At 69.7% G+C, this 57,671-nt stretch carries 48 protein-coding genes and 1 pseudogene (1 of these 49 only partly in view); 36 read left to right on the top strand and 13 right to left on the bottom strand.

Annotated elements, in window-relative coordinates; genetic code table 11:
* The 4 genes in view from ACIBN2_RS13090 to ACIBN2_RS13105 are tightly spaced (each overlapping or abutting the next) and all read right to left on the bottom strand, a layout consistent with a single transcriptional unit that may run on beyond the window.
* Positions 1-1,575 carry the 5' portion of a TOMM precursor leader peptide-binding protein gene (locus tag ACIBN2_RS13090; protein WP_399134386.1) on the bottom strand. 375 nt of this gene lie to the left of the window's left edge, so the window shows 1,575 of its 1,950 coding nt (coding positions 1-1,575); the start codon lies at positions 1,573-1,575; its stop codon lies off the left edge, out of view.
* Positions 1,565-3,259, bottom strand: coding sequence for a hypothetical protein (locus ACIBN2_RS13095; protein ID WP_399134387.1), 1,695 nt, complete (start codon positions 3,257-3,259; stop codon positions 1,565-1,567). The genes ACIBN2_RS13090 and ACIBN2_RS13095 overlap by 11 nt, the downstream gene beginning before the upstream one ends.
* Complete coding sequence (locus ACIBN2_RS13100; protein ID WP_399134388.1) at positions 3,256-5,859, bottom strand: hypothetical protein; 2,604 nt, start codon at positions 5,857-5,859, stop codon at positions 3,256-3,258. Before ACIBN2_RS13100 ends, ACIBN2_RS13095 begins: the two co-directional genes overlap by 4 nt.
* Complete coding sequence (locus ACIBN2_RS13105) at positions 5,856-7,004, bottom strand: hypothetical protein (RefSeq protein WP_399134389.1); 1,149 nt, start codon at positions 7,002-7,004, stop codon at positions 5,856-5,858. The genes ACIBN2_RS13100 and ACIBN2_RS13105 overlap by 4 nt, the downstream gene beginning before the upstream one ends.
* A gap of 257 nt (positions 7,005-7,261) precedes the next feature.
* Between ACIBN2_RS13105 and ACIBN2_RS13110 the strand changes: the two genes are divergently transcribed.
* Positions 7,262-7,708: a hypothetical protein gene (locus tag ACIBN2_RS13110; RefSeq protein WP_399134390.1), complete on the top strand. Its 447-nt coding sequence runs from the start codon at positions 7,262-7,264 to the stop codon at positions 7,706-7,708.
* 88 nt (positions 7,709-7,796) lie between these two features.
* On the opposite strand, the gene ACIBN2_RS13115 is transcribed toward ACIBN2_RS13110, so the two are convergent.
* Complete coding sequence (locus tag ACIBN2_RS13115) at positions 7,797-7,973, bottom strand: thiazolylpeptide-type bacteriocin (protein ID WP_127355226.1); 177 nt, start codon at positions 7,971-7,973, stop codon at positions 7,797-7,799.
* 255 nt (positions 7,974-8,228) lie between these two features.
* Positions 8,229-9,746 carry a SagB family peptide dehydrogenase gene (locus tag ACIBN2_RS13120; protein WP_399134391.1) on the bottom strand — a complete coding sequence of 506 codons (1,518 nt, stop codon included), beginning with the start codon at positions 9,744-9,746 and terminating at the stop codon, positions 8,229-8,231.
* A gap of 289 nt (positions 9,747-10,035) precedes the next feature.
* Here ACIBN2_RS13120 and ACIBN2_RS13125 point away from each other — a divergent pair, with 289 nt between their 5' ends.
* Genes ACIBN2_RS13125 through ACIBN2_RS13135 form a run of 3 tightly spaced genes read left to right on the top strand, consistent with a single transcriptional unit; the run spans position 10,036 to position 13,527 of the window.
* Positions 10,036-11,595, top strand: coding sequence for a class I adenylate-forming enzyme family protein (locus ACIBN2_RS13125; protein ID WP_399134392.1), 1,560 nt, complete (start codon positions 10,036-10,038; stop codon positions 11,593-11,595).
* The gene (locus ACIBN2_RS13130) at positions 11,592-12,446 is read left to right on the top strand and encodes a 2-amino-3,7-dideoxy-D-threo-hept-6-ulosonate synthase (RefSeq protein WP_399134393.1); all 855 of its coding nucleotides are present in this window, start codon (positions 11,592-11,594) and stop codon (positions 12,444-12,446) included. The genes ACIBN2_RS13125 and ACIBN2_RS13130 overlap by 4 nt, the downstream gene beginning before the upstream one ends.
* Complete coding sequence (locus ACIBN2_RS13135; RefSeq protein WP_399134394.1) at positions 12,418-13,527, top strand: 3-dehydroquinate synthase II family protein; 1,110 nt, start codon at positions 12,418-12,420, stop codon at positions 13,525-13,527. Before ACIBN2_RS13130 ends, ACIBN2_RS13135 begins: the two co-directional genes overlap by 29 nt.
* Positions 13,528-13,595: 68 nt before the next feature.
* Here the strand turns inward: ACIBN2_RS13135 and ACIBN2_RS13140 are convergent, their stop codons facing one another.
* The 3 genes from ACIBN2_RS13140 to ACIBN2_RS13150 form a co-directional block, all read right to left on the bottom strand.
* Positions 13,596-14,204: a LuxR C-terminal-related transcriptional regulator gene (locus ACIBN2_RS13140; RefSeq protein ID WP_399134395.1), complete on the bottom strand. Its 609-nt coding sequence runs from the start codon at positions 14,202-14,204 to the stop codon at positions 13,596-13,598.
* A gap of 624 nt (positions 14,205-14,828) precedes the next feature.
* Positions 14,829-15,296: an Lrp/AsnC family transcriptional regulator gene (locus ACIBN2_RS13145; protein WP_399134396.1), complete on the bottom strand. Its 468-nt coding sequence runs from the start codon at positions 15,294-15,296 to the stop codon at positions 14,829-14,831.
* On the bottom strand, positions 15,293-15,616 hold the full coding sequence (locus tag ACIBN2_RS13150; protein ID WP_399134397.1) for a hypothetical protein: 324 nt from the start codon (positions 15,614-15,616) through the stop codon (positions 15,293-15,295). The genes ACIBN2_RS13145 and ACIBN2_RS13150 overlap by 4 nt, the downstream gene beginning before the upstream one ends.
* Positions 15,617-15,806: 190 nt before the next feature.
* Between ACIBN2_RS13150 and ACIBN2_RS13155 the strand changes: the two are divergent.
* The 31 genes and pseudogenes from ACIBN2_RS13155 to ACIBN2_RS13305 all read left to right on the top strand — a co-directional run.
* Positions 15,807-16,010, top strand: a pseudogene (locus ACIBN2_RS13155) (hypothetical protein); the annotation flags it as partial.
* Between the two features lie 737 nt (positions 16,011-16,747).
* Positions 16,748-17,818, top strand: a complete 1,071-nt coding sequence (locus tag ACIBN2_RS13160) for a ParB N-terminal domain-containing protein (protein WP_399134399.1) — start codon at positions 16,748-16,750, stop codon at positions 17,816-17,818.
* 360 nt (positions 17,819-18,178) lie between these two features.
* Positions 18,179-19,450, top strand: a complete 1,272-nt coding sequence (locus tag ACIBN2_RS13165) for a TrpB-like pyridoxal phosphate-dependent enzyme (RefSeq protein WP_399134400.1) — start codon at positions 18,179-18,181, stop codon at positions 19,448-19,450.
* A gap of 110 nt (positions 19,451-19,560) precedes the next feature.
* Positions 19,561-20,607, top strand: coding sequence for a BtrH N-terminal domain-containing protein (locus tag ACIBN2_RS13170; RefSeq protein WP_399134401.1), 1,047 nt, complete (start codon positions 19,561-19,563; stop codon positions 20,605-20,607).
* A complete protein-coding gene (locus ACIBN2_RS13175; protein WP_399134402.1) occupies positions 20,604-22,700 on the top strand; it encodes a molybdopterin-dependent oxidoreductase in 2,097 nt (698 codons plus the stop codon). The genes ACIBN2_RS13170 and ACIBN2_RS13175 overlap by 4 nt, the downstream gene beginning before the upstream one ends.
* Positions 22,693-23,382, top strand: a complete 690-nt coding sequence (locus ACIBN2_RS13180) for a class I SAM-dependent methyltransferase (protein WP_399134403.1) — start codon at positions 22,693-22,695, stop codon at positions 23,380-23,382. Before ACIBN2_RS13175 ends, ACIBN2_RS13180 begins: the two co-directional genes overlap by 8 nt.
* A complete protein-coding gene (locus ACIBN2_RS13185) occupies positions 23,379-24,056 on the top strand; it encodes a hypothetical protein (RefSeq protein WP_399134404.1) in 678 nt (225 codons plus the stop codon). Before ACIBN2_RS13180 ends, ACIBN2_RS13185 begins: the two co-directional genes overlap by 4 nt.
* Entirely contained in the window at positions 24,043-25,029 is a 987-nt protein-coding gene (locus tag ACIBN2_RS13190) for a BtrH N-terminal domain-containing protein (protein ID WP_399134405.1), read from the top strand. The genes ACIBN2_RS13185 and ACIBN2_RS13190 overlap by 14 nt, the downstream gene beginning before the upstream one ends.
* Positions 25,026-26,396 carry a phenylacetate--CoA ligase family protein gene (locus ACIBN2_RS13195; RefSeq protein WP_399134406.1) on the top strand — a complete coding sequence of 457 codons (1,371 nt, stop codon included), beginning with the start codon at positions 25,026-25,028 and terminating at the stop codon, positions 26,394-26,396. The genes ACIBN2_RS13190 and ACIBN2_RS13195 overlap by 4 nt, the downstream gene beginning before the upstream one ends.
* Positions 26,393-26,641, top strand: coding sequence for a ferredoxin (locus tag ACIBN2_RS13200; RefSeq protein WP_399134407.1), 249 nt, complete (start codon positions 26,393-26,395; stop codon positions 26,639-26,641). The genes ACIBN2_RS13195 and ACIBN2_RS13200 overlap by 4 nt, the downstream gene beginning before the upstream one ends.
* Before the next feature lie 7 nt (positions 26,642-26,648).
* Positions 26,649-28,118 carry a hypothetical protein gene (locus tag ACIBN2_RS13205; protein WP_399134408.1) on the top strand — a complete coding sequence of 490 codons (1,470 nt, stop codon included), beginning with the start codon at positions 26,649-26,651 and terminating at the stop codon, positions 28,116-28,118.
* Between the two features lie 11 nt (positions 28,119-28,129).
* Positions 28,130-29,632, top strand: coding sequence for a 4-hydroxyphenylacetate 3-hydroxylase N-terminal domain-containing protein (locus ACIBN2_RS13210; protein WP_399134409.1), 1,503 nt, complete (start codon positions 28,130-28,132; stop codon positions 29,630-29,632).
* Positions 29,629-32,658, top strand: coding sequence for a flavin reductase (locus ACIBN2_RS13215; protein ID WP_399134410.1), 3,030 nt, complete (start codon positions 29,629-29,631; stop codon positions 32,656-32,658). The genes ACIBN2_RS13210 and ACIBN2_RS13215 overlap by 4 nt, the downstream gene beginning before the upstream one ends.
* Positions 32,655-33,734 (top strand): AMP-binding protein, encoded by a 1,080-nt coding sequence (locus tag ACIBN2_RS13220; protein ID WP_399134411.1) that lies wholly within the window; start codon positions 32,655-32,657, stop codon positions 33,732-33,734. The genes ACIBN2_RS13215 and ACIBN2_RS13220 overlap by 4 nt, the downstream gene beginning before the upstream one ends.
* A gap of 69 nt (positions 33,735-33,803) precedes the next feature.
* Positions 33,804-34,742, top strand: coding sequence for a carbon-nitrogen hydrolase family protein (locus tag ACIBN2_RS13225; RefSeq protein ID WP_399134412.1), 939 nt, complete (start codon positions 33,804-33,806; stop codon positions 34,740-34,742).
* The gene (locus tag ACIBN2_RS13230) at positions 34,739-35,527 is read left to right on the top strand and encodes a carbon-nitrogen hydrolase family protein (protein ID WP_399134413.1); all 789 of its coding nucleotides are present in this window, start codon (positions 34,739-34,741) and stop codon (positions 35,525-35,527) included. Before ACIBN2_RS13225 ends, ACIBN2_RS13230 begins: the two co-directional genes overlap by 4 nt.
* Position 35,528: 1 nt before the next feature.
* The gene (mfnA, locus tag ACIBN2_RS13235; protein ID WP_399134414.1) at positions 35,529-36,710 is read left to right on the top strand and encodes a tyrosine decarboxylase MfnA; all 1,182 of its coding nucleotides are present in this window, start codon (positions 35,529-35,531) and stop codon (positions 36,708-36,710) included.
* A complete protein-coding gene (locus ACIBN2_RS13240; protein WP_399134415.1) occupies positions 36,707-37,561 on the top strand; it encodes a carbon-nitrogen hydrolase family protein in 855 nt (284 codons plus the stop codon). Before mfnA ends, ACIBN2_RS13240 begins: the two co-directional genes overlap by 4 nt.
* On the top strand, positions 37,558-38,337 hold the full coding sequence (locus ACIBN2_RS13245; protein ID WP_399134416.1) for an ABC transporter permease: 780 nt from the start codon (positions 37,558-37,560) through the stop codon (positions 38,335-38,337). Before ACIBN2_RS13240 ends, ACIBN2_RS13245 begins: the two co-directional genes overlap by 4 nt.
* A complete protein-coding gene (locus ACIBN2_RS13250; RefSeq protein ID WP_399134417.1) occupies positions 38,330-39,304 on the top strand; it encodes an ABC transporter ATP-binding protein in 975 nt (324 codons plus the stop codon). The genes ACIBN2_RS13245 and ACIBN2_RS13250 overlap by 8 nt, the downstream gene beginning before the upstream one ends.
* Positions 39,301-40,680, top strand: coding sequence for a coproporphyrinogen-III oxidase family protein (locus ACIBN2_RS13255; RefSeq protein ID WP_399134418.1), 1,380 nt, complete (start codon positions 39,301-39,303; stop codon positions 40,678-40,680). Before ACIBN2_RS13250 ends, ACIBN2_RS13255 begins: the two co-directional genes overlap by 4 nt.
* Complete coding sequence (locus ACIBN2_RS13260) at positions 40,670-41,374, top strand: class I SAM-dependent methyltransferase (protein WP_399134419.1); 705 nt, start codon at positions 40,670-40,672, stop codon at positions 41,372-41,374. The genes ACIBN2_RS13255 and ACIBN2_RS13260 overlap by 11 nt, the downstream gene beginning before the upstream one ends.
* The gene (locus tag ACIBN2_RS13265; RefSeq protein WP_399134420.1) at positions 41,374-42,213 is read left to right on the top strand and encodes a carbon-nitrogen hydrolase family protein; all 840 of its coding nucleotides are present in this window, start codon (positions 41,374-41,376) and stop codon (positions 42,211-42,213) included. The genes ACIBN2_RS13260 and ACIBN2_RS13265 overlap by 1 nt, the downstream gene beginning before the upstream one ends.
* Positions 42,214-42,219: 6 nt before the next feature.
* Positions 42,220-43,716 carry a B12-binding domain-containing radical SAM protein gene (locus ACIBN2_RS13270; protein WP_399134421.1) on the top strand — a complete coding sequence of 499 codons (1,497 nt, stop codon included), beginning with the start codon at positions 42,220-42,222 and terminating at the stop codon, positions 43,714-43,716.
* Complete coding sequence (locus ACIBN2_RS13275; RefSeq protein WP_399134422.1) at positions 43,713-44,465, top strand: DNA alkylation repair protein; 753 nt, start codon at positions 43,713-43,715, stop codon at positions 44,463-44,465. The genes ACIBN2_RS13270 and ACIBN2_RS13275 overlap by 4 nt, the downstream gene beginning before the upstream one ends.
* A gap of 4 nt (positions 44,466-44,469) precedes the next feature.
* Entirely contained in the window at positions 44,470-45,510 is a 1,041-nt protein-coding gene (locus ACIBN2_RS13280; RefSeq protein ID WP_399134423.1) for a DUF4872 domain-containing protein, read from the top strand.
* A 15-nt stretch (positions 45,511-45,525) separates the two neighbouring features.
* Positions 45,526-45,939, top strand: a complete 414-nt coding sequence (locus ACIBN2_RS13285; RefSeq protein WP_399134424.1) for a pentapeptide repeat-containing protein — start codon at positions 45,526-45,528, stop codon at positions 45,937-45,939.
* The gene (locus ACIBN2_RS13290) at positions 45,936-47,723 is read left to right on the top strand and encodes a carbamoyltransferase (RefSeq protein WP_399134425.1); all 1,788 of its coding nucleotides are present in this window, start codon (positions 45,936-45,938) and stop codon (positions 47,721-47,723) included. The genes ACIBN2_RS13285 and ACIBN2_RS13290 overlap by 4 nt, the downstream gene beginning before the upstream one ends.
* A gap of 80 nt (positions 47,724-47,803) precedes the next feature.
* Positions 47,804-48,790: a BtrH N-terminal domain-containing protein gene (locus tag ACIBN2_RS13295; RefSeq protein ID WP_399134426.1), complete on the top strand. Its 987-nt coding sequence runs from the start codon at positions 47,804-47,806 to the stop codon at positions 48,788-48,790.
* Positions 48,791-48,892: 102 nt separating this feature from the next.
* Positions 48,893-50,203, top strand: coding sequence for a hypothetical protein (locus ACIBN2_RS13300; RefSeq protein ID WP_399134427.1), 1,311 nt, complete (start codon positions 48,893-48,895; stop codon positions 50,201-50,203).
* A gap of 50 nt (positions 50,204-50,253) precedes the next feature.
* Entirely contained in the window at positions 50,254-50,421 is a 168-nt protein-coding gene (locus tag ACIBN2_RS13305) for a hypothetical protein (RefSeq protein ID WP_399134428.1), read from the top strand.
* A gap of 15 nt (positions 50,422-50,436) precedes the next feature.
* Here ACIBN2_RS13305 and ACIBN2_RS13310 read toward each other — a convergent pair whose 3' ends face one another.
* From ACIBN2_RS13310 to ACIBN2_RS13325, 4 genes are all read right to left on the bottom strand, one after another.
* Positions 50,437-52,674, bottom strand: a complete 2,238-nt coding sequence (locus ACIBN2_RS13310; RefSeq protein ID WP_399134429.1) for a thiamine pyrophosphate-dependent enzyme — start codon at positions 52,672-52,674, stop codon at positions 50,437-50,439.
* Positions 52,671-54,224, bottom strand: a complete 1,554-nt coding sequence (locus ACIBN2_RS13315; RefSeq protein WP_399134430.1) for an aldehyde dehydrogenase family protein — start codon at positions 54,222-54,224, stop codon at positions 52,671-52,673. The genes ACIBN2_RS13310 and ACIBN2_RS13315 overlap by 4 nt, the downstream gene beginning before the upstream one ends.
* Before the next feature lie 74 nt (positions 54,225-54,298).
* Positions 54,299-55,639 carry an L-lysine 6-transaminase gene (gene lat, locus ACIBN2_RS13320; protein WP_399134431.1) on the bottom strand — a complete coding sequence of 447 codons (1,341 nt, stop codon included), beginning with the start codon at positions 55,637-55,639 and terminating at the stop codon, positions 54,299-54,301.
* Positions 55,640-55,940: 301 nt separating this feature from the next.
* Positions 55,941-56,828, bottom strand: coding sequence for a maleylpyruvate isomerase family mycothiol-dependent enzyme (locus tag ACIBN2_RS13325; RefSeq protein ID WP_399134432.1), 888 nt, complete (start codon positions 56,826-56,828; stop codon positions 55,941-55,943).
* Between the two features lie 140 nt (positions 56,829-56,968).
* Between ACIBN2_RS13325 and ACIBN2_RS13330 the strand changes: the two genes are divergently transcribed.
* A complete protein-coding gene (locus ACIBN2_RS13330; RefSeq protein ID WP_399134433.1) occupies positions 56,969-57,670 on the top strand; it encodes a Clp protease N-terminal domain-containing protein in 702 nt (233 codons plus the stop codon).
* Position 57,671: the final 1 nt, after the last annotated feature.

Raw genomic sequence — 57,671 nt, forward strand, 5'->3', positions numbered from 1 at the left:
CAGCTGGGGGTGCTGTTCCAGCTCCACCAGCTTCCACGGATCGTCCAGCGTCCGCTCCGCCTCTTCGCGGTTCCACTGCACCTTGTTGGTCACCAGCTGGGCGACCTCGCGCAGGGCACCGCGGATGGCGGTGTCGGGGTTCGCTCCCGATCCTCCGGAGGAGTACGTGGCGGGGAACGGGTTTTGACGGTTGACCACCAGCACCCAGACGATGGGCAGATCGATGTCCTGCTTCGCCAGCAGGATGTGCACGTCGAAACCGCGCGTCTGGATCAGGTCGATCAGACTCCGGTTCTCCGGATCCGTGATCGAGGCGTTCGCGATGCGGGGCAGCGGTGCCTGGCGGTGCCAGGAGAGCAGGAAGGCGTCACGCTCGGCCAGTTCGAGCAGGGAGTGCAGCGCGGCCTCGGCAAGGCTTCCGCCGGCCGCGCAGCCGCTGGAGGAGTCGTGGAAGTACTTCCGCAGGGTGCCCGGCTCGGGTGTCCCGCCCTCGGCGCGGATCTGCCGCGCGACGACGCGAGCCGCGCGTGCCGCGTGCCGGGACAGCTTGAAGCGCTGCTCGTACTGGTAGAAACCGGCCTCGGCCGGCACCAGGAGCGGCTCACCGGAGGACAGGTCGTGACCCCACACCCAGTCCATGGGCGTGTCCGCGGTCCAGGGGAGCACCTGACAACTGGGGTGGGCCAGCTGCTGCTCGGTGTGCTCACCGAGCGTGGCCGGATCGAGGGCGTGGTCGGCCACCTCGCGATAGCTGCGCTCCAGCAGCAGCGGAGTGTCGAACGGGAAGCTGCCGAGCCGTTCGTACGTCTCGATGATGCCGACGGGATCGGCCTCGGTGAACGTCGTGGCACGGCCGTGTCCCGGCGCGGCGGCGTCGGGCGCCAGACACATGCTCATGGCGAAGGGGACATTCGACTCGCGCATGATGGCCTGGATCGGCCCGTAGCGTGCGTCGAGCAGCCGCTCGCGCAAGGCGCCGGGTTCGACCAGGTGCGCGCCGCCGCTGCCACGCGTCGGGTTCCCGGGGGAGAGGGGCTCATCGTCGAGCGTCAGCGGCGCCGGCCGCCAGTCGTCGTCGAGTACGGCTCCATGCGTGGCGCAGGCCGGGCAGAAGAAGCTGCGGGGGATGCGGTGGCGTCGCACGTAGTGGCTGCCGACGGCGTACAACTCGCCCGGCTGCAAGGGATGCTCCGCCAGGTTCGCCAGCGCGGCATCCAGGAGTACGGGCAGCAGGGGCCGGGCTGCGCGCGGTACGGCACGCGGTTCGTCCAGCGCGTCGGCCAGCGGGTGCTCCACCGTGTTGCGCTCGCGTATCTCGGCGCAGCACGCGCAGCCCGAGTCCGTGCCGGGGACCCACCGCGGCCCGATGACCACCTCGTCGTCATGGACCCGTACCGAGACCAGTTCCTGCCCGTGCGCGGCCCTCGTCTCCCACTGCCCGCGCTCCCAGGCCAGATCCCAGCCCCGGTTCAGCGCGATCGGCGCGCGCACCGCGTCGCCGATCCGCTGGACGGTCTCGGTCCAGGACGCGTCGAGGGACGCCATGCCGGGGCCGTGGTGCTGTTCATCGCGCATGTCGGGTCTCCTGCGTGTGCTGCTGAGCCCTGACGGGGCCGCACCAGAAGGGAAGGTCGCCGAGCGCGTGGTCCGCGCGGCGGGAGTGGCCCTGGAAGGAGACGTCTCGTGCGGCGGCCAGCCGCGCGAGCTGGGTGCGCAGCGAGTGGATCTCCTGCTGGTCCGCGATGTTGACCGCGTCGGTGCGCAGGAGCGGCAGCCCCGCCTCGCCGCCCCGGGTGGCCTGCACCTGGGCGGCCGCCAGGGCGGTACTCAGTGCCTCGCGCACTGCGGCGTCGCCGTCGGGAGCCCAGGCCGCTCCCAGCAGTTGGCCGCTGTCGGACACCCGAACGCGTGCCAGCCGCCAGTCGAGTCCGGGAACGTGCAGCACGCGCACGGTGAGCGGCTCCGGTCGGCACTCCCGCAGGATCCGGCGGATGCGCGCCGTCTCCTCACTCTCCACCACGTCGGTGCGGGTGGCCTCCGCCTCGTCGGCGAGCAGCCGCAACGCGCCGTCCAGCAGCCAGCGTTCCTCCGTCAGGCCGGCGGCGGAACTCGCGCCGTCCGCCGCCGGGCAGCAGGACCGCAGCACCTCCAAAGCGGCACCCACCGTCGCGCACCACTGATCCTGCGCCCATACGGTGACGCGCCCCGGGGTGCCCGTGCGCAGTTCCATCTCCCGTACCGCCAGCGGCATTTGGGACAGCGTCTGCTCGGTGGCGGCCGGCGTGTACAGGCCCTTCCAGCGGGCCGTGAGAACGTTGACGCGCTCGATCGCGGCGTCGGCGTCCGGGGCCGCATCGGCCGGTGCGTCGTCGAGCCGGTGCAGCCCGTCGACCGCGGTGGGGCTGCCCAGCAGGATCCGCTCCGCGACGAGTGCGCCACCGTGCACGACGTGCGCCGCACCGGCCTCGCCGATGCCCAACAGGACGTCGACCGCCAGCTGGCCGGCGATCGCGCCGATCATCGCATCCGCCACCGGCCGGGCCGCCGGGCCCAGTTCCTCGCCGCGCGCCCAGCCGAGCACCCGGTGACGGACGGCGACCGGCACCGGGTCGCCGTCCGCGCCCCGCACGACCGGTCCCGCCTGCAGGACACGGTCGTGCACCAGGACCGGCACCACCGGCACACCGGCCAGTATCCGGCGTGCACCGTGGAGGTCGAACCCGCCGGCCCGCAACTCGTCGTCGGTGCCGCAGTACAGCACGGCATCCAGCGCGCCGCACGCGCCGAGTGCGGTCACCTCCGGCATCAGCACCTCACCGACACCGGCTCGGCCCAGCCCGCGGGCAGCCGAACGGGCGGCGTCCGCCTGACCGCACACGGCGACCCTCGCGGTGCGCAGCCGAGCGAACGCGCTGTACGGGTCGGCGCACACCGACTCCGCATAGGCGAGCGAGCCGGCATACCGTTCGCGGTCCGCACTGCTGGGCTCGGGCCCGCCCAGCATCTCCTCCTCCAGCAGCATGCCGTGCTCGCGCAGCCCTTGGGTCACCTGTCGCACAACGGACCGGGCCCGTTCCGATCCCAGTGCCGCAACGAGCTCGTCCTCGGTCGTCCCCTGTTCCAGCAGCGGCAGGCACACGTCCGCGACCTTGAACAGGTGCTCCCAGCCCTTGAGGACGAACTGCGTCCGCGCTCCGCTGAAGTACACCCCGCCCGGTACCGGTGCACAGTGCAGGTACGGCCTTGCTCTCATCGTCATCGGTCCTCCCCCTCGTACCGGAACAAGCCGCCCGGACGGCGTCCCATCTCCACCACCCACTCCTGCGCGTGCGTCCCGTCGACGACCGAAGGCAGGGCCTCTTGCAGGTAGTTGACCGCTTCGTCCTCCGTCACCCGGCGATCCAGCATCTTCGGCAGGACACGCGTGCACAGCGCGCCGGCGAGGTCCACGTACTGCGGCTTGTGCTGCAGGCGGCGGGGCAGTGCGTCGGCCGGGTCGAGCGTCCGTGGCGCGTCCTGCCCGAACGCCGTCTTCAGGACCACCTCCTCGGGCACGTCGTAGCGTGCGCGCCAGGAGGTCAGCCGCCGCAGCAGTTCGTGGTCGGAGAGTCCCGCGGTCAACGCGGAAGCCAGCTCCGCACCGCCGTACCAGCGGCGCCTGGCCAGGACGACGTCACCGACCGAGATCCTCGGCGTCGTCAGGGTGCGCTGCTGATCCCACGCCCGAGTGCGGTGCCAGCCGTCGATCAGGTCGTTGTTCAGCCGCCCCCCGGTGGACAGGGACGTCGCCAGGGACAGCGGGGGCGGGAAGAGCCCCGGATGGCCCGTGCCGAGGGCCAGGACCCGGATCCGTCGCCCGTCGGCGTCCTCGACGGCCAGCGTGTCGCTGTCCTCGTCGTGTGTCAGACGCAGGGAGTACCAGTCGTCCGGGTGCAGCCCCTCCGGCAGGATCCGTGGATGCGCGTTGACGTTGAGGCGGTGCAGGCCCAGCTCCTCCACCACGCGCGCGCCGTCCCACGTGTACCGGTCGATCAGGCGCCGTGCCAGGTGTCCGACGGAGTCGCCGGCCAGCTTCCGGTCGGCGTCGAGGAACCGGGCGTACAGCATGCCGTGCCCGGGCAGCCCGTCGTTGAACACGAGCCGGTCACCCACCGCCTGCACCAGCACCCCGTAGCTCAACGGGTCCTGGCGGACGCGGGCCGGCAGGTCGGCGGTGAGGTCGCGGGCCTCCGGCGCGGACAGCGTGACGTCCGCCTCCTGGCCGTTGACCGCCTTGGTGATACGGGCCTGCGTCTCCTCGATGACCCGCTGACGCAGCGCGAAGAGCCGCTCCAAAGTGCCGTCCGCCGTGCCCAGACCGGCGAGGGCGTCCATGTCGCCCTGGGCGTACGAGGCGTTCATCACGCCCGCGCGCCTGGAGACCTCGCGCACCAGCGACTCGGCGTGCTCGGCGAGTGGAACGCTCGCTCCGGAGCCGAAGCGCTGCACAAAGGCGGCCGTCGTGAGAATCCGTACGTCGTGCAGCCAGTCGAACGCCGACAGAAGCTCCACGGTGGCGCCGAGGTCCTCCAGCCGGCCCCGCCAGCGATCGGGGTCGACCGTCCGGGGGCGAAGCACATAGTCCTCTTCGACGGTGACGCGCGCGGGTCGCCGGGCCAGGGTGCTCAGCTCCCGGAACCCGCCCTCGAGCGCCCGCAGTTCGTCCCGGCGACCGGCGGCCGGACCGGTGGCCAGCCGGGGCAGCCGGGACCTGACGTCCTCCAGCAGTTCGCCGCCCGGCGTTCCCGGCCGGGCAAGCAGCTCTTCCAGGTCGGCGGCCCCGTCCTCCGGCTCGTTGTAGGTGCACAGGATCCCCTGGTGGACCGCCTGCAGGATCGCTTTCGCCGCGTCCTGCCCGGCACATCCCGTCTGTCCGGCGATATGGGCCACCACCGAGCGCACCGGTCGAGGACCCATGACGGTCGCGTCGACCAGCGCCCGCAGCACGCCCTTGACCGGAGTGGACAGCCGCTGGAAACCGGAGTCCGCGGGACGCAGGAAGAAGAGCGTGCCGCGTTCCTCGTCCAGCGCCGAGGTCGGGGACAGGGACACCCAGGCGTTGAGCAGCGCGGAGCCCGTGACCTGCGGCAGGCCCCCCAGGACGTAGTTGAGCATGACGCGGTCCAGGCTCGGGAAGGCGGTCGCCCCCTCGAAGCCCACCTCACCCGGATCGACCCCGCCCGGCCCGGGCACGGCGATCCCGACGGCGGTGAAACGGGCGAGCGGGCTGGTGCGGACCATGGCCCGCGTCACGTACTGGATCAGTCCTCGCTCGGACTTGCGGCTGCGTGCGGTCAGCCGGCCGGGGCCCGCGACCGCGGCACGGTAGCGCTCCGCCTCCTCGTACACCTCGGGGGAGACGAGGGCCAGCGAGCGGCGCAGGTCCTCGTCACCCAGCACTTCGGCCAGCAGCTGACGCTCCTGATCCGCGGCCTGCTCGTAGCACTGGGCGACCTCCTCACCCAGCAGCCGCCGTTGTTCGACGGCGTCCTGCCACGCGGCCACCGACGGCACGTCGGGCAGGGTGCGCTTGACGGCACGGTCGTTGTGGATGGCGCGGCGCACGGCGATGAGCCGGCCGCGCACGGTGTCGTCGGACGTCGCGCCGATGAGGGCGTACAGCTCCTCGGAGCACTGCACGGCCGTTGCCCGTACGGCGCGTTCGGCCTGCGCCAAGCGCGTCAGCAGGCTCCGGAGGGCCGGGTCGCCGAGACGGCGGCCGGCCAGGGGGTTGATGCGCAGCAGCCACAGAGGGCCCTCGGCCGCAGCGGGGGGCGGCGACTGCGGGGCCGTGACGGCCGGTGTCTCCGGCGCGGTCATCGCACGGCCTCCCCGGCTTCCGCCCAGCGCAACTGCCCGTCGGCCAGCCGCTCCTGCCAGGTCTCGCCGAGAACCTCGTCGATCGTCTCGGCGAGGGCGTAACACATGTAGAAGCGCTGGACCGGGGAGACGGTGAGCAGCGGCAACTGCTGGTAGAAGAGGTTGATGAGCAGGCGGTACGAGGCGAACCACGGGGTCGGATTGTCGATCACCCCGGCCTGCGCGGTGGCCCGGTGGAAGTCGGTGTCGGGGTGCCTGCCCTGCGGCACCGCCTCGGGAGCGGTGGGCGGACCCATGGCGGTGCCGTCCACGGACGCGTTGATCGAGTCGAGCAGCTCGGGGGTCAGCCTGCCCTCCACCACCGCGCTGTCCAGCGCGCCGGCGCAGTAGGCGAAGGCCACGCGCCAGTCGGCGGCCGCGGGGCCCACCTCTCCCGCGAGGCGTTGCTCGACCACGGGGCGCAGCAGGTGGACCTCTTGGGCCAGGCGCGCCGCGAACACCGGCCGCATGTCCTTGCTGGGGGCCGCCCAGGCGAAGAACGCCTCGGCGTGGGAGCGGAAGGAGAACGCGCCGTGGGCAAGGCCCAGGAAGTAGGAGTCACCCAGGGCGAGGAACGCCTCCGCGAGCCTGGTGGTGGCCAGTGAGGGATTCCGGGCCAGTTTCTCGATGGTGTTCATCAGCGGCCCGCACAGGACCCCGGGCACCACCTCGGCCTCCCGCACTTCGCGCAACGCCGGGTTGCCGGGGGCCACGTCGTCCGCGCCGAGGAATTCGATCTCGCCGTGCTCACGCATGGGCAGATAGGGCGGGGCCACCGCCTCGAGACGGCCGAACTCCCGCGCCTGGGCGAGATAGGTCTCCTCGTCCAGCGCCCGGTCCGCGGGCAGCGGGCCGGCGTCCAGCCGCTGTGCGAGATCGCTCCACGCAAGGTCCCGCCCCGGCGCGCCGCGCCCCATGACGTCCACGTGCGGTCCGTGCAGCCATCCGCGGCGCAGCCGTACGCCGGTGGCTCCGCCGTCCTTGAGCGAGCGGGCGAGGGGCACCACCGACCTGGCGAGCCATGACAGCGTCACCGGCGCCCTGGTGTAGAGCCGCATTCCCTCGGCGCGGCCTGCCCCCGGCCCGACGACACCATCTACAGTCACATTGGCTCCCATGGTCAGCCATCCTTCAAGAAACAAATGAGGCCAGAAAAGAGCTTCCGCTCGATTACTGACATGCGTCACGTGCCTCGTGACACCTGTGTCATATTTCGCGCGAAGTGCTGCGATAGGCTGAGCGGGTGACCAATGAATCCGGCAGGACAAAACTGAGCGAAGACGGATCCCTGCAGGGCGCGGTGGTGATGGCTGTTTTCGCATCACTGTGGGAACTTCTGGGAGTCTCCGGGCTGATATCCCGGATGTCGACGCCGGCATTGTCCTGCGCGGCCGTCCTGGCCCTGGCTCTTGCCGTCGCCGCGGTGACCTTCACGCTGCGCTTCGGCAGGCTGCCGGGGCCCAGACGCGAACGCCGGCCGGCCCCGGACAGCTTCCGGGTCTTCGGCCAGGTGAACATCGGGCAGACCGTGGCGATCGTGGTGGCTGTGCTGGCCCTTGGCCGGCTCGGTCTGTGGCTGTACATCCCGGCCGCCGTCTGTCTGGTGGTGGGACTGCACTTCTTCCCGCTCGCGCGCTCCTTCGCCCAGCCGCAGTACTGGTGGACCGGCGGACTGCTGACGGCCTTGGCGCTGGTCGCCGTGCTGGCGCTGGTCGGAGGCGGCGCCGCCGCCGACGTCCGCGTGCTGATCGGGTTCGGAGCCGCCCTCGTACTGTGGGCGACCGCCCTGCACGTCGCCCGCCGGGGCTGATCCAACAGCCCCGGACGCCACGGCGGTGCCCGCCCGGGAAAGGGCGGGCACCGCCGTCCGTCTCACTGGCTCAGACGAGCGGCCTTCGTCAGCAGGTGGACGAAGAACAGGTCGACGAGGAGGACGAGGTGCCGCCGTTGCCGCCGGAAGCGCCCATCTCCGGCAGGGCCACGCCCTGGGAGACCTCGAGGACCTCGAGTTCGGTCACGTCGAACGAGTCGAAGACCTGCTCGATGTCAGCCGAGTTGACCGAGACGGTGTTCATGAAGAACTCCTCACAGTTTCCTTGTGCGACCGATCGGCCGCACAAGGAAACTATTTCGAATTACGCGCCTGAAAACCACCGTACGGCCTCTTCGATTGACGATTGTCACGTGCGCAATTACGGCTATCACGCGACGCCGGCAAGAAATATCCGAAGAATCCAGGGAGAGGTAAACGGAATTCTTGCCTCCGTGGAAGGGCGAATGAAAGGCCCCCGCCAAAATGGCGGGGGCTTCCTCCAGAGGGCGGCCGGCGGTCAGCTCCGGCGCAGTTCCGAGGCGGCCCAGGCCGCCCACTGGGGATCGTTCTCCCATTTCCAGCCCTGCTCCTGGTCCCAGATGCCCGGGTCTCCCGGAGGCCGACTGCCCAGAATGAAGTCGCCTACGGACGACTCCCGCAGATAGTCCAGGCCGAGCACACGTGCCGACATGTCCGCGTCCCCGATGCCGATACCGCACGGTGCCAGGCCCATCGCCGTGGCCACCAGATACATGCTCTGGTAAAGCACGCCCGTGTGCCGGAGCGTCGTCGCGTACGCCATGCCGCTGTACTTCCAGGACAACCGCTGGAAGCGGGACGTCATCGTGATCAGGACGTCGGGCTCCGCCTCCCGGTTCGTCGCCACGGACGCCACTTCCAGCATGGCTGTGCGGTCACCGGGGTCGGCGTTCACCAGGACGAGCCGGTGCCGGAGGGGATCGTAGTAATAGACGCCCTGGTCGATGCCGTCGCACCGCCGGACGGTCAGGTACAGCTCCAGCTCGAAGGCCGAGCCTCCGGTGGGAAACGGACGGGAGACGATCTCGGCCCCCGGCTCGTCGTCCGCCGCCGGAACGAAGCGGGTCCTGATCCTGCCCACCCGGTACAGGAACTCACCGATCTGCCGGGCCGTCAGGGGCTGTTCGCCGTAGCCGCGGAACGATCTGCGGCCTTCGAGTGCGGCGGTCAGGCGCGGGTCACGGCGCTCGATGTCGTCCAGCGAGGGACGGTACAGCTCGACGGCCGGGCCGTCCGGCACGGGCTTGACGGCCGGCTGCGGCGGGATCGCCCCCCGGTGCGGGAAGACGCCCCCCAGCGGTTCGTCGAACCGACCGGCGCGCACCCGGGAGTGGAAGAGCAGGTCATGGAAATCCCACTGACGCAGCGTCGGATCCTCGTCGAAGTCCTCCTCGGCGGCACCGGCCTCGACGAAACCGGCGTCGACCAACACGCCGATGAGCGTGCGTACTTGGGGCGCGGTGAGGCTCCCCGCGCTCTCCTCGACCAGGTCGGCGACGCACCGCGCATTCGTGAGCGACGCCACGAACTGCCCGGCCGCCGGATGCACCAGGAGCACTCTGACCCTGGCCAGCGGCGACTCCAGCACCCATGCGCCCGACCTGTTACGGCACAGGGCGAACCGGGACAGCCTGACCAGGTGGTCCGCCGGAACGTCCGCGATGCCCGGGTCGGCGTCCTGCGCGGTGTGCTCGAGCCGGATCAACTCCCGGCCGCCGACGTCCACGCCCCACACGAGCAGACGCCCGAGACGGCCCAGCAGCCGCTCAAAGGGTGCGCGTTCGGCGGCAACAAGCCCGTCCAGTGCCTTGTGCAGGGGGACGACGTCATCGGCGAGCAGGGCGACAGCATCCCTCAGCCGCCCCTCGGGCATCCGCACGCCGAACGTGTTGACGGGCGTGACAAATCTGACCGACGAGGCGTCGAACTCGACCCGGACGCCCTCCCGGAAGCCCACGAGGTACTCGGCTTCCGGCCCCTGTTCACCAGGCCGCATGCTGACCTCCGAAATCGTGGTTGCGGAAGCACCATGGTCCGGTGCCGCACATTGGTTCCGGCAAGAGGGCGATGACGCGGGTCAGATGTCGCATGACATTGGTCATGTGGGCGTGCCATCTTTTCGGCGCGGCCTCCCGATTATATTTGTGTCCCGGTCGATGATGATTGTCATCCGTCCCCGTGGGCTGCTTGCGGCCGCCCGCCTGCCCTTTCACCATTACCACTGATCACCTGATGCGCCGCCAGGATCGGCAACGAGGCGCAATGTGGCGGAAGATGGGTCGGTAATGTCTGCTGGACAGGCACTGGAAAGCCGGACGGAACAGAGCCGGAACTATGTTCTGCGCATTCTGGAAGGGCTCGAGAGGGATCCGGAAAGAATCGCCGTGCATTCCTGGAACGGCGCCCTCACCGGGGCCGAGTTCCACGCGTCCGTAGCACACGCCGCGGCCCTGCTGGCGCAAACCGGCATCGGCCCCAAAGACACCGTGGCCGTACTCACCGAACCGAACTGCGCCGCCATGCTCGCCGCACGGTACGCGGTCCATCTGCGCGGCGCCGCCGTGGTCCACATCCGTTCCATGAACGCCCGCTCCGACGCGGACGAGCTGCCCGCCGACGAGCAGACACGACTCCTGCACGCCACCGGTGCACGGGTGCTGATGGTGGACGAACCCAACCACGAACGCGGTCACGTCCTCAGCCGGGGCGCGGGCGGGCCGACCCTCCTCACGCTGCCCGCGAAGATCTCCCCGAACGACGCCACGAACCTGCCCGCCGCTGTCCCCTTCGAACCGCAGGACCTGGCGGTCGTGGACCTCACCAGCGGCACCACCGGCACCCCCAAGCTCGTATGCCGCTCGTTCGAAGCCAGAGGCCGGCTCATCGACCTCTCCTTCGGCGCGGCGGCGCCCGGGCACCGTCCCATGCTGCTGTCGGTCACGCCGATCAGCCACGCAACGGCCACGATGGTGGACGCGGCGCTCGTCGCCGGGGGCACGGTGGTCCTGCACAACGGCTTCCAGGTGCAGGACGTACTGCAAGCCCTCGCGGAGCAGCACGTGACCGACGTGTACCTGGCCGTGCCCCATCTCTACCGGCTCATCGACCAGCCCGGCATCGACGAAGCCCGCTTCCCCGCACTGCGGCAGGTCCTCTACAGCGGCACCGCGGCCGCACCCTCGCGCATCGCCCGGGCCGCGCGCGTCTTCGGGGCCACCCTGGTCCAGCTCTACGGCAGCACCGAGGCCGGCGGCATGTGCACCCTGACTCCGCCGGACCACGCCGAACCCGAACTGCTCTCCAGCGTCGGCCGCCCTTTTCCCTGGGTGGAGACACAGATCCGGCGGATCGGATCCGACGAGAGGGTGCCGCGCGGAGAAACAGGGGAGATATGCGTCCGCTCGCCCACGCTCATGGACGGATACCTCGGTGAAGAGGAGCACGGCAGCCCGGTGATACGGGACGGCTGGCTGCGTACCGGGGATATCGGCCACTGGGACAAGTACGGGTACCTCCACCTGCTCGGCCGGATCGGGAGCATTGTCAAGGCCAATGGCATAAAGATTCACCCGTCATCGGTCCAGGACGTTCTGCTGCGGCATCCGAAGGTGGCGAACGCCGTGGTGCACGGAATACGCGATGCGGAGTCCGTCGAACAGCTGGAAGCCGCTGTGCAACTCCACGCCGGGGCCGGCTGCAGCGTCGACGAGCTGCGCACGCATATAACCGCCGCGCTTTCCGCGGCGCATGTCCCCGGACGCTTTTCCTGGTGGGAAGAGATACCACTCAACTCTTCCGGAAAACCCGACTATGCACTACTTCGCGGTCGAAAGGATGCGCAATGATCCACCATGGGCATTTCGCGCGGTCGTTGCGCTTGCGGCGGCTGTTCCACCACACCTTGTCAGGCCTGATGATCACCCCACTGGACCACTCGATCAGTGATGGTCCCGTCGTGCCGAGGAACAGCTCGATCGACCTGCTCGCGGGGCAGCTCGCGGCAGGCGGTGTCGACGCGGTCGTGGTGCACAAGGGCAGCGTCCGGCACATTCGTCCGGAGCGCTTCGCCGACATGTCACTGATCATCCATCTCAACGCGAGCACGGGTCAGGCGCCGGACCCGGACGCCAAGTACATCGTCACCGAGGTGGAGGAGGCGCTGCGTCTGGGCGCGGACGCGGTGAGCGTGCACGTCAATCTCGGCTCCGACGACGAGCGCCGCCAGATCGCCGACCTCGGCAGGATCTCCGACGCCTGCGACCGCTGGAACCTCCCGCTCATGGCCATGGTGTATCCCCGCGGACCGCGCATCACAGACCCGCACGACCCCCAGCTCATCGCCCATGCGGTGACTCTCGCGGCCGACCTCGGCGTGGACCTCGTCAAGACGTCGTTCCCGGGCTCCGTGTCCGACCTGAGGGCGCTCACCGAAGCATCCCCCGTTCCCCTCCTCATGGCAGGCGGCCCGGCGCAGGCCGCCGAGGAAAGCGTCCTGGACTTCGTCGAAGACCTACTCGCGGGTGGCGCGCTGGGCGTGGCCATGGGACGCAACATCTTCCAGTCCACGGCCCCGCAGCGGATGGCCGAGCGGGTGGCGCGGCTCGTGCACCGGTTGCCGACCGGACAACCGGCAGAAGCACTCAACGACTTGACGAGGGGGCATCAGCGTGACGGACAGCAAGCTGTGCTGGCTTGACATACGCGAGGCAGGCGATCTCGCGCCGGCGATACTCGAAGAAGCGGTGCATCAGCGCATCGACGCCATCGTGACCGACGACATGAAGCTGACGGCCGATCTTCCCCCCACGATCCGCCGCGTCCTCGTCCATCACGTCGGCGAGCCGGCGGACGGTTTCGGCGGCGCCGACCTGGTCCTGGTGGCCGGCAGTGCGGACGACCGGGCCAAGCTCGCCCAAGCACACCCGTCGATCGAATTCGGCCGATACGTCGAGATCGTGGACGCGGACAGCCTGGAGGTGGCCTGCCTGTCGGCCAGAACCGAACAGTGGAGCCTGCTCGACTTCCGCGACCCCACGAAGATCCCGCTGGAGATCGTCCTCGCGGCCGCGGCCGGCTGCGAGGGGACCATCGTGACCACCGCCGCGGACGTCGAAGAGGCCCGGATCCTCTACGGCGTACTCGAACTGGGCTCCGACGGCGTGCTCATGCCGGCGCGAACAGTCGGCGACGCCACCGCGCTGAGGCAGGCCGCGGGAAGCACCGCGGGGCAGATCGACCTCGTCGAGTTGGAGGTCACCGCGACCACACACCTCGGCATGGGGGAGCGGGCCTGCGTCGACACCTGCAGTTACCTCGGCCAGGACGAGGGCATTCTGGTGGGCTCCCACTCCAAGGGCATGGTCCTCTGCGTCAGCGAGACCCACCCCCTTCCGTACATGCCGACCCGGCCCTTCCGGGTCAACGCGGGGGCGATCCACTCCTACACCGTTTCCCAACACGGACGTACCCACTACCTCAGCGAACTCGTCGCGGGCAGCAAGGTCTTGGCCGTCGACACACAGGGCCGCACGCGGGTGGTCAGCGTCGGGCGCGTCAAGATCGAAACCCGCCCCCTCATCTCGGTGGACGCGGTCGCACCCAACGGGCAGGCCGTGAACCTCATCCTCCAGGACGACTGGCACGTCAGGGTTCTCGGTCCGGGCGGCGCCGTGCTCAACAGCACGGAGCTGCGCCCGGGGGACAAGATTCTCGGGCATCTGCCGACGGCCGACCGGCATGTCGGCTATCCCATCGACGAGTTCTGTCGCGAGCAGTGACAACGGCGCCGGTTCCCGCAGGCGAGATCCGCCACGGGAACCGGCGCCTTCGTCTGCCGGTCATCCACTCAGATCCAACATCGCTCGCTCGCTATGCGTACGGCGTCGTAGCGATTGCGCGCATCGAGCTTCTTGATCGCCGCCGACGCCAGATTGCGAATCGTTCCTGCGGACAAGTAGAGCTGGCCCTCCATCTCCTTCACGGAGGCTCCCGATGCGGTGAGCCGCAGTACGTCTGCTTCGCGGTCGGTCAAAGGACCACACTCTGCGGCGCCCGCGTTCGACAACAGCCGCGGATCCATGACCAGTTGTCCTGATGCGACTCCACGCACCGACTCGACCAGTCTCCGCAGCCCGGCACTCTTGGGTACGACGCTCAGCGCTCCAGCCTTCAGTGCCCGGTTCACGAGAGGGCGCGTCGCGGTGTCCACGCTCAACGCCACACCGCACGTCGGAAGGGTCTTGCGGATCTCACCAGTAGCCGCCGCCCAGTCGCCGTCGATCTTGTCCGGGTCAATCAGCGCCACCTGCGCGCCGGAGTGGTCCACGGCTTCGACCAGCTTGTGGTACCTGCTGACCACGCTCACCACTTCGAGGTCCCTTTCATGACCGAGCGACTGGGCCAGCAATTCGGCCACAAGTAGAGCCCCACCGGCAATGGCAACGCGAATCGCCATACTGTTCCCCCATTGCGTCTGACGCGGCCCGTGTGGTCGGCACAGGCAACTTGCTGTCACTCTAGAAACATCTGTGCGAGCACCGTGGCCTCCTGAGGAAGATTTGAGGATTCCGCCGTTCCGCTCGGTTTCCCAAGCCGGATCGGCCGTGGTCACGGGCTTCGACGCGCAGGCATGCCCGGGCAGCAGGGGCGGGTGGGAGCGACCCAGGCCAGACGCTTGGAGGAGCGCACGAGGTCGTCGCGTAGGGCGGAGGCACGTACGCACTGCATTGGAGGGTGAGCCTCCAGCGAGGGTCGAGGAAGGGCGGCCGGCAGGGTTTTGGGCGGCTCGTCGCGTGTCCGCTGAGCCACGGCTGGTGTCCCGTCGTCGGCCGAATGGTGGCTGGCCCAGGTCAGTGCCGGGGCCCTTCGTTTGAAGCGGGTCGGCCGTGGCAGACGGGACTCGCGAACGACCGGAGCGTGATGGACGGAAGTGCACACACCTCGCGATGTCGCGGGCGGCTTCGCCCCCCGGGGCCCTCACCACGGCCGGATCGGGCAGACCCCCACCCGCCGCCCGGCACCGTCCAGCAGATGCCCCATCGGTTTCACGGTGCCTACGCCAAGGCCGCGTTCGGTGACATCAAGGCTCGGCCACTGGGGCGCAGGCCGCTGTCCCGCGCTGCTGCACCGAGTCGATGTCGCGCAGCCAGTAGGTGGCGAGCACGTTGGCGGAACCTGTGACGGCGGCCAGCAAGCGGCACTCGGGCAGTGTGGCGAGGGTGCGATGCAGACGGTTGACGTCGCTTGCCGTGGCACGGCCGCGGCAAGCGACGTCAACCGGTGGCCCCGACACCGGCGGGGCCACGTCGCAGCGGAACGCCACGATCCCGCTCGCCGTAGGCCGGTTGAGCCGTCGGCTAATGGTGGCGGCGCTGCTCCCGGTGAGATCGGCCAGCACCGCGAGCCGCGTCCACCCGTCCTTCACGAGTGCGTCGAGGAGCACGTGGTCCGGCGCGCTCAGGTCGCAGACGGCACCGCCCGCGCCGTCCGCGGTGCCTGAGTGGGCCAGCGCGGAGAGCCGGGAGGTGTTGAGTGACCCAGCCGTCACCTGGAGCCTTCCGCGTAGAGCGATGTGCCGAAGACGCATTCCACGGCCAGGGCGTCGGGTAGGGAGGCCAGGTCCTCGTTCACGAACCGGTGTACAGCCGTGGGGTCCGGCGCCAGCTCGTCCAGCATGAGGTCGGCGCGTGGTGGGGCGACCAGTTCGACCGTCACCGCCTCCCGCAGCCGTGCCACCTGCCCGGCCGGACGCCGCCGGGCCGCCGGAGCGCAGCGGACGAAGACGAAGGCCGTGCAGCCGCCGCGGGCGAAGTGCGGGCCGGGCACCGCCGACACCCGGGCCAGCGCCTCCGCGGTGAGCCGTGCCACATCACCACGTGACGGGTCATCGCCGCCGCCGACCGGATCGTGCCGCCGGCCACGATGCCGCGGGCGCCCGCCGTGCCGTCTCCCCCTGGTCGCCTCCTTCTCCGGGCCGCAAGGCCCAAGGCCCGGCACCGTCAGGGCAGTTCAGTCCTCTCCTGACGTGGTGGCACCGTCCTGCGCCGGCGATACCGGCGTGGCCGACGCCAACATCGGCTCCATCCAAGGCATCGGCTTCCCGGCCTGGACCGGCGGCGTCCTGCAGTACTCCAACCAGTACGACGGCGGCCTGCCCGGCTTCGTCACCCGTGCCCGTGAACTCGATGCGACCCACGGCGATCGCTTCCTGCCGCCCACCTCACTGGTGGAGCGCGCCGAGCGCGGCGAGATCCTCGCGTGAGAACGCACCGGGCGCGTAGGTGGGGAAGCGGTCGGGGAACCAGTCGGGGCGCGTGCGCGTTTTCAGGAGGGAGATGGCTGTGTGCTGCCGAAGGGACTCCGGCGGCGCGCAAGTCACCAGCTCCTCAAGCCCAGTTGTCCGGTGCTGCGACGGAGGGGAGCGCGGCCGGGAGTTCATGTTGACGGTCCCCAGGAGGGCGCCCGGCGCCCGGCCGGGGCGCAGGGGGACCGGGATGCCGCGTCTCCGTATGCCAGTACAAGGCTGCCGGGAATTCCCTCAATACCCGCCGCGCCGATGGGCTATTTCCCGTGCGCTTATGGGGAGCCGATCATTCCGCCTCTCCGGTAGATAGCGCTCCCATTGTTTCCAATTCAACGATCACGATGTGGTCGGTCGGCGATCCCGACAGGACTGCATGACAAAAACCTTGCATCGACTCGATCCTCCTGGCAGTGTGCGATGGTCGGTTCTCGACATTGCGTCACGGGGGAGACTCGATGTGCTACATCGTTCCGATTGACCATGACCGCTTTTCCTTTCCGCGTTCCGTGGTGCGCCGCGCTGCCTGACCACATCCGCAGCTGGATGCGTCGTACGGCAGCCGGTAGGTCCGCTGTGAGTTCGCCAGGGAGGGAAGAGCGTTGGACCACACCTCTGCACCCGCACAGAAGCCGATACAACACCACTTACGCCGACCGGATGCGTACCCCGGCGGACGCTTATCAGAGATCGTCCAGGTGCCGATTAGCCGCATCGTGGTCGCGGGCTCACTGCGTACGGGCGGGGAGGATCCGCAGCACATCAATGCGCTCGCCGAAGTGTGCTCCGAACTCCCGCCGATCGTGATCCACCGCAAGACGATGACCGTCATCGACGGTGTGCACCGGCTCAGGGCGGTGGAGAACAGCGGCGCCACGCACATAAGGGCCGTCCTCTTCAACGGCGACGAGCGAGAAGCGTTCGTGCTCGCGGTCAAGCTGAACAGCAACCACGGACTGCCGCTCTCCCTCGCCGACCGCAAGGCGGCGGCCCTGCACATGCTCGCCGACTTCCCGGAGTGGTCCAACCGGCGGCTGGCCGGGGTCGTCGGCCTGTCGGACAAGACCATCGCGGCGCTCAGGCAGCGGTCGGGTGCGGAACTTCCGCACCCGACCGCCGTGCGCGTCGGACGGGACGGGGTGGCCTACCCCCTCACGGCGGCCGAAGGACGCAGTCGCGCTCAGCTGTACCTCGCCGCGCATCCCGACGCGTCCGCACGGGAGGTGGCACGCGCCGCGGGCATCTCGCTCACCACGGCGAAGGACGCCCGCAAGCAGGCACGCGCCCTGCCAGGGGAACCTTCGACGACGGTACGCCCGGACGACGGGCCGGTCCCGGAGGACGGAACCCGCCACCGCGCGGACAGCGGGGCGGTCCCGGAGGACGGAACCGGCCACCGCGCGATCGGGCCGGGCAGCGGGTCGGGCACCGGGGCGGTGCCGGACGACGCCTCGGCCCGGGACGGCGGCGCCGGCCGGCCCGCGATCGTGAAGCGTCCCAGGGCGCACCAGGCGTGCCAGGACCTGTCGCTGGCGGTCCGGCGGCTGCGGGCCGATCCCTCGCTGCGGTTCACCGAGGTGGGCCGGAAGTTGCTGCGGACCCTGGACACCTCGGCCACGCAGCCGCACGACTGGGCGGCGATGGCGAACAGTCTCCCGATGCACTGCGCGCCGTTGATCGCCGAGCTGGCCCGGCACCACGCCGAGAGCTGGCAGCTGCTGGCGGAATCGTTGACGGAACGGATCAATGCCCGCGAGAGCGGCGCATAGATTTTCGGCCGGTTCAGCAGGTACCGTTTCCGGCATCTTCGGTTCGGCGCCTCGCATTGATTCCGCGGGTACCGCCTCCTTACGTATTCAGTATTTGGACTCTTCCGTCGAACGCCGGCGCAATAGACCAGGCGGCAATCGCCGCCGCGCCGACGTCTGTTCTGCGGCAACACCGAATGACGTTATTGCTTGAATTGCGACCCAACTGCCGGCGGTTGCCCGGCACTCGATCGTTTTCGTACGATGGCTTTCACGAATTCGAAGCGGGGGAACGTGACTTCGTACAGCCCAAGCCATGCTGGGCATGAGCAATCGCCCGTGCCCCGACCCATCACTCGTAGCGGCCCTTCATTACCGGGGATGCCGACACACTGGTACAACTTCCTGGGAGACCTGCCCGCTCCCATGCCCGAGGTCAGGGACTTCGGAAGCCCCACCGCAGCGGAGATATCCGCGAAAGTCCGGCCACGAGTCCTCGTGGAGCAGAACAGTCCGAGCGAGCAATGGATCGCGATACCCGAACCGGTCGTCGAGCGGCTGCGGCAATGCGGCCGGCCGACACCGCTGCACCGGGCGCACCGGCTGGAGCGGCATCTCGGTACGGGCGCGAGGATCTACCTCAAGCGTGAAGACGTCCTTCCCACCGGCAGCTTCAAGCTGAACACCGCGATAGCGCAGGCGTATTACGCGGCCGAGGAGGGGCGGACCACCCTCGTCACGGAGACCGGCGCCGGGCAATGGGGCATGAGTGTCGCGCTGGCGGCGAAGATGTTCGGCCTCGACGCCGAGATCTTCATGGTGCGGTGCTCGCTGGACCAGAAGCCCTACCGGCGTCACTACATGGAGCTGCTGGGGGCCACGGTGCGGCCCTCGCCGTCGGCCCACACGGCGATCGGACGACAGATCCTCGGGAAGGTGCCCGACCACCCCGGCAGCCTCGGCACCGCGATCAGCGACGCCATCGAGCACGCCCTGGGCGACCGCGGTGCCGCGTATCTCGCCGGCAGCGGGATGCCGCACGTCTACCTCCACCAGACGTTGCTCGGGCTCGAGGTCGCCCAGCAGCTGAAGGACGTCCACGGCGAGGACCTCGGGGTCGACGGGCGCGGCGACCACCTCATCGCGTGCTCGGGCGGCGGCAGCAACCTCTGCGGTCTCATCGGCCCGCACCTGCGGGCCAGGGCCGACGGGGCGGACCTGCGCTTCCTCGCCGCGGAATCCACCGCGGCACCCCGGCTCACCCAGGGCGTCTACGAGTACGGCCGCACCGACCTGGGCGGATTCACGCCCGAGGTGCTCGGCTACACGATGGGGGAGAGCTTCATCCCGCCGCCCAACCACGTCGGCGGCCTGCGCAACCACCACAGCTCCGCCCTGGTCAGCCTGCTGCGACACGAGGGCGTCCTGGACGCCGTCGCCTTCGACCAGCGCACGGCGCTCGACGCCGGCCGGCTGCTGCTGCAGACCGAGGGCCTGCTGCTCGCCCCCGAAGCAAGTCACGCGGTCGCCGCGGCACTTGAGGTCGTGGCCAAGGCCGACGCGGAAGACCTCGAACCGGTGATCGTGATCCTGGCCAGCGGCTCCGGCTTCCTCGATCTGCAGGGCTACGACGAAGTCCTGCTCGACGCATAGACGCACACACAGACGCACACACAGACGCATACGCACCGTCGCGTCCCCGCACAGACGCGTCGCCGCACCACCCCTCACGGCATCTTCGCACCCTGCGATTGGGAAGCCCTATGCGCTTGGCGACATTCCAGCCCCAGCTCGGCGTGCACTGCGAGACGACCACCCTGCGCAACATGATCCGCCATGCCGGTGCCGACATCTCCGAACCCATGCTGTTCGGCCTCGGCCAGGGGATCGACTTCCAGTACTGGGATGCTCCCGATCCCGGGCGCGGCACGCCCATGCTCACCGGACGCATCGGGCCGGCGCTGCTGTCGCGCAACGCCTGCTCGGCCCTCGGTGTGGAACTGCGCGAATCGCGGGCGCCCGACGCGGAATCGGCGCGTGCCGCGGCGGAGAAGCTGCTCGAGGCGGGACACGTCGTGGGGATGTCCGTCGACATCTTCCACCTCGACTACTTCTCCTCCCGCAGCCATTTCGCGTCGCACTACATCGCGCTGTACGGGCTCGACGACTCCCTCGCCCACGTCGTCGACACCGACCAGCAGGGTGGGGCGCAGACGCTCCCGGAGGAGTCGCTGCGCCGCGCCCGCGCCTCCGACGAAGGGTTCATGCCGACGCCGCATCTGCAGATGTACGTGGAGCAGCTGCCGGCGCGGCTGACCACCGACACCGACGCGGTCCTGCGCGAGCGGATCTGGCCCGCCATCCTGCTGACCGCGCAGCGCATGGCGGGCGAGAGCGGGCCGCGGTTCGGCCTCGGCGCCCTGCGGCGGGCCGCCTCCGAGATCGCCGAATGGAGCGACACCCTCGCCGGCGCGGACGAGCCGGACGAGGCGGTGCAGGGCGTCGGCCGCTTCTGGCGCTACGCGGGAACCGGGGGAGCGAACTTCCGCAAGCTCTACCGCGAGTTCCTGCTCGAAGCGCAACAGCGCTACGGCGACGGCGAACTCGCCCCGTTCGTCGAGGACTTCGCCGACATTCAGCAGCGGTGGGACCAGGCGATCGAGCTGCTGATGGCCTACCGCGGCGCGGACGACGGGCGACGGCAGCTGGAAGCCGTCGCGGCCCGGCTGCACGCGATCGCCGACGCCGAACAGTCCCTGTTCGAAAGGCTGCTCGTGCCGGCCACCAAACGGGCGGGTGAGCAGGTTTGACGACCACCCAGCCAACCAGCCGGCCGACCACCCAGGTGAAGTCCGTCTGCCGGATGTGCCACGGCGGATGCGGCGCCGTCGTCGACCTCGTCGACGGCGTCCCCACCGACATCCACGGCGACCCGGACAACCCCACGAGCGAGGGCTACTTCTGCATCAAGGGCAAGGCCTCACTCGACCTGCTGCGCAGCCCGGAGAGGCTGACGACGCCGCTGGTGCGGACCGGCCCCCGCGGCTCGGGGACGTTCGAGCCGGTCAGCTGGGAAACCGCCCTCGACCGGATCGGCGACGAGCTCGCCGCCACCATCGAGCGGCACGGGCCCGAGTCCGTCGTCCTCGCCCAGGGCACCGACCGCAACTACCAGGAATGGGTGTTCCGGCTCGCGAACGCGATCGGCACACCGAACGTCGTCGGCCCGGCGCACGTGTGCTTCTACCCCCGCGTCATGGCCTCGATCATGACGTACGGCGCATTCACCTTCTGCGACTACGACGGCGATCCCGAGGTGGTCCTGCTCTGGGGCAGCAACAAGCCCAACACCCACTCCGACGGCGTGATCGGCGTCAAGCTGCTGCGCGCCGTGGAACGGGGCAGCCGCGTCATCACCGTCGACCCGCGCCGCACGCAGACCGCGGCCCGCTCCAGCCTGCACCTCGCCGTCCAGCCCGGAACCGACTGCGCCCTCGCCCTCGGCATGATCAAGATCGTCATCGACGAGGGCTGGTACGACCGCGACTTCGTCGACACGTACACCTCGGGCTTCGACGAACTCGCGGCACACGTAAGGGCGTACGACCTCGACCGGGTCGCGCGGATCACCGGCCTCGCACCCGGGCTCATCCACGAGGCGACCCGCTCCTACGCCCTCGCCTCCCGCGCCTGCATCGAGGCCGGAACCGGCCTGTCGCAGAACGAGAACTCCTTCGACACCCACCGCGCGATCGCCCTCCTCGCCGCGATCTGCGGCAACATCGACGCCCCCGGCGGCGACGTGATCTGGGACCCGATGCCGATCGAGGGCCGGCGCGCCTTCCCCCGCTCGGACCTGCTCCCCGAGGAGCAGGCGAGGAAGCGGATCGGCGGCGACAAGCACAAGATCCTTTCGATGTCCGGCTGGGTCGCGCCGGGAGACCTCCACGAGGCCGTCGTGACCGGCTCGCCGTATCCGATCACCTCCGTGGTGGTCTTCGGCAGCAACATCCTGGCCTCGCACGAGAACACCGAGCTGGTCCGCGAGTCGCTCGCCAAGCTGGACCTGGTCGTCGTGTGCGACCTGTTCATGACTCCGACCGCCCGGCACGCCGACGTGATCCTGCCGACCTCGAGCTGGCTCGAACGCGACCAGATCGTCGAGTTCAACTCCTACATCGCCGCCCGGCAGAAGATCGCCACCGTCGACGGCTGCCGCTCCGACGAGGAGATCATCCTCGAACTCGCCGAACGGCTCGGCCTGAGCCGGCACTTCTTCCCCTCCCTGGGAGCCGCTCTCGACGCCAAGCTGGCCGGCCTCGACCTCACCTGGGAACAGTTCACGAAGATCGGCTACATCCGGAACGAGAAGCGCTACCACAAGTACCGCGACCGCGGATTCGCCACCCGCTCCGGACGCGTGAATCTGATGAACAACGGACTGCGCGCCATGGGTTACGAGCCGTTCCCGTCCTTCCGCCCGCCGCCGGAGACGGACCCGGACCTGCCGTACGTCATGACCAGCGCCCATCCACGCCAGTTCTACAACACCGAGTTCCACCAGCTGCCCACCACCTCGCGCAGCCAGACGACGGCGCAGGTGACCATCCATCCCCGCACCGCACGGCAAGAGGGTCTGACGGACGGTGAAGAGGTGGACCTCTTCTCGCGGGCCGGTGCGCGCGGGGTGCGCATGACGGTCAGGATCTCCGATTCCGTCGCACCGAACGTCGTGATGGCGGACGCCGGCTGGTGGTATCCGGGCGAATCCTCGACCGGCGACTCGCTCAGATCCTCGGTCAATCTCCTGACGAACAACGACCGTTCCGACGTGCATATGGGGAGCGCGACGATGAGAGGCGTAGCAGTGGGAATCCGGCGGGCGGAGGCCGGCCGTGGCTAGCGCGCGAGGCACCGTCGCCGCCCGCGTACCCGAAACCGACGAGGGCCTCCAAGGCGACGAACTGGCCCTGAAATACGACGAGATGCAGCGCCACATCCGGGACAACGGCTGGCTCCAGGACAAGGTCGACGACATCCTGAATGCAGGAATCGACTCCGGTGAGGTCCTGGAACTCGGCTGCGGACCTGGCTACTTGGGCCTGGAATGGCTCAAGCAGGCCCGGCCCTCCGCCCGGCTCGTCGGCCTCGACATCTCACCGGCGATGCTGAGGCGGGCGAGCACCAATGCCCAGGGATACGGCGTCAGCGAACGCTGCGCCTACGAAGGCGGCACCGTACTGGCGCTGCCCTTCGAGGACGGCCGCTTCGACCACGCCATCAGCGCCGCCTCCCTGCACGAATGGGCGGACCCGGTGACCGCCCTGTCGGAAATGCATCGCGTGCTCAAGCCCGGCGGCCGGTACGTCATCTCCGATCTGCGCCGGGACGTCGACCGGACGACGTTCCAGTTCATGAAGGCGAACATCGCGGCCGACATGCGGCCCGGGTTCCGGACCTCGATCCGCTCCTCGTACCTCACCAGCGAAGTCGAGGAAATCCTCAAAGGCACCGCACTGGCGACGGCCGTCGTGACCGAGGTCCAGATGGGAATCGTCGTCACCGGCAGGAAGGAAGCGCCATGAACTCACTCGCGGGAAGGATGCCGGCCATCACCGCCACGCGTGACGGGCGCTTCCCCGACCGTCCCGGCTTCGGCCGCTCGTGGGAGGAGATCCTCCAGACGTCGGACACGTGGCAGGACCTCGACTGCGGGCAGTACCTGTCCGCCTGGTGCGGCCACGCGCCGGCCGACGTCGTCGAGAAGTTCGCCGGGGTCAACCACGTCGGCATCTACATGGGCGACTACGACAGCGACGACGAGGTCTTCGCCTGGAACGCCCACCTCAGCGACCTGAAGGCCGCCGGGCAGATCGCCACCATCGAGATGGGGCCGTCGTACATCTCACCCCGGCAGTACGGCACACCGGGATGGTGGAACTCGATCGTCCTCGCCGACGGACGCGCCATCGAGATGTTCGCGTGCCGCCGCTACGGCCCCTGGGCACAGCGATCCGCCGACGAACGCGGACGGCTCATGTCCCACGTCGCCATCGACGTGCACGCCGACGCCGACGTCCGCCACGTCCTGGAAACCCTCGACCGGGACGTCGACCACCTGGAGAACATCGCGTTCACCGAGGCCGACGAACTCGGCCACACCTACGGCCATTTGCGCAACAACGACAGCAGCACCGTCCTCGAGATCGTGTACGAGGCGGCCCGCGGCGGGACGGGGCACGGCGATGGCGGTCATTGACATCTCGCCGTACTCCGGTGAGCACTGCGAATCCACCGCGCTGCTCAACATGCTCCGCAACCACGACATCGAGCTCAGCGAGCCGCTGATCTTCGGTCTGGGGCAGGGCCTGTCGTTCCTGTACTGGCACTCCAAGCAGATGCCCAACCCCTTCCTGGCCGGCCGGGTCAAGCCGGACCACCTCATGCGCAACGTGGCCGACGCCCTGAGCCTCGAACTGCAGGCGCAGGAGACGTCATCCCCGGCGAAGGCCGAGGCCACCCTCCTCAAGGCGCTCGACGAGGGCGACGTGGTGGGACTCAAGCTCGACCGCTACCACCTCGACTACGCCCACGAGAACCACCACTTCGCCGCCCACTACGTCGCCTGCATCGGCTACGAGGACGACCGGTTCGTCCTCGTCGAGACCCGCTCCCTCGGCGTTCAGTCGACCTCGCGGGACAGCCTGACGCGGGCCCGGTCCGCCAAGGGGCCGATGTCCTCGCGCAGCCTCTCGGTCCGGGTGGACCCGCGCGGATACGACGAGTCCGTCCTCGCCAAGGCCTGCCAGTCCTCGATCCTGGCCACCGCGAACGAGTTCCTGAACCCGCCGATCACCAACATGGGCTTCAAGGGCATCGCGAAGACCGCCTCGCTCATGCCGGCCTGGCGCGAGCGGCTGGAGCGTCCCGCCGAGGCGATGAGCATCGTCGGCACCAGCATGGAGGAGGGCGGCACCGGCGGCGGGCTCTTCCGCACCCTGTGGGCTCAATTCCTCGAAGAGGCCCACGAGTTGACCGGCATCGTCGCCTACGACGAGCTCGCCGTCGAATACCGCCGCATCTCCAAACGCTGGACCGAGGTGGCGAACCTGCTGCGCGACGCCGACGACACCGGCGCCGGGCAGGCACTCGATGAAGCCGCGTCCATCGTCAACTCCCTCGCGGACGCCGAACGTTCGGCGATGAGCCGGCTGCAGGAGGCGTCCCGATGACCACGATCGCCCGGCCCACCGGCCACGACCCGCGCAGCACCCTGCACGACACCCTCGTCTCCCGCGTCGACATCGCGCACAAGGTCGCCGCGGTGACGTCCCTGGACCGGCAGGCCCTCGACACATGGGCGGCACAGGCGCTCACCGCGACCGTGGAGCACGCCTGCCGCAACTCACCGTTCTACGCCGGGCACGTACCGGCCGACGCCGCCCGAGCGGTGACACAGGGCCGTCCGCACGCCTTCGAGGCCCTGCCCTTCACCACCCGCGAACACCTCGCCGCCGCCTACCCGCTGGGCATGCTCGCCGTGCCGCGCCGTGAGGTCATCCGGTTCGACGAGAGCTCCGGCACCGGCAACGGACGGCCCATCGCGGCGTTCTTCACGATGGCGGACTGGCTGGAGAACAACCTCACCGTCGCCCGCCTGCTCGCCACCGTGCTGGACGAACGCGACGTCGTGGCCATCGCCGTCCCCTACGAGCTCGCCGGCGTGGGCCAGGACCTCGACCGCGCCGTCGAGATCCTCGGCTGCACCATCGTGCCGCTCGGCGCGGCCTCACCGTCCTGCAGCCCGGACCGGATGGTCGACGCCCTGCAGCGCTCGGGCGCGACCACCCTGGTGTGCTCCGGAACGCGCGCCCTGTTCCTGGGCGAGATCGCCCGCCGCCGCGGCATCGACCCGCGCCGCGACCTCGCCGTCTCGAAGATCCTCATGGCGGGGGAGGGCGCGTCGCCCGCCAAGAAGCGGCGCCTGGCCGACCAGTGGGACGCCGTCGCGTACTCGATGTTCGGCATGACCGAGACCAACACGCTGGCCATGTTCTGCCCCGAGCGCCAGCTGCACCTGGTCGAGACCCGCTCGTTCTTCGAGGTGGTCGACCCGGCGTCCGGCGAACGGCTGCCGGACGGCTCCGTGGGCGAACTGGCCGTGACGACGCTGGCGAGCCGCGCCATGCCGCTGCTGCGCTACCGCACCGGCGACGTGTGCCGGATCGAGGCGGCGCCGTGCGCCTGCGGCTCCCCGCTGCGCCGCCTGCAGCACCGCGGCCGCATCGGTGACCGCATCCCCGTCGGGGACCGCTGGACCTCCCAGCTGGAGATCGAGGACATCGTCCTGGGCGCCATGACCACCGCGCCGTACTACTTCGCCTTCGACACCGACGGGGAGGGTCTGGAGATCGCCCTGCCGCCGTCCAGCGACGACGACGCGACCCGCACCTCGATCGCGGCCGTTGTCCGGGAGCGTCTCGGCGCGTCCACACGTTTCGGCCGGCTGGACACCGACCGGTTCGAGACGGCGCTGCGCACCTCCGCCAAACCGGTCATGCGCCACTTCAGCGCCTACGGGGGAGGGGGCGCGCGGTGAGGGTCGAACTGCCGCTTCCCACACGCCTTCCCCTCGACGGGCGCTTCGAGATCGACGACACGTGCATCGACTGCAAGCTCTGCAACGACCTGGCGCCCGAGAACTTCGACGCAGACCTCGACAACGACGTCCACTACGTGTGCAAACAGCCCGAGACGCCCGACGAGCTGGAGCGGGTCCTCGACGCATTCGAATCCTGCCCCACCGAATCGATCCGGTACGCAGCGGGGCCAAGTGAGGAGTGATGGCGCAATGTCAAGCCCGGACGATCCGGCAATAGCCGACACCTGCGCCGGCCGGCGGCAGACGACCGAACTGGGGCCGGTGGCCGAGAGCTACGACCAGCTGCACCGCATCGACCTGCTCGGCGAGGCGCGGGCCGCACGAGGGGTGCCCGAGGGCACGTACGACTCGACCGTGTGCGCGGTCTTCCAGGCGTCGGAGGTGGGTCTGCTCAACCTGGCCCGGCTGGCGAGCAGGACCCAGGCGTGCGTGCTCGCCGGCGACATCCCCGCCGCCTCCCGCTACGGCCAATGGGCCGTCGGCTTCCACCGGTTGCTGCGCAGGCTCGGCACGGTGGCGTTCGCCGCCCGCAGCGTCTTCGGAGCCGCCGGGTCCGCCGGGACCGCCGCCGTAAGCATCTCCGAGTCCGCCGGCTACGCGGCCTACGTCGACGCCCTGCGGGGGCTGGAGGACGCGGCCAAGGGCTCGCTGCTGGCCGCCGCACCCGAGACGGTTCGCTCCACCATCGCCACCAGGAGCATCGACGACCCCCTGTACCGCCTGCTGCACGGCATCCGGACCGCCTGCCACGACGCCACCAAGTGGGAGAGCGACCTGACCGCCGTACCCATCGGGGTGTGCCGCGGCACCGACGAGCTGATCTCCGCCGAGACACTGGCGCGGGCGGTCGCCGCCACCGAGCTCAACTCGGGCACCCTGCACGGCGAGTTCGTCGCCCTGCACCAGATCCCGGAGATCCTGTGCGCCGAGGCCAACGACCACCTCGAAGTCGCCATCCTGGCGATCCGCGCCTCTGAGCTGAGCCGGGCCGCGCAGCACCTGGCCGCCTGCCGGTGGCTGCTCGATCCGGTGGTCGAGGCGCAGCGGGTGATGGCCGAGCACCTGGCGACCGGCGAGTACCACGGGTTCCGCACCAATCTGGGACCTGCGAGCGGCACGCACTCGCTGTCGATCAAACAGCACATGTTCCGGGACCTGTTCAAGCACATGTGGAACGGCCTGGAGGCCTGGCTGTCCTCGCTCGGCGGGTCCTCCCTGGAGGAGACCGTCCAGGACATCGACGCACGCCGCCACGACGACCCGGAGGCGTGGCTGCGGCACACCGTGGTCGACCAGGCGTTCCAGCTGCACTCCGCCCACCAGCAGTGGCGGCACGAACATCTGCACATGCCCCGCAACTGCCTGGGCAGCGGCGGCACCAAATCCATGATCGGTATCCCGGACGGGCCCCAGGCCGTCTACAAGATGCGGGACGCGGCCAACGCCCAGCACTCCCTGGCAGCCATCCACCAGGCGCGCCGCACGAACCTGGCGAACGCCGTGCCGGACTCCCCCCTGGCCAAGCTCATCACCGACCCCAGTTCGCTGGACTCCGAGCTGATGCGGGTCGTGGGCGAGGCGACCCGCGAGTACTTCCCCCAGGTGCAGGAGCAGAGCTATCAGCCGTTCCGGTCCGGCGCGGCCGAGCGGAACGCGTAGGAGCGCTGACGGTGACCACCCCAGAAACCGACGCCTCCCACAGCGTCACACCCACTGACGAGACATCCCTGCTGCCCGGCTCCTCCGGCGGAGCCTGGCGAGGCCCGGAGTACGTGGCCAGCCTCAAGGACGAGCGGGAAGTCTGGTGCGACGGACGCCGCGTCGACGTGACCGGCGACCCGGCCTTCCGGCCCATGCTGTCCACACTGGCCGGCCTCTACGACGCCCAGCACGAGCCCGGCCGGGCGCAGCAGATGCTGCACCGGTCGGACACCTCCGGCAACCTGGTCAGCCTGTCGTACCTGGCACCGACCGACCGCGACGAGCTGAGCCGCAAGTGGACCAACTCCCACCGGTGGGCGGAAGCGTCCTACGGCCAGCTCTCCCGGGTACCCGACTTCATGTCCAACGTCGTGGTCGGCCTGTACGACTTCCGGCACGAACTGGCCAAGGTCGACCCGGAGTTCGGGCGCAACGCGGAGAACTACTACCACTACTGCCGCGAGAACGACCTCGCGCTGACCCACGGCCTGGGCGACCCGCAGATCGACCGCTCCGCGACCCCCGCCGACCGGCCGGAACTGGGGCTGAGGGTGATCCGGCGCGACGCCGACGGCATCGTCGTGCGCGGCGCCAAGCAGATCGCCACCCTGGCGCCGTACGCCCACGAAGTGCTCATCTACCTCTCGCCCGCCAACTACCTGCGCGAGGACCCCAGTTACGTCTGCTGGTTCGCCGCCCCGCTGGCCACGCCGGGCCTGCGCGTGCTGTGCCGCAAGTCCTACACCGACGGCTGCGACGGCCTGTCCGCGCACTACGACGAGCAGGACGCCATGCTGGTGTTCGACGACGTGTTCATCCCGATGAACCGCGTCTTCCTGCTGGAGGACTCCGCAACGGCCGTCCGCGGCTTCGGCGAACTGAACAAGTGGTCGCTCTACACCGGCCAACTGCGCTACTACCACCGCCTGCGCACCATGCTCGGCGTTGCCTCGCTGCTGGCCCAGTCGATCGGCGTCGACAAGTTCCGGCAGGTCACGGACCTGCTCGGCGAACTCACCTCCTACGTCGAGATCGTGCGGCTCGGCCTGGCCGCCGTCGACGCCGAGTGCCGGCCCACCCCCTCGGGCCTGCTCGCCCCCGGCTCGACGGCCGCACTCGACGCCGTCGCCGGCGGCTTCTCCACCCGCGCCTCGGCGATCATCCGGCAGATCGGCGCCTCGGGCCTGATCATGCAGCCCTCGGAAGCCGACCTGGCGACACCCGAACTGCGCACGGTGCTGGACACCTACATGTGCGGCCGCGAGACGGGGGTGGAGGAGAAGGCCCGGCTCTTCCGGCTCGCCGCCGATCTGGTCGTCGACCGCTTCGGGATGCGCCAGGAGCTCTACGAGACGTGGAACCGCGGTGACCCCGCCCGGGTCCGCTCGATGCTCTACGCCCGCTATCCCGATCTGGGGCGCTGCGAGACCCAGGCCCGGCAACTGGTGGAAGGGCGGAGCGAGCACACATGAGTACCGACCGCATTCGACTCGAGGGCGTCACGACCCACAATCTGAGGTCGGTCGACGTCTCCTTCCCCAAGGGCCAACTGGTCGTCGCCGCGGGCGTCTCGGGATCGGGCAAGTCGTCCCTGGTCATCGACACCCTCTTCGAACACTCCAAGACGCTGTACCTGGGGGCGCTGTCCAGCAAGTCCCTCGACATGGGCGACGGCGACTACCAGTTCGACCGGATCGCGGGAACGCAGCCGCCGGTGGCCCTGCGCCAGCGCGACGGCGGCTCCTCCAACCCCCGCTCGACGGTGGGGACCCTCACCGGCCTGGACGGGCTGTACCGGCTGCTGTTCGGGGCCGGCTCGCAGCCGGTCTGCCCGGCCTGTCTCGGCCCGACCGGCGCGGACCTGTTCTGCGACGACTGCGGCTGCTTCGCCGAACCGCACACCGCCAAGCACTTCAGCCCCAACCGCAAGGAAGGCAAGTGCCTTGCGTGCGACGGCATCGGCGAACTCGTCGGCTTCTCCCTGGAGAAGATCATCCCGGACCGCTCCAAGACGCTCACCGAGATCTGGGACGGCGCCGACCCCGGAACGTTCGCCGTGCCCAACATGCGCAAGGCATTCGAGGCGATGGCCGCGGACATCGGCCTCGACCTCGGCCTGCCCTTCGAGAAGCTGAACCCGGAGCAGACCGAGCGGGTGCTGCACGGCTCGGACACCGTCTACACCCTCAAGATCCGCAAGGTCACCAACGACTTCCGCTTCGAGGGCATCCTGGGCTTCCTGGAACGCGCCTACAAGAACGCCTCGACCGCCGCCCGCAAGAACGCCTTCGCCAACTACCTCGCACGGGAGGTCTGTTCCGCGTGCCAGGGAGGGCGGCTGCGCCCCGAATCGCTCAGGGCGACGGTGGCCGGGCACACCTTCCACGACTTCCAGAGCGACGAACTCTCGCACTCGATCACCCGGTTGCGCGACGCACTCGCCTCCGGCGACCTGCCGCCGCAGGTACGCGAACTCGCCTCCGCCATCGTCAAGCAGAGCGCGAACATCGACGACGTCGGCCTGGGCCACCTTCAGCTGCGGCGGCCGGTCCCCACCCTCTCCGGCGGCGAACTGCAGCGGCTGCTGCTGGCGCAGCACCTGGCCAGCGACCTGACCGGGGTCATGTACGTCCTCGACGAACCGACCGCCGGCCTGCACGAGGCCGACACCGGCAAGATCCTCACCTCGCTGCGGCGGCTGCGCGACCTCGGCAACACCGTCATCGTCATCGAGCACGACGAATCGGTGATCCGCGCCGCCGACTGGATCGTCGAACTGGGGCCAGGCGCCGGCTCCCGCGGCGGCGAGATCGTCTTCGAGGGCCGGTTCGACGACCTGCTGAACTGCGCCGGCTCCCCGACCGCGACCGCGATGCTGACGGGCGGGCCGGCCCGGGCGAGGACCGACCTCTCCGGCGCACACTGGCTCCAGGTGCGCGGCATCACCCGCAACAACGTCGTGGACGTCACCGCGAACCTCCCGCTCGGCGGGCTGACCTGCATATCCGGCGTGTCCGGCGCGGGCAAGAGCTCCCTGGTGGCCGGCCTCCACGACGCGGTCTCCCGCGCCATCGCCCAGCGGCAGTCGGGCGCTGCGGCCGACGGCGACCGCGTCGAGGGAGCCGACGGCCTGGACGACGTCATCCACGTCGAGCAGCGCCCGATCGGCCGCTCCAGCCGGAGCACCCTCGCCACCTACATCGGCATCAGCGACCACGTCCGCGACGCCTTCGCCGCCGCCCAGGACGCGGTCGAACGCGGCCTGGGGCGAGCCGAGTTCAGCCCGAACGTGGCCGGCGGGCGGTGCGAGTCCTGCAAGGGACTGGGACTGGCCGAGATCGAGATGACCCTGTTCAAGAGCGAGTTCATCGTCTGCCCCGAGTGCGACGGCCGCCGCTTCAAGGAACACGTCCTGGAGGTGCGGCTGGACGGCAAGAACATCTACGACGTGCTGGCCATGACCGTCGAGGACGCACTGGACTGGTTCGACGCCGAGAGCCACCCCAAGGTCGCCCAGACGCTCGGCGTGCTCAACGAGTTCGGCCTGGGCTACCTGCAGCTCGGCTGCTCGACCACCACCCTCTCCGGCGGCGAGGCACAGCGCCTCAACCTGGCCGGCGAACTGCTCAAACAGCGCCGCAGCCGCACCCTGTTCATCTTCGACGAGCCGACGCGCGGCCTGCACGCCGCCGACATCCGTCACCTGCTGGCCCTGTTCGAGCGGCTGATCTCCACCGGCAACACCATCGTGGTCATCGAGCACGACGTGAAGGTGATCGCTCTCGCCGACTGGGTGATCGACCTCGGACCCGGCGCGGGCCGCGACGGCGGCCGGCTGATCCACAGCGGAACCCCCGAGGACCTCGCCGCCAACCCGGCGAGCGTGACCGGCCAGTTCGTACGCCGGCTGCACGACGGACCCGGCGCGACCATGCCCGCGCCTTCCGCAGACGGCCGGCCGAGCGCGCCACCGGACCTCGGTGTCATCGGCGACCTTCTGCCGCGCGCCGTCACGGTGGTCGCCGGCACGGCCCGGCAGTCCGGGCAGAACGGGCCGACCCCGTACGGACTGGTGATCGGCTCGCTCACCGTCGTCTCCGACGAACTCGCCCTGATCGGCTTCCTGGTGCGCTCGCGCAGCACCAGCTGGAGCGCCATCGCTGACACCGGCCGGTTCTGCGTCAACATCCTCGGCGAGGACCAGCGGGACCTGGCCGACGCGTTCTCGCAGGGCCGGCCGGACAGCCGCTTCGACACCCTGTCGTGGACGCCGTCCGCCAACGGCTGCCCCCGCCTCTCCGGCGCCGTCGGCACGATCGACTGCACCGTGAAATCGACCTACCAGATCGGCGACCACCAGTTCGTCCTGGCCACGGTCGTCCACGCCGACATCGACGCCGGCACCGAGCGCCGGCCGCTGCTGCGCGCCGCACGGGACGACAGCACGTTCGACGAGCACGGGTGGCGCCGCTTCGCCCGGGAAACGGAGGCCAGGTGACGTCGACCACGCCCATCGCCACGCACTACGAGCAGTTCCTGCACCTGCTCACCCGCGACACACACGACACAGACGACACCCGCGACACGGGAGCCACCGAAGACAGGGGTGGCCCGGCGGCCGACCGCGACGCGCTCCGCGCGCGCTACGGCGAACAGGTCGACGCCTCGGGCGCCGCACAGGCGATCGTGATGAGCCGCGACGAGTGGATCCTCAACCAGATCGACCTCACCCTGGCCCTGGGCCGGCTGCTGAGCGAGGACGACGTCGTGGTCTCGGCCGTACCGTACGAACTGTCCTTCGTCGGCGCCGAGATGGACCGCGTGATCGAGATGGTCGGCGCCTCGGTGATCAGCGTCGGGACCAGCGGGACCATCTGCCCGATGCCGCGGCTGCTCGGCCTGATCGAGCAGTACCAGGTGACGGCCCTGGTGTGCGCGCCGAGCTTCGCCGCGGAGCTGGCGGGCCTCGCCCTCGCGCGCGGGCAGCGGCCGCAGGACACCTCGATCCGGACGATCGTCTGCGTGGGCGAGGCCTGCTCCACCGAGCGCCTCGAACGCATCGGCGCCGCCTGGGCGGCGACCACCTCCACCCTCTACGGGACGCCGACGACGCCCACGGCGGCCGTCCCCTGCGAGCACGGCGCACTGCACCTGTGCGAGCAGCGGCTGCGGGCGGAGGTCCTGGGCGGCCCGCGCGGCGAGCTGCTCCTGGACGGCTCGCCGACCGGCGAACTCGTCGAGCTGCGGCCGGCGGAGCGCGGATGCGTCTGCGGCGCCGCGAGCCGGGTCCTGGTCCCGCTCGGCAGCCTGGCCGCGGCGCTCCCCGGACCGGACGCCCCGGTCTCCGCGGTCGACGTGGAGCGGATCGTCTTCCGCCACGCCGGGCTCACGCCGCACTTCGCCTGCACCGTCCAGGACGGCGCCTTCCACGTGACCTGCGCCGTGGCCGAGGCGGAAGCGCCGGCCGGCGGCGCGCTGCAGCGGGTGATCCGCGGCGAGATCGGCGACGCGCTCGGCGTCGCGGCCGAGGTCACCGTCGTCGACGCGAAGGACTGGAGCACCGCCACGTCATGACCTGCACCCGGCCGCGGCGAGCAGTCGCGGCGGCCGACCCACCGGTGGCATCCCGAGGAGACAAGACGTATGAGGGTAGCGGTAGTACAGACCCAATGGGTCGACGACCATGAGGACGGCCTGCGCAACGCCCATCAGGCGATCGAGGACGTCTGCCGCGGCGGCGACATCGACCTGGTGTGCTTTCCCGAGTTCCTGCTCGGCCCGCCGTGGTACATGCCGGGTCAGGACGGCCTGAAGGGGCGGACCGACACACCGATCCCAGGGCCGGTCGTCGACGGCTTCCAGTCCCTGGCCCGCACGCTCGGCACGCACATCCTGCTGGGCTCCATCGTCGAGGACACGCAGGACGGCATGTACCGCAACACGTCCCTGCTGATCGACCGGCAGGGCGTCATCACCGGACACGCCGTCAAGGCGCACGCGTTCGGCAACGAGATGGTGGTGTGCCGCCAGGCGGACTCCCTCGGCGTCATGTCCACCGAGTTCGGGAAGATCGGCATCGCCGTCTGCTCGGACTTCTGGATCCCGGAGGTCATCCGGATGCTGGCGCTGGCCGGCGCGCGGACCATCTTCGTGCCGGGCGGCACGCTGGGCCAGAACCAGCCGCTGATGGTGAACGCGCTGCGCACGGCTGCGTACCTGAACGACGTCAACATCGTCTACGCCAGCTCGGTCGGCGTCGTCCGCGGCAAACGCGGTGACCGGCTCGTGGAGATCCACTTCGCGGGCACCAGCCTGGTCGCGCTCCCCCAGGGCGTGATCGCACAGGCCGGCAGCGACAAGCCGGAGGTGCTCGTCGTCGACATCGACGAGCCCGCGCCCGGCGACGGCCACCGCTGGCAGCGGCTGCGCAGGCCGGCCGCCTACCAGAGGCTGCTCACCCCGTACGTCGGAGCCGACCGGGACCTCGCCGAGGAACTGCGGGCGAGCCTGACCGGGGGCGGCGGCCCGGACCGGGGCCGAACCGTCGCCGCGACCAGTGCCAGTGAGGGGACCCGTCCGTGACCATCTTCGTAGCGCAGCACGCCCGCCGGGCGACCCCCGAGGCGACGGCCGCCGCCGTCCTCGACGACCTGGAGAGCCGGGTGAGCGACGACGCCTCCTTCGTCGTCCTGCCCGAGAACGTCTTCACCACCGGCGACGACGTCTCGGCCCTGCCCGGGCACCTGCGCGAGCGGTGCCTGGACCGCCTGACGGCCCTGGCGCGGACCCGGGGCGCCTACGTGCTCACCGGCTCCTGGCCGGAGGAGCGGCCGGACGGCGCCCTGATGCAGGTGGCCCGGCTGCTGGACCCGAACGGATCGGTGTGCGCCCAGGTGGAGCGGGAGGTCCTGCCCGACGGGACGACCGGCACCGGCGAGGACTTCCCGGTCGTCGAGACGCCGTACGGCCGCGTCGGCGTGCTCCTCGGTCCCGACTTCTGGCTGATCGAACCCCCGCGCATCCAATGCCTGGCCGGCGCGGACCTGCTGCTGGTGGCCGGGTCCCTCGACGGCACCCAGCAGGCCGCGCAGCGCGCCGCGGTGTGGGGCATCGCGACCATCAACACCGTCGCCATCGCCTTCGCCGGTGCGCTGAGCGAGCGCTGCGGCGGGGGCAGCGCCGTGGCGCTGCCCGAGGGATTCGCCGCCGAGGCCGGCACCGACGAGGTCATCCTCCAGGCCCCCTGGGACGTCGAGAAGATCCGGCACCTGCGCGAACCCGACCTGCGCTTCCAGCAGACGCTCTGGTTCGGGCTGTGGGCGCGCCGTACCGAGCTCTACACCGACCTCACGGTGCAGGGGAGCTGAGATGCGCAACGCCGGACTTCCCGCCTCCGACGTCCGAGGAAGGATCGCGACGGAACTGGCGGACGACGTGCCGTGGAACCGGGTGCTCAACTCCATCTGCACCGAACCCCACCCGCTGGGCGTTGAGATGGCGGCCGCCGCCGCGCACACCAACCTGGGCGACGTGCGCATCTTCCGCGGCACCAAGCGGATCGAGCGCAAGGTCGTGCGGCTGCTGCTCGACCTGCTGGGCAACCCCGGGGGATCGGGGAACCTGGTGTCCGGCGGAACCGAGGCGAACCTGATCGCGATGCTGGTGGCCCGGGAATCGGCGCGCGCCCGGGGGCAGTTGACCGACCGGCCCGAAGTCGTCGTCAGCAGCACCGTGCACTTCTCCTTCACCAAGATATTCGGCCTGCTGGGCCTCACCCCCGTCGTCGTCCCCGTCGACGAGGACCTGCGGCTGCCGCCCGGCGAGGTCGCCCGGCGCATCGGCGAGCACACCGTCGCGGTCGTCGCGACCGCGGGCAGCAGCGAGTTCGGGGTGGTCGACGCGGTCGACGAGATCGCACCTGCGCTCTGCGGACGGAACGTGCACCTGCACGTGGACGCGGCCACCGGCGGCTTCATCATCCCCTTCGCCCGCGAACTCGGTTACGACCTGCCGCAGTTCGACTTCACCGTCGACGGCGTCGACTCGATCACCATCGACCCGCACAAGTACGGGCTGGCCAACGTCCCGGCCGGCGCCATCCTGTTCAGGGGCGCCCAGGACGCCGGACGCTTCGCGTTCGACTCGTTCTTCGTCGACACACCCGTGCACAACACCCTGCTCGGCACCCGCCCGGGCTCCGCCGCGATCTCGACCTACGCGGTGCTGGAGCACCTGGGGCGCGAGGGCTTCACGGCCATCACCCGCACCAACTTCGAGGTCACCGAGCACCTGGTGGCCGGACTGCGCGCGGCCGGGCACGAGTTGGCCACCGAACCGCAGCTGAACATCGTGGTGGTCAAGGTGGAGCACGCGGCCCGGATCTCGCAGCTGCTGGAGTCCTGGGGCTGGATCGTCTCCACCTCCAAACGCTTCGGCGAAACCCTGCGCCTGGTCGTCACCCGGCACGTGACGGCGAAGATGGTGGACGAGTTCCTCCCCGTACTGGAACGGGCGCGTGCACACGTCGCCGCCGAGGCGGCGCTGCGATGAGCCTCTTCCGTGGCCCCGGTACCCGGCTGGCCGCCCTGCAGATGCGGATCGAGCCCGGGCAGCGGGAGGAGAACCTGGCGCGGGCCGCCAAGCTGCTGTCCACCGCGCGGGAACGCGAGGCCGACCTGGCGTGCCTGCCGGCGACGTTCGCCACCGGCCTCAACTTCCCCACCCTGCGCACCGACGCGACCGCCGAGGACGGCCCCGTCGTGCAGTTCCTCGCCGAGCAGGCCCGCACCCTGGGGATGCACATCGCCGCGGGGGTGCTGCTGTCGTCCGGACGGGACGTCTACGACGCCGCCGTGCTCGTCGGCCCCACCGGCGAACCGCTTCTCTGGTACCGCCGCGCCTGCGTGTGGGCGGGCGAAGCCGAGTACGTCTCCACCGGCTCGCCGGGCGAGGTGATCGACACACCGGTCGGCCGGATCGGCCTGCAGGTCAGCTACGACCTGCGGTTCCCCGAGGCGAGCCGGCACTACCTCGCCCAGGACGCCGACCTCGTCGTCTGCGTGGCGAACCTCTTCGGCCCGTTCTCGCACCCGCTGCGCTCGATCTGCCGCGCGCGGGCCGCCGACAACGAGTGCGCGCTGGTCTTCGCCAGCGGCGTCGGGGAGAACCGCTTCGCGAACATGACCTACCTCGGCCACAGCATGATCGTCGACGGCCTGGTGCAGGACGCCCGCCAGGACCCGGACGCGGACATCCTCGCCGAGGCCGGCCCGGGCTCGCACGAGACGGTGATCGACGCGGAAGTGCACTGGCGGCAGCGGCGCAAGTCCCGCGCCGCCCTGCCCTTCCACGACGACCTGCGGTCGACCTGGACCACCACCCACGGGAGCCGCGCTCGATGAGGACCATGCGTGTGCAGCCGGAGTCGAGCTGGCTCGGCGACGTCCTCGGACTCGTCGCCATCGACATGCGGCAGTTCTTCGACAACCGCCTGTTCGCGATCTCGACGCTGCTGACGTCGGTGTCGATGGTGCTGGCCTTCGGGGCGGCGACCGACCAGATGGTGAGCCCGGCCCCGACGGCGGCCAACTACTTCGGCTTCGTCTTCCCCGGCATCATCGGCGCCGGGATCATGTTCAGCTGCACCTACACCGTCGGCTACACGGTCATCATCGACCGCAACCGCCGCACGATCGAGGACCTGATCCTCTCGCCCCTGTCGTACTCGGGCTTCCTGCTCGCCCGGCTCGTCGGCGTCGTACTCAAGTGCCTGTTCCAGTTCGTGCTGGTGGTCCTGCTCGGCGTCGGGGTCTTCGACGCCCGCATCGAGTCGGTGCCGCTGTTCCTGCTCGGCTTCCTCACCGCCTGCACGGCCTTCGCCGGGCTCGGCATCCTCGTCGCCACCTACACCAACGAGATCTCCTTCCCGGCGGTCGTGAACATCATCGTCATCCCGCTCATGTACTTCGCCGGGATCTTCTTCCCGCTCACCAACCTCGGGACGCTGGGCGACGTCTTCGCCAAGCTTCCGCTCGCGGTGCACGTCGAGATCTTCCGCGCCGCCACCTCGCCGCACTTCTCGGTCTCCGCCTCCTCGACAGCCCTCGCGGTGGCGTACTCGTTCCTGGCCGTCGGCATCGCCGCATGGTCATTCCGCAGGAGGATCGGCCATGGCTGACCCCACGAGCGCCGCCACACCGGTGCTGTCGGTCTCCCGGCTCGCCTACCGGGTGAGCCCCGACTTCGCGCTGCGCGGCGTCGACTTCTCGGTGGCCGCCGGCGAGGGCGTGGCCGTCATCGGCACCAACGGCGCCGGCAAGACCACCCTGATCCGGCTCGTCGCCGGCCTGCTGCGCCCGGCCGCCGGCGAGGTGCGCATCTGCGGCACCCCGCCCCGGCGCTGGGGGCAGGTCGGCCGCCACATCGGCTACGTCCAGCAGGCCAAGGACCTGCCCGACGGCGTCACCGTGGAGACGTACGTCAAGCACCAGCTCAAACTCCGCCGGGCCGACCCCGGCCGGTACGAGGAGCTGATCGCCCTGGCGGACCTGGAGCAGTACCGCCACCAGTACGTCCGCTCGCTGTCCGGCGGCAGCCAGCGCAAGCTGCACGTCATCTGCGCCGTCGCGCACCGGCCCGACCTGCTGATCCTCGACGAGCCGACCACGGGCCTGGACCCCACGGCGCGCGAGACGCTGCTGGAGCTGCTGCGGAGCCTGAAGAAGGACGGCGTCGGCGTGCTGTTCGCCAGCCATCACCGCGACGAACTCCTCGCGCTGGCCGACTCGGTGGTGGTGCTGCACCAGGGCCACCAGGTCCAGGACGCCTCGCTCGACGCCGTCACCCGGTGGGGCGAGCGCTCCAGCCTGATCCTGGAGGCCTTCAGCGAGGCGCACCTCGCGCCGCTGCACGTCTGGGCCGAGCAGGAGGCCACGACCCGCGGCCTGATCCGTGCCGTCCACACCGTCGAGCACGGCGTGAAACTCGACCTGCCCGACGGTGATCACCAAGGCACGCTGGCCGCGCTGGTCGCCCGTGCCCACGCCGCCGGCCTGCCCCTGCGCTCCGCGTCCTATTTCCAGCCCACCCTGGCGGACGTCGTCCGTTCCATCGTCGATCAAGTCGAACTGGGGGACCTCGCATGAGCATCACCACCACGACCACGAGCATGCCGTTCTGGAAGGAATATCCCGAACGCGACAGCGAGTGGGTGCGGCAGTACCCGACCAAGCACGTGCCGGTGAACGAGGAGGAGGTGTTCGCCCGCAAGCCGATGGGCGTGTACGTCCACATCCCGTTCTGCAACCGGCTCTGCTTCAGCTGCCCGTACATCAAGCACCAGACCGACCGGGACCTGACCCGCACCTACCTGGAAGCGCTGAAGGCGGAGATCACCAACTACGCCGGCCGGCCCTACGTCCAGGACCACGTCATCACCCTCGGCTACATCGGCGGCGGCACCCCGACCGCGCTGACCGCACCGCAGCTCGACGAACTGCTGGGCCACCTGTTCGGCAGCCTCAACGTCGAGGCGGACGCCGACTTCTCCATCGAGACCACCCCGGTCGACATCAGCGAGCGCAAGGCCAACGTCCTGCTGGAACGCGGCATCCGGCGCATCAGCCTCGGCGTGCAGACCTTCGTGCCGGAGGAACTGAAGAACATCGGCCGCCCCAACGACCCCGAGATGCTCAAGGAGAGCATCCGGCTGCTGCGCCGGTGCGGATTCGAGAACATCAACATCGACCTGATGCACGGCATCAACGGGCAGACGATGGAGAGCTGGGAGCACAGCCTCGACGTCGCCATCGAACTCGGCGTCACCTGCGTCTCGTTCTACACGTACATGGAGTTCGCGCAGGTCTCCACCAAACGCAGGAAGCTGCCGCCGGTCCCGGAGAAGGCCGTCGTCGACGAGATGTTCCTGTTCGCCGCCGACAAGCTCTCCAAGAACGGCTTCCTGGGCTACTACGGCGACTGCTTCGCCAAGCCCGGCTACCAGCCCAAGTACGGCGAGACGTCGTGGAGCGAGGACATCCCCATCATCCCGCTCGGCCCCACCGCGACCGGGCACCTGCGCGACCACTGGTACTTCAACGAGCCCGACATCGGCCGCTACATCCAGACCGTGATGGAGGGCCGGCTGCCCATCTCCATGGGCAAGCACATCACCAAGTCCGAGGCGATCCGCCGCTCGATGGTCCTCGGCGTCAAGGCCGGGCGGGTCAACCGCGAGCGGTTCCGCCGCATCCACGGCGTCGACTTCATGGAGATGTTCCGCGCCGAGATCGACGACCTGATCGAGAAGGAACTGATCACCGCCGACGAGCACGGCATCGAGGTGACCGGCCCCAAGGGCTGGTACTACCTGGACAACATCTCCAAGGCGTTCTACTCGCCGGAGTACCGCCGCTACCCGCAGCATCTCGGGGCGGACATCTCCAACTTCATCTCCTCGCAGCCCATCCCGCTGCAGCTCACCACCCGGCCCAAGGCCGAGGAGGTCGGCCATGACCACTGAGACCCGACTGCTCAACCTCAGCGACCGCGTGCCGCAGCCCTCCCCGCACGACGACATCGACCAGGTGCGCTTCTACGACCTAGGCATGCGCCGATCCGCGCTGATGGCGTACAAGCGGCCCAGCGACCGCATCCTGGCCCACGTCCGCGAGGGGATGACCGACCTGGTCGAGGTCGGCTTCAACACCGGCCTGCTGTCGCTGCACGTGGCCGGCAAACTGCCGGACCTGGCCGTGTCCGGAGTGGAGGAGAACCAGAACCTCGTCGACGTCGCCGAGGACAACCTGACCCTGGCCGTGTGGGCGAACTCCGCCGGCGACGTCGAGTTCGAGATGGCCAAGCTGAGCCGGCTGCCGTTCCCGGACGACTCCGCGGACATCGTGTTCTCGTTCTCCTCGCTGCACCGCTGGCGCCGGCCGGTGGAGACGCTGAAGGAGTGCGCCCGGATCTGCAAACCCGACGGCGTCGTGATCATCGAGGACATGAACCGGCACGCCGAGGAAGGGCACATCACCTTCATCCTGCAGTTCGTGAAGGAGGGCGGCGAGGAGTTCATGCGCTCGCTGCAGGCCGCGTACACCCGTGAGGAGGCGGCCGAACTGCTCAAGGAGGCCGGACTGACCGACTGGCAGGTGGTCGAGGAGGACCTCGGCCTGGTGATCTCCTCGCGTCCCCTCGAGCCGGTGAGCCCGTGATGCCCGGGACAACGATCGCCGTCGTCCAGATGGAGTCCAAACTCGGCAAGCCGGCCCAGAACCTCCGCCGGGCCGAGCACTACATCCGCGAGGCCGCCGAGCAGGGGGCGGACCTGATCTGCCTGCCCGAGGCCTTCTCCACCTCCGGCAACATCCTCGAGGTCGCGGACGTGTCGGTGCCCGTCCCGGGGCCGGAGACCGACTTCCTGTGCGAACAGGCCAAGCGGGCCCGCGCGCACATCGTGGCCGGCCTGCTGGAGCGCGGCGAGGACGGCAAGTACTACAGCACCTCGGTCCTGATCGGCCCGGAGGGAACCCTGCTCGGCCACTACCGGCGCGTGCACTGCCACGAACTGGAGGCCCGCTACCTCTCCGGCGGAACCCAATACCCGGTCTTCGACGTCGAGTTCGGGCGCATCGGCCTGATGCAGGGCTACGACATCAACTTCCCCGAGGTCGCGCGGGAGTACTGCCGCCGCGGAGTCGACATCATCGTGTGCTCCGCGCTGGTGCCCGAGATGTTCGCGTACGTGGCGAACATGCGCCTGCCGGTGAGGGCGGTCGACGCCGAATGCATCATCGCGTTCGCGTCCGGCATCGGCACCAACCTGTACGCGGGCTTCGGCTACATGGGGCGCAGCCAGATCCTGGCGGACCCGCTGTTCCTGGAGGCCGAACGATTCGACTTCGTCGACGGCGACGAACGCATGGTGGACCTCGGCAAGGAGGCGGGCGTCGGCGTCGTCGACATCGACCTGGACCGCATGCGCCGCTACCGCACCAAGGCCACCCTGACCGGCGACCTGAAGCCGGCGACGTACTGGCAGCTCGGAGAGTGAAGTCCCATGCGAGTGCTGCTCATCTCCACCAACAAGATCCGGGTGCCGCGCCCGGCCCTGCCGATCGGCATGGCCTACATCAGCGCCGCCCTCAAACACGCCGGACATGACGTCGACGTCCTGGACCTGCTGTGGGAGTCCCGGGAACTCAAGGCGGTCCGGGAAAGGCTGACCGGCAACACCTACGACGTTGTCGGCATCGCCGTACGCAACCTGGACAACCTGACCTTCATCGACCCGGTCTTCTTCGGCCCTATGACCGAGAAGATCGTCCAGTGCGTACGCAAGTACACCGGCGCCACCGTCGTCCTCGGCGGATCCGGCTTCTCGGTCGAACCGCTGTCCTTCTTCGAGTACGCCCAGCCGGACTACGGCATCGCCGGTGAGGGCGAGGCCGGCATCGTCCAGCTGCTGGACCACCTCCAGAACGGCGGACGCCGGGAGTCGATCTCGGGCCTGTGCTACCTCGACGACGACGGCAGGTTCTGCCAGAACCAGTCCAACTCCGCTTTCGACCTGGGGGCGTTGGAGCCCGACCGGTCCGTCTACGACCCCCGCTACTTCGAGGAGGGCGTCTCGGCGGCCTCCGACCTCACCCGCGACCACCAGCCGGCCATCGAGACCCTGCAGACCAAGCGGGGCTGCAAGCTGTTCTGCTCGTACTGCATCATCCGCAAGACCGAGGGCAAGGGCGACCGGTTCAAGGACCCGGCCGAGGTCGTCGCGGAGATCCAGCGGGCCATGGCGGAGAACCCGGCCGTGCGGGAGTTCGAGATCGTCGACGCGACCTTCAACTACCCCATGGAGTACGCGGCCGAAGTGTGCGAGGAGATGATCCGCGCCAAGCTCGACGTGCCCTGGTACTGCCAGTTGACACCGAACGCGGTCACGCCCGAGTTCGTGAAACTGCTGCACGCGGCCGGCTGCATCCGGGTGGACCTCGGCACCGACGCCCTCACCGACGAAGCCCTGTCGGACCTGATGAAGGGCTTCGACATGGCGCGCGTCCTGGAGATCGACCGCCTCTTCACGGCCAGCCCGATCGAGCACACCCACTGCATCTTCCTCGGCGGGCCGGGGGAGACCCCGCAGGCGCTGAGGGAGTCGATCCGGTTCACCGAGCGATACCTGAACCCGGCCCAGATCTACGCCAACCTCGGCATCCGCATCCTCAGCGGCACCAAGCTCCAGCGCCAGGCCGTCAAGGCCGGCATCCTGCGGGAGGGCCAGGGCACGTTCGTCCCCGCCTTCTACGTGGAACCGGCCATCCTCGAGGACCGCGAGACGCTCGACTTCGTCCGCGACGCCTACCTCAGCCACAAGAACTGGTACCTGTGGTGGGGCCTGGGCGGACAGAACCTGGCGGACCGCTCCAAGGACACCATCCGGGCCGTGGTCGAGATGCAGCAGGAATACGACTACGTCATGCAGGGCAAGCCGCGCCTGGAACGCGCGCCGAGGCCGGCCACCCAGCCGCTCAAACTCACGATCGGCACCTCATGACGGATGTCGCGGCGGCCGCCGACGTGCTGCTCAAGACGCTGGCCTCCCGGGCGGATCCGGACTTCGCGGCGGGAATGCAGCGGTACTTCCCCCACGACGTCCGGGCGCTCGGAGTCGGCAACGCCGCCGTCGCCGAGATCACCACCGACTACTTCCGTGATCGGCGCGACACCCCCGCGCCGACGCGGCTGGCCCTGGCGGAGGCGGTGCTGGCGCGTGCCGAGTACCACGAGGAGGTGCTGCTCGGCTTCGCCGTCCTGCACAAGGTCGCCAGGACCGGACTCGGCGGCGAACTGCTGGACCGCTGCGCACACTGGCTCGCGACGTACGTGTCCAACTGGGCGCAGTGCGACGACCTGTGCCTGAAACTGCTCTATCCCTTCTTCCTCGGGCACCTGGACCTGATCCCGCAGACCCGGCGCTGGGTCGAGTCCCCCTCCCCGTGGGCCAGACGCGCCGCGAACGTGGCGGTCGTGAAGTTCGTCCGGCGCAAGGTGGGCCGGACGTTCTTCGAGCTGCCGACGTCGCACGTCTTCGGCAACTGCGCCCGGCTGATGCACGACGACGACGTCTACGTGCAGAAGGGCTGCGGCTGGCTGCTCAAGGTCACCGCCGAGGCCCATCCCGACGACGTGGCCGAGTTCCTGCGCACCTGGCACACCGACATGCCCCGCGACACCTTCCGGTACGCGGTGCAGAAGATGGACCCGCCGCTGCGCCGGTCCTTGATGGCACTGGGACAGGGGTGACGCGATGACCACGACCGGCCGCTACGTCCACCGGCGGGGCACCCACTGCGAGACGGCCTGCCAATGCGCCCTGCTCGCGGCCGCCGGACACGCGGTGGACGAGGAGGTCGTGTTCGGGCTGGACGCCGGCTTCGGCTTCTCGTTCTTCCCGGCCAACGGCAACGCCCCGGACATCGCCGTCGGCAAGCAGGCGATCATGCCGCTCCGGGCGGCGCGGCTGATGGGCGTCGAGGTCGCCCTGCACACCCCGAAGACCGCCGCGGGCCTGGCCAAGCTGCTCGAGACGGCCCCGGCGGTCATGGCCCGGGTGGACCTCGGCCTGCTCCCGTACTGGGGCCTGGACGGGCGCTCCTCCTTCGGCGGGTACTTCGTCAACGTCGTCCGCCCCCTCGGCACCGACGCCTTCGAGGTGTCGGATGCGGCCTTCGACGACCCCGTCTCCGTCACGGCGGCCGAACTGCAGGCGGCCCGCTCCAGCCGCGACTCGCCGCCGCTGAACCCGGACTGGAAGGTGTACGTCTTCGGCGCCCCGCGCCGAACACCGCGGCTGAACCTCGTCGGCCCGGTCGCCGTCCGCAACCTGTGCCGCGAGATCCTCAGACCGGGCAGCCGGAACCTGGGCATCCCCGGGATGAAGCTGCTGGCCACGACGGCACCGTCCTGGCCACAGTCCAAGCACGGCGAGGTCGAGGACGTCGACCTGGCCGGACAGGTGGTGCGCACCGACGCACTGGCCCGTCAACTCCTGCACCTGGGACGGCAGATCGAGTCGTTCGGCACCGGCGGCGGCCTGTTCCGCCCGATGATCGGCCGCTACCTGACGCGGATGGCCGACAGCACCGGCGACGCACGCTACGCCGACGCCGCCGAACAGTTCCACGAGAGCGGCCGGCTGTGGTCGACCCTGGGCTCCGCACTGCTGGCAGCCGGGGCCACCGCCACCGCGCGCGACGAACTCAAAACGCTCGTGGACGCCGTGGCCGACACGGCACGGTCCGCGATGGACATCGAGAAGCGGGCGCTGACCGCGCTCACCACCCTGTAGCCGCGAGGTCGATACATGCCCACCGAGGACGAGTCGGTACTGCTCCAGGGCCCCGAACGCTGGAACGAGCATGCCCGAAGGCGCCGGGCGCAGGGCCCGTTCCGGCCCGACCTGCGCAAGGCGGCACTGCACGGCGCCGACCTGCGGGGCGCCGAACTCGCCGGCGCGGACCTCACGGACGCCGTACTGAGCGAGTCGTACCTGATGAACGCCGACCTGCGAGGCGCGAATCTGGAAGGCGCCAACCTGTGCGAGGCGTACCTCATCCTCACCGAACTGAACGACTGCCGGCTCGTCGGCGCGAATCTGGACGGCGCGGACCTCAGCGGAGCCGACCTGACCGGCGCCGAGCTGGACGCCAACTTCCGGCGGTCCGCCGTGATTTCGGACTACCTCACGATCTGGCCTGGCGAAAGGAGCCCCTCGTGATCATTCTGGGCTACAACGGATTCGGCAAGTCTGCGGAAATCTTCGGGCGCCTCTTTCGCGCCACCGGCATCGACCGCCACCTGCTGTACGGCCACGACTCCTCCGCCGCCCTCGTCATCGACGGGAAGCTGGTCGCCGCCGTCGAGGAGGAACGGCTCAACCGGGAGAAGAAGACCTCGAAATTCCCGGTCAACGCGATGCGCTGGTGCCTGGAATCGGCCGGGATAACCTTCGACGACGTCGACACCTTCGCCTTCTCCTGGCAGTTCTCCCAGGACGTGGTGAACAAGATGATCGCCGAGATCACCGAGGACCGCACGGCGACCGTCGAGGCGAAGTTCGCCCGCCTGCAGCGCCTGGCGGAAACCCATGCGGCACTGTTCAGCGAGGAGGCGACCCAGGCCGACTTCCTCGAATACACCGGCCACCGGCTGAGCCCGGAGAAACTCCTCCGGGTCCCGCACCACATCGCGCACCTGATGACCGGATATCACCTCTCGGGCGCCGGGGACGCGGCCTTTCTCGTCAGCGACGGCCGCGCCGAATGGCTGTCGTCGATCATGGGGGAGGTGCGCGAAGGCGAGGCGAAGATCTTCGACGACGTCACCATCGACTCACGGCACTCGCTGGCCATGCTCTTCTCCGTGGTGACGCGCTACCTCGGATTCGTCCCGAACAACGACGAGTACAAGGTGATGGGACTGGCCGGCTACGGCCCGCCGCCCGAGCCGAACCCGTTCCTCACGGACGTGGTCGAGATCTGCCCCGACGGCACCTACCGGATTCCCTACCCGGCCAACGCCGTACCCGCCTACTACGACCTCTTCGACCGTATCTTCGGCGGAAATGCCGAATGCCGTGAGGAGTTCGACTACCGGGTCCGCGTGGCCAGTGCGGCACAGCACATGCTCGAGACGGTGACCGCCGGACAGATCCGCACCCTCGAAGCCCGCAGCGACCTCCCCCGCGTGATCTTCGAGGGCGGACTCGCCCTGAACTGCGTCAACAACAGCAAGCTGCTGGAGCGTTCACGCTTCACCGAGCTGGACGTCAGCTTCGGCGCCAGCGACGTCGGCGTGGCCATCGGCGCGGCCCTGTTCGCGAGCCGGCAGGCCGGCACACCGCCCCGGGCCGGCCGGTCACCGTACCTGGGCCCGAGCTACGGCCGCCAGGAGATCCAGACAGCCCTCCAGCACTACGCCGACCAGGTCACCTGGCGGGAACTGGACCCCGAGGACGTGCCCCGCGAGGCCGCGGCCCTGATGCGGGAGCGATGCGTCATCGGATGGTTCCAGGGGCGTCTCGAATACGGGCCGCGCGCCCTGGGCAACCGCAGCATCCTGGCCAATCCGAGGTTCCCCGACATCAAGGACATCATCAACGAACGCATCAAGCACCGCGAGCAGTTCCGGCCCTTCGCCCCCGTGGTCCTCGAGCACCTCGCACCCGACGTCTTCGAACTCGGCAAGAAGACGTCCTCGCCGTACATGACCTTCGTGGTCCCGGTACGGCCCGAGTACCAGGAGAAGATCCAGGGCGCCTGCCACGTCGACGGCACCTCACGGATCCAGACGGTCACCGAGGACAGCAATCCGCTCCTCGCCGAACTGCTGCGCCAGTTCAACGAGCTCACCGGCATTCCCTGTCTGATCAACACCTCGTTCAACGTCGCCGGCGAACCCATCGTCTGCTCACCCGCCGACGCTCTGGCCTGCTTCCTCAAGACGGAGATGGATCATCTGTTCCTCGGCAACTTCCTTGTCTCGCGTGCTTCGAGCGAGTGAACGCCTTTCCGGCCCCGGACGCCGACGGCCCTTAAGGAGGCTGCGCTACGATCCACGCGGAGAAAGGGAGAGGTGAACAAGTGTCGCTGTTAGAGGCAGACCCGTTCGTCGGTAAACACTGCGAGTCGACCACCCTCGTGAATCTGCTGCGGCAGCAGGAGATCGACTTGTCGGAGTCACTGGTCTTCGGTATCGCCGGTGGCCTGTCGTTCATCTACTGGCGGACGAAGCAGATGCCGACGCCGTTCGTCGGCGGCCGCATCAAGCCCGACACACTGTCCGCCCATCTCGCCGACGCGCTCAACCTGCGGCTGTCCGTGCACGAGACCTCCTCGGTGAAACGGGCGAGGGAACAGTTGCTGGAAGAGCTTGAATCCGGAACCGTCGTCGGTCTCAAGCTCGACCGCTACTTCCTCGACTACTCCACCGACGACTTCCGGTTCGCGGCACACTATGTCGCCTGCGTCGGACACGACGACGACCGTTTCGCCCTGGTCGAAACGCAGCCGCTCGGCCTGCAATGGGCCACCGGCGAATCCCTCACGACCGCACGCAACGCGCGCGGCCCGATGAGTTCACGCAACCGCGCATTCACCCTCGCCCGCCAGAAGGGCGGCCTGCCCGACCTTGGGGAGGCCGCCCGTAAAGGCATCAAAATGGCGGCGGAGAACATTTTGAATCCGCCGATTTCCAACTTCGGATACAAGGGCATGCACAAGGTCGCCGACCTCATGCCGCAGTGGCTCGACGACCTCGAGACGCCCGCGGACAGCCTCCCCGAGATCAGCACGATCATGGAGGACGCGGGAACGGGCGGGGGCCTGTTCCGCGCGATGTGGGCGGACTTCCTGGCGGAGACCGCCGAACTCACCGGCAACGACGCCTTCCAGGAGACCTCGGACGCCTACCGCGAGGTGGCGAAGAAGTGGACCGCGGTGGCCGGCCTCCTGCAGGAAGCCGGAGCCGAGTCGTCGCGGGAATCCCTCCACAGCGCGTCGAAGCTGGTGCACGAGGCCGCCGAGGAGGAACAGCACCTGATGGGCCGCCTCCTGGAACTGTCGAGCTGACCCACGACCCCGGCCCGGAGCGGGCGGCCCGCAGGACGACGGCGACCCCGAAGGCGATGGCAACTCCGGGCGTCACGCGTTCGATTCCAGTAGCGTGCAGCGATGAGAACACGCGGGGGGAGACTCGCCGCCGTCGCGAGCCTTGTGACCGGCGCGGTCCTGGTAATGGGCGGCTGCGGCAAGATCAGAGCAGGGGACACCGGCACGGAGGACACGAGCGCGACAAAGCTCGGGTTCAAGAAGTACGCGGGCGCGGTGGACTACCCGTCGGTGACCGGCCCGCACAACAAGGGGTACGTGGCGCCCCGCGAGGGCCTGCGCCAGCTGGTGCCGCTGGGCGACTGCGCCCTGGGAGAGGGAACGTTCGCCAACGGATACCACTATGTGAACGTCAACTGGACTGGTTCCCAAGGCTGTTCGAAGCTCTCGATCACCCCGAAGCCGGGTGCCGACGACGAGGCCGACGTGCCGTACTCCATGCGCAGCGGCTGGCTCGGTGGCGGCCTGCCGGGCGACGTGGTGGTGCCGTGGGACGACGGTTCCCTGATCGGTGTCGGCGCCACTCTGACCCACCGGGCACCGCACGGCGAGCAGTCCCGGCTCGCCACGCTGCCGCTGACGTTCAACACCCACCCCGAGCAGGAGACCGCGGACGACGCCTCGGTGAACACCGCGGTGAAGGTCGGCCCGCGCCTGCTGATCGGCGGCGGCCAGACGGTCGACCAGGTGGAGTCTCCGTACGTGTTCGCGTCCGACGACGCGGGCAAGACCGTGCGCCGCGTGCCGCTGCCGACGATCGACGGCGGTCAACCGTCCACGCCCGTGGGCGACTTCGGCGTCCACGGCAGGGAGGTCGTCGCCTTCGGCGCGGCGGCGACCAACGCCTACGACTTCCACTCCTCGGGCACGATCCCGTTCTGGCACAGCGCGGACGGCGGCGCCCACTGGACGTCCGGCGCCATCACCGGGACGCCACCGGGCACACAAGTGCGCCGCGTCCTGTACGCGTCGGGCCACTGGTTCGCCGTGGGCGGCTACGCGAAAGCCGGCGCCTTCTACGACTCCCTCCCGCTGGTGCTCACCAGCCAGGACGGCACCCACTGGACCCGGATGGACACCTCGGCCATGGGGACCGGCGAGATCACGACCGCGACCGTCGACTCCGCCGGTCACCCGGTCCTGGTCGGCTCGACCCCTCGCCCCAAGTCCAAGCCGAACACCCGCACAGTGCTGTGCGGTTCCGTCTGGGTCGGCAACGGGACGACCACGGGCTGGAAACGCGGCGGCCTCGGCTGCGGCGAGGACCCCCCGAGCGCGGCGGTCACCCTCGCGGACGGGCGCGTGCTGATCGCGGGCAATCGCGACCTCTGGCTCTCGCGAAGCCCGCGGCCGGGGCGCGATCACGAGTCTTGATCTCGTCCCGCGGCGGGCGGACCGGGTCTCCGAATCCGTAGGATAGAGGGATGGTCGAACAGCCCCCCACGCGGTACTCGCCCGAAGGCACGCCACTGGGACGTACCGCGGACGACATGAGGTTCACCACCAGCTACTCCACTGAGACCCCACGGGCCCGCAAGCTGCGCTGGCTCATCAGGGACGTGCTGCGCCGGCCGGTGAAGTTCAGCAAGTAGACCACGACTCGATCGTCAGCTACGAGCGTCCGGTCCCGCTGAGAGCAGATCACCTACCGCGCGCTCCACGTCCCCCTCCGACACCAGCACCAACTGCGCCGCCTTCCCCAGCGGGACGAAGCTGTCCACGCTCGTGACCCGGCGCACCGTACCCGTGAATCCGGCGTCGACCAGGGCGGTGACGACTCCCTCGGAGACGCCTCCGGTACGGCGGGTCTCGTCGACCACGAGGACGCGGCCCGTCGCGCGGGCCTCCCGGAGCAGGTCGTCGACCGGGAGGGGGGACAGCCAGCGCAGGTCGACGACCCGGGCGGCGATGCCCTGTTGCTCCAGGCGGCGTGCCGCTCGTAGGGAGATGGGGACGCCGTTGCCGCAGGTGACGACGGTGAGGTCCGTGCCGGTGCCGTAGGTGCGGGCCCGGCCGATCGGTACGTGCTGTGCCGGTCGCGGGTAGGCGGCGAGCCAGGCGTTGTCGCCCTTCTCGTGGAGATCCCGCGTGTGGTAGAGCGCGATCGGCTCCAGGAAGGCGCAGACCGTACCGTCCACCTTCGCCGCCGCCACGCACGTGCGCAGCATCGCGGCGGCGTCGTCGGGACGGGAGGGGGAGGCGATGACCAGGCCGGGGATGTCGCGCAGCGCGCCGAGCGCGTTGTCGTTGTGGAAGTGGCCGCCGAAACCGCGCTGGTAGCCGTAGCCGGCGATGCGGACCACCAGGGGGTTGCGGTACTGGCCCTGAGAGAAGAACTGCAACGTGGCCGCCTCGCCCCGCAGTTGGTCCGCGGCGTTGTGCAGATAGGCGAGGTACTGGATCTCCGGGACCGGGAGCAGGCCGGACAGGCCCGCCCCCAACGCCAGCCCGAGGATGGACTGTTCGTCGAGGAGGGTGTCGAAGACCCGGGCGGTGCCGAAGCGACGCTGAAGGCCCCGGGTCAGGCCGTAGACGCCACCCTTGCGGCCCACGTCCTCGCCGAAGACGACCATCTCCGGGTGCGTGCCGAGCAGGTCGGCGAGTGTGTGGGTGATGGACTGGGCGACGGTGACGGGCTCGCCCACCGGTGCGGCGGGAGGTTCGCTCGTACGGCGTGCCGTCGTCGCCACGACGGCGGGGCGGCGGGGCGCGATGGGCGCGGCGATCTGCTCGGCGCTGGTCAGGGACTCGCTCTCCAGAGCCTCCTTGGCGACGGCGAACACCCGTCCGCCCACCTCGTCGTAGCGGTCGAGGACCTGCTGCGGGGTGAGGATGCCGGCCGCCGTGAGGAGCCTGGCCGTGGCCAGCAGGGGGTCGCGTTCCAGGTCCGCGCTGACTTCGGACGGCGTCCGGTAGGCGGCTTCGGCGTCCGAGCCCGCGTGGCCGAGGTAGCGCACCATCGACAGGTGCAGGAAGGCGGGTTGGCGGTTCCTGCGCACGTGGGCCGCGGCCTGGCGCGCGGTGTCGAAGGCGGCTCGCGGGTCGCAGCCGTCCGCGGGGAAGTAGGCGAGGCCGGGGCGGTTGCCGTAGGTCTGCCGTACCCAGTCGTGCGGTGTCGGGACGCTGATGCCCAGTCCGTTGTCCTCGCAGACGAACAGGATCGGCATCGGCAGGCCCTGATAGGCCGCGTGGCAGGCGCTGTTGATGGCGCCCGCTGCCGTGGAGTGGTTGACCGAGGCGTCGCCGAAGGTGCAGCAGACGACGGCGTCCGCGGGCCAGGCGCACTCCGTGCCGAGGCGCTTGGCGCGGGCGATGCTCCATGCCACCCCGACGGCCCGTGGCAGGTGGGAGGCGATCGTCGACGTCTGCGGGATGACGGCGAGTTCGCGACGGCCGTAGACCTTGTGCCGGCCGCCGGCGATCGGCTCGTCGGCTCCTGCGGCCACGCCCAGCAGCATGTCCCTGATCGCGTCGATGCCGCCGCTGTCGCTCTCGGGATCGCTCTCGCCGTCGCCGTCGCCGGAGGCTTGGCGGGCGCGGGCGGCGTAGAAGGCGCCGGAGCGGTAGTGCAGCAGGGCCGGGTCGGTGGGGCGCAGCGCGAGGGCGAGGGCGGCGTTGCCCTCGTGGCCGCTCGATCCGATGGTGTAGTAGCCCCGGCCCTGTTGCTGCATCCAGCGGGCGGCGAAGTCGGTCTGTCTGCTTGCGAGTTGGGCGTCGAACAGGTCGAGTGCGGTACGGCGGTCCAGTCCGCTCGCGTCGGACAGCCGGACCGGCGCGTCCGGAGACCGCGGACCGGCCACCACCGCCTCGCGGAAGTGGCCGTCCAGCTCCTCCACGGTGCTCACAGGCGGAACGAGAGATCGGGCTCGAGCGTGGCCACGTCCATCTGGGCCTTCTGCAGACGGCCGGAGTAGTCCCAGTTCATCGACTGCCAGCGGGTGAACTGATCCAGCACCCACTGCCCGGACTGCCGACTGCCGTTGCCCGACTTGCCGTTGCCGCCGAAGGGCAGGTGCGCCTCGGCCCCGGAGGTGGTGTTGTTGACGCTGACCATGCCTGCCGAGATGCCGCGCCGGTACGTCCACACCTCGTGCGGATCGGTGGTGTAGATCGCGGCGGACAGGCCGTAGCCGTGGGCGTTGGCCAGTTCGAGGGCCTCGTCGAAGGTCCGGTAGGTGGTCACCGAGACGATGGGGCCGAAGGTCTCGTTGAGGAACAGGTCGTCGTCGCGGCGCACTCCGTCGACGATCACCGGGTGGTAGAACATGCCCGCTTCGGGGTCGCCCACGAAGCCCTTGCGCGGGTTGGCGGCCGTGATCCGTCCGACGCCGTCGGAGCCGTACGTGCGGTGATGGTCCTTGATCCAGCCGAGGAAGGTCTCGTAGCGCTGCGCGAAGCGCTCGTCGAGCATCGGGCCGTAGAGGACGTCCTCGAACGCGTCCCCGACCCGGGCCGCGCGGCTCGCGGCGTCGAAACGGGCGAGGAAGTCCTCGTGCACCGACTCGTGCACGATGAGCGTGCCGAGGGAGGTGCAGCGCTGCCCCGCCGTGCCGAAGCCGGAGAACAACGCCCCCTCGACCGCCAGGTCGAGCTGCGCACTCGGCGCGACCACCTGCGGGTTCTTGCCGCCCAACTCCAGGCAGGGAGTTTGGAGATGACGTCCGCACAGAGCGCCGATCTTCTGGCCGACGACCGTGGAGCCCGTGAAGCCGACCTTGTCGATCAGCCCGGCGTCGAGGGAGGACTCCAGACCGGCGTACGTCTGCTCGCCGTCGGCGAGGACGAGGTTGAGTACGCCGTCGGGCAGGCCGCCGCCGTGCACGAACAGCTCGAAGAGGGCCCTGGCGCTGGCGGCGGCGTACTCGGCGGGCTTCCACACCACGGTGTTGCCGGTCACGAGCGCCGGCACGAGATACCAGGACGGCACGGCCACCGGGAAGTTCCCGGCGGTGATCACCGCGACCGCGCCCATGGGGTTGCGGAAGGTGAAGAGCTGCTTGTCCGGCATCTCGGACGGCACCGTCTGGCCGTAGAGCCTGCGCCCCTCGCCCAGGAAGAAGTCACAGGTGTCGATGATCTCCTGGACCTCGCCGAGCGCCTCGGCCAGCGGCTTGCCGATCTCCTCCGTCACGATGCGGGCGAGCCGCTCCTTGTTCGCCTCGACGAGCCGGCCGATCTTCCCGATCGCGGACCCGCGCACCGGCGCCGGGACGTCCGCCCAGGCACGCTGAGCCTCCTTCGCGGCCCTGGCGGCGTCGACGAAGGTCGAGGCGTCCCCGAGTGACACCTCGGTGACCACTTCGGCGGTACGACCTGGATTGGGGCGCCGAAGAGTCCCGCCGGGAGCGCCGGCGACCGGATGGCCGGCAACGATCGAGGCGACGGAACGGGCCATGTGTTTGCTCCTTGTCGGCGGGGCGGTGTTCTTCGGGGCGAGGGTGGCTGAGACGCGGACGGAAGCGGGGGCGGTCAGCGCAGGCCGGCGAGGACCCGGTCGAGGGCCCGCAGGGCGAAGCCGAGCTCGTCGCGGGTGACGGACAGGGCGGGTCGGAAGCGCACCGTACGCTCACCACACGGCAAGGCGATCACCTGCTCCTCGGTTCGCAGCCGGCGCACCACGTCGTCGCGGACGCCGCCGTCCGGCAGATCGATGGCGCACATCAGCCCGCGTCCACGGGCGTTGGACGCGACCGGTGTGTGCCGGGCTTCGAGATCACGTAGTTCGGTCTGGAACCACGCTCCCACGGCAGCGGCGTTGGCCACCAGATCGTCTCTCTCGATGATCTCCAGGATGCGGCGGGCACGGACCATGTCGACCAGGCCGCCGCCCCAGGTGGAGTTGATCCGCCCGGAGACCTGGAGGACGTTGTCGGGCACCAGGTCGACGCGGCGGCCGGCCATGATGCCGCCGAGCTGGACCTTCTTGGCGAAGGCGACGATGTCCGGCTCGAGGCCGAGCTGCTGGTAGGCCCAGGTCGTGCCGGTCATCCCGACCCCGGTCTGCACCTCGTCGAGTACGAACAGGGCGTCGTACTCGTGGCAGAGCGCCTGCATCGCCTGCAGGAACTCCGGACGCATGTGGTTGTCGCCGCCCTCGCCCTGGATCGGCTCGGCGAGGAAGCAGGCGATGTCGTGCGGGTTGTCCTCGAACGCCTGCCGCGCCTGCTGGAGGGCTGCGCGCTCGGCCTCCTCGACCTCGGCGAGGTGGCGCTCGAGGGGGAAGCGGACGGCGGGCACGTCGATGCGCGGCCAGTCGAACTGCGGGAAGCGGGCCGTCTTGTTGGGCTCGGTGTTGGTCAGCGAGAGGGTGTAGCCGCTGCGGCCGTGGAACGCCTTGCGGAGGTGGAGCACCTTGGTGCCGAGCTCGGGGGAGCGGCCCGCGGCCTCGTTGCGGCGGCTCTTCCAGTCGAACGCCGTCTTGAGCGCGTTCTCGACGGCGAGCGCGCCGCCCTCGACGAAGAACATTCGCGGCAGTTCCGGATCGCCCAGCACCCGGGCGAACGTCTCGACGAACTCGGCGTAGTGCGTGGTGTAGACGTCGGGGTTGGCGGGCTTGTTCGCGGCGACCTGCGCCAGCAGGGTCATGAACTCCGGGTCGTCCACGATGCCCGGCGCGTTGAGCCCCAGCGGGGCGGACGCGAAGAACGAGTAGAGGTCGAGGAACTTCTCACCGGTGCGCGCGTCGACGAGCCACGAGCCCCGACTGGCGAGCGGGTCCAGCACCAGCTTGAAACCGTCGGTCAGCACATGCCGGCCGAGTCTCTCGTGCACCTCGTCGGGGTGGACCGTCGATACTGCGGCAACCGTCATGAAGCCACCTACTCTCGAGAGCCGTCTACCGAAGAAACTTCGTTGAACGCGAGAATCAGCGAGAATATTTTAGGTATGAGACGGGAGGGGCCGCAAGGTTTCGTGCAGTGGTGGGTGTGAGTGTGTCGGGTGGGGGCTGATCCGGGGGTGTCCGGGGGTGTGGGGACGGCGGCGCTTACGGCGACGAGACCTTCCTGCTGGAAGCGTAGCCCTGGCCTGGGGCTTTGTTGCAGGTCAAGTGGGCCGATGGAGGTACCCCCCCTCGTAGGGAGGCCGGATCTCGGGTGAGGGCCGGTTCGGATCAGTAGATGATCGACACGATCTGGCACGCGGCCTCGGCGAGCCGTCGATCTCCTCGCACCTGGGCGCGGGCCAGGGCGTCCGAAGGGCAGATGCCCCGCGTTGCCAACTGCCAGACGGTCTCTGTGTCCAGCAGTACGGCCGCGGTCGGTCGGTCGCTCGAGGCTTCGGCCAACGGTGCTTCGGCCAACGGTGCTTCGGCCAACGATGCTTCGGCCAACGACCATCGGTCCGCCGTGGCAGTCGCCGCCCAGCTGCCGCCACCGGAGCCCTCGGCGATCACTTGGACCTGCGTCCCGACGGGTGCGGACGTGCGGCGGAGCGTGTGGGGCAGGGCTCGCATGAAGGTGTCGAGGACCGTGGCCAGGGCGCGCGGGTCCGGGTCGGTGTCGAGACCGATGGCGTGGCGGATCTGCTGCCGGTGAGTCCAGTGCTCGGTGAATTCCCGGGCGATGTCCAGCCATGCCGGCGCAGGGTCGACGCCTGCCCACGACACGCCCAGAGCGGTCGCGTCGAGGTCGGCTGTGGCGAAGCGATGGGCGAGCCGGGTGCCTGCCTCCGCCAGGGCGTCGATGAGCGAAGCAGGGCTGTCGTCGGCGTGCAGCTCGACCCATTCCTGATTCGTGCGGTGGATGAACGCCACGAGTGTCTCGCCCTCAGCGAAGCCGTTCCGGTGGTTGTGGCCGAGGCGGCCGTAGTAGTCACCGAGGAGGTGGGCGGCGACGTCGTGGACCGTCCAGTGCCCGGCTGCCGTCCTGCTCCAGTCGGCAGGGGTCAGGCCGCGCAGGGTGTCGAGCAGCGACCTGAGTTCCGGACCGAACATCGCACGGGCGTCGATCGGGTCACCCAGCCAGGAAACGTCGGCCGCGCCGCTGGACTCGGGACTCATGGCCACAGCCTGTCAGGCAGGAACCGTGGCCTGCCATCGAATACGCCTGCACGTGCCCCGCGCTCCCGCGCTCCCGAGTTCCGGGGAGCGATCGTCAATTACAAGTTGACGATCGCGGATCGTCAACTTACGATTGACGCATGAGTCCACTCGACATCAGCCTCGCCGACCTGATCGCACGGCTCGACGAGGAACTCCCCGAGGCCGACCAACTGGCCCGCATCAGCGAGGCGCGACTCCGCGCCCAGACCCTCTCCGACCTCGGTGACCAGCTCATCGACCACTACGTCAGCAAGGCCAAGCAGACCGGCGCGTCGTGGACCGAGATCGGCGACGCCATCGGAGTGTCCAAACAGGCCGCCCAGCAACGCCACACCCCCGCCGCGTTCGAGCGGTTCACCAACCTGAACCGGCACAGCATCGTGCTGGCGCAGGAGGCGGCCCGAACCCACAAGCACGACTCCATCGGCACCGAGCACATCCTGCTCGGCCTGCTCGGCGAACCACGGGGCCTGGCGTACGAGGTGCTGGTGGCGAAGACCGAGTCGGAGCAACGCATCCGCGAGGCGATCGAAGAAGCGCTTGCGCCGGCCGGGAAGAAGGCGCTGCGGGGCCACATCGCCTTCCGCCCCGAGAGCAAGGAAGCAATCGAGCAGGCACATCGCGCCGCGGCCGACCTCGGCCACGACTGGGTCGGCACGGAACACACCCTGCTGGGCCTGATCCGCACCGAGCAGGGCCTCGCCGCCCAGATCCTGCGCAACCTCGGCTTCACGTCGGACGAGCTGCACGAGTCGGTCAGGACAGCGATCGCCCAACGGCTCGCTGCCCGCGACAAGTAGT

It is taken from the genome of Streptomyces sp. NPDC050534 (genome assembly GCF_044457745.1).
Classification (GTDB): Bacteria; Actinomycetota; Actinomycetes; order Streptomycetales; family Streptomycetaceae; genus Streptomyces.

Excerpts from the sequence above, each read along its gene's own strand:
- ACIBN2_RS13095 (WP_399134387.1), bottom strand. The coding sequence starts at position 3,259 with ATGACGATGAGAGCAAGGCCGTACCTGCACTGTGCACCGGTACCGGGC.
- ACIBN2_RS13100 (WP_399134388.1), bottom strand. The coding sequence starts at position 5,859 with ATGACCGCGCCGGAGACACCGGCCGTCACGGCCCCGCAGTCGCCGCCC.
- ACIBN2_RS13110 (WP_399134390.1), top strand. The coding sequence starts at position 7,262 with ATGTCGACGCCGGCATTGTCCTGCGCGGCCGTCCTGGCCCTGGCTCTT.
- ACIBN2_RS13115 (WP_127355226.1), bottom strand. The coding sequence starts at position 7,973 with ATGAACACCGTCTCGGTCAACTCGGCTGACATCGAGCAGGTCTTCGAC.
- ACIBN2_RS13120 (WP_399134391.1), bottom strand. The coding sequence starts at position 9,746 with ATGCGGCCTGGTGAACAGGGGCCGGAAGCCGAGTACCTCGTGGGCTTC.
- ACIBN2_RS13125 (WP_399134392.1), top strand. The coding sequence starts at position 10,036 with ATGTCTGCTGGACAGGCACTGGAAAGCCGGACGGAACAGAGCCGGAAC.
- ACIBN2_RS13130 (WP_399134393.1), top strand. The coding sequence starts at position 11,592 with ATGATCCACCATGGGCATTTCGCGCGGTCGTTGCGCTTGCGGCGGCTG.
- ACIBN2_RS13140 (WP_399134395.1), bottom strand. The coding sequence starts at position 14,204 with ATGGCGATTCGCGTTGCCATTGCCGGTGGGGCTCTACTTGTGGCCGAA.
- ACIBN2_RS13165 (WP_399134400.1), top strand. The coding sequence starts at position 18,179 with ATGCCGACACACTGGTACAACTTCCTGGGAGACCTGCCCGCTCCCATG.
- ACIBN2_RS13170 (WP_399134401.1), top strand. The coding sequence starts at position 19,561 with ATGCGCTTGGCGACATTCCAGCCCCAGCTCGGCGTGCACTGCGAGACG.
- ACIBN2_RS13185 (WP_399134404.1), top strand. The coding sequence starts at position 23,379 with ATGAACTCACTCGCGGGAAGGATGCCGGCCATCACCGCCACGCGTGAC.
- ACIBN2_RS13190 (WP_399134405.1), top strand. The coding sequence starts at position 24,043 with ATGGCGGTCATTGACATCTCGCCGTACTCCGGTGAGCACTGCGAATCC.
- ACIBN2_RS13195 (WP_399134406.1), top strand. The coding sequence starts at position 25,026 with ATGACCACGATCGCCCGGCCCACCGGCCACGACCCGCGCAGCACCCTG.
- ACIBN2_RS13205 (WP_399134408.1), top strand. The coding sequence starts at position 26,649 with ATGTCAAGCCCGGACGATCCGGCAATAGCCGACACCTGCGCCGGCCGG.
- ACIBN2_RS13215 (WP_399134410.1), top strand. The coding sequence starts at position 29,629 with ATGAGTACCGACCGCATTCGACTCGAGGGCGTCACGACCCACAATCTG.
- ACIBN2_RS13225 (WP_399134412.1), top strand. The coding sequence starts at position 33,804 with ATGAGGGTAGCGGTAGTACAGACCCAATGGGTCGACGACCATGAGGAC.
- mfnA (WP_399134414.1), top strand. The coding sequence starts at position 35,529 with ATGCGCAACGCCGGACTTCCCGCCTCCGACGTCCGAGGAAGGATCGCG.
- ACIBN2_RS13240 (WP_399134415.1), top strand. The coding sequence starts at position 36,707 with ATGAGCCTCTTCCGTGGCCCCGGTACCCGGCTGGCCGCCCTGCAGATG.
- ACIBN2_RS13245 (WP_399134416.1), top strand. The coding sequence starts at position 37,558 with ATGAGGACCATGCGTGTGCAGCCGGAGTCGAGCTGGCTCGGCGACGTC.
- ACIBN2_RS13250 (WP_399134417.1), top strand. The coding sequence starts at position 38,330 with ATGGCTGACCCCACGAGCGCCGCCACACCGGTGCTGTCGGTCTCCCGG.
- ACIBN2_RS13255 (WP_399134418.1), top strand. The coding sequence starts at position 39,301 with ATGAGCATCACCACCACGACCACGAGCATGCCGTTCTGGAAGGAATAT.
- ACIBN2_RS13260 (WP_399134419.1), top strand. The coding sequence starts at position 40,670 with ATGACCACTGAGACCCGACTGCTCAACCTCAGCGACCGCGTGCCGCAG.
- ACIBN2_RS13265 (WP_399134420.1), top strand. The coding sequence starts at position 41,374 with ATGCCCGGGACAACGATCGCCGTCGTCCAGATGGAGTCCAAACTCGGC.
- ACIBN2_RS13270 (WP_399134421.1), top strand. The coding sequence starts at position 42,220 with ATGCGAGTGCTGCTCATCTCCACCAACAAGATCCGGGTGCCGCGCCCG.
- ACIBN2_RS13275 (WP_399134422.1), top strand. The coding sequence starts at position 43,713 with ATGACGGATGTCGCGGCGGCCGCCGACGTGCTGCTCAAGACGCTGGCC.
- ACIBN2_RS13280 (WP_399134423.1), top strand. The coding sequence starts at position 44,470 with ATGACCACGACCGGCCGCTACGTCCACCGGCGGGGCACCCACTGCGAG.
- ACIBN2_RS13285 (WP_399134424.1), top strand. The coding sequence starts at position 45,526 with ATGCCCACCGAGGACGAGTCGGTACTGCTCCAGGGCCCCGAACGCTGG.
- ACIBN2_RS13300 (WP_399134427.1), top strand. The coding sequence starts at position 48,893 with ATGAGAACACGCGGGGGGAGACTCGCCGCCGTCGCGAGCCTTGTGACC.
- ACIBN2_RS13305 (WP_399134428.1), top strand. The coding sequence starts at position 50,254 with ATGGTCGAACAGCCCCCCACGCGGTACTCGCCCGAAGGCACGCCACTG.
- ACIBN2_RS13315 (WP_399134430.1), bottom strand. The coding sequence starts at position 54,224 with ATGGCCCGTTCCGTCGCCTCGATCGTTGCCGGCCATCCGGTCGCCGGC.
- lat (WP_399134431.1), bottom strand. The coding sequence starts at position 55,639 with ATGACGGTTGCCGCAGTATCGACGGTCCACCCCGACGAGGTGCACGAG.
- ACIBN2_RS13325 (WP_399134432.1), bottom strand. The coding sequence starts at position 56,828 with ATGAGTCCCGAGTCCAGCGGCGCGGCCGACGTTTCCTGGCTGGGTGAC.
- ACIBN2_RS13330 (WP_399134433.1), top strand. The coding sequence starts at position 56,969 with ATGAGTCCACTCGACATCAGCCTCGCCGACCTGATCGCACGGCTCGAC.